This is a genomic window from Phenylobacterium parvum (assembly GCF_003150835.1).
In the GTDB taxonomy this organism is placed as follows: Bacteria; Pseudomonadota; Alphaproteobacteria; order Caulobacterales; family Caulobacteraceae; genus Phenylobacterium; species Phenylobacterium parvum.
Map to the genome: position 1 here is coordinate 1,556,394 of NZ_CP029479.1, position 56,069 is coordinate 1,612,462.

Genomic DNA, 56,069 nt, shown 5'->3' on the forward strand with positions numbered 1-56,069 from the left:
TCCGAGGTCGTCGAGACCAGCCCGCCGCCGCCGGACTCCATGGTGGGCGCCTTGGTGTAGTCCGGGGGCGGATTATCGAAGATGGCGGTGGCGAGTACGTTCTGACGGGTCTTGGGATCCGTCATGTAGAGGGTCGCCAGCCGATCCGTCTTGCCGGCGGGAACGTAGAATCCTGTGTCGACCATCTTGAGCGGGCGGAAGATCCGCTCCTCCATGAAAGCGCCCAGGGTCTGGCCGCTGATCCGCTCGACGATGGCCCCCTGGATGTCGACGGACACCGAATAGGACCAGGCGGTTCCCGGCTGGAACATGAGCGGGATGTCTGAGATCCGGGTGATCATGTCATTCAGCCCGTTGGCGCCCAGCACCCGCTTTTCGCGGAACATGCGGTCCACGGGGTGGCGATCGCCAAGCCCGTAACCAAAGCCCGCCGTATGGCTCATGATCTCGCGCATGGTCGGCGGACGCTCGGCGGGAACCGTGATCATGTTCCCCTTGTCGTCCACCCCGGCCATGACCTTCAGGTTCTTGAATTCGGGGATGAACTTGGTCACCGGGTCATCCAGCTTCCATTTGCCCTCCTCGTAGAGAATCATCATGGCCACGCCGGTGATGGGCTTGGACATGGAGTAGATGCGGAAGATCGTGTCCTTATCCATCGGGGCGCCGGTGGCGAGGTCCTTCTTGCCGTAGGTCTTGAAGCCGACCACCTGCCCGTGCCGAACCAGCAGGGTCGTCATGCCGGAGACCCGGCCATCGGCCACCACCTTGGCCATGGCGTCATCCAGACGCTTCAGGCGGGCGGAGTCGAAGCCGACGGCCTCGGGCTTCACCTCGGCGGCCTTGCGCGGGGCCGCCAGGGCCTGGGGCGCGGAAATGAGTGCAGCGACGGCGACAGCCGACGCCAGGCTTCGGAAAAACTGAGTCAATGGAATCCCCCCTATCGAATGGAGGGCAGACTAGCCGCGCGGCAAGGCCGCCGCAAAGACGCGATTTGAGTCCCCGTCCTCAGCCCGGCCGGAAGCGCCGGCTCGTCGGGAATCCGCGGGGCGCCAGACGACCGGCCCCTGCGCGGCGTCCGGACCAGTCACGCCAGTCTGGCCAGGCACGGGTGCGGCCGGCGGAGTCGATCCAGGCCGCCCCCTCCTCCGCCCGAAAGACAAGGGCGTCCCGGAGCCCGCCCTCGCGGTAGGCCTGGAGCTTGACCCCCTTGCCTCGGGGCATATCGGGCAGTTCCTCCAGGGGGAAGACCAGGATCTTGCCGTTGTCGCCGACCACGGCGACCTGGTCGCCCTCCACCGGCAGGGCGAAGGCGGCCCCGCCCTTGCCCACGGTCAGGACCTGCTTGCCGGCCTTGCGCATGGCCACCGCCTCGGCCTCTGGCAGGAGGAAGCCGTAGCCCTCCTTCGAGGCGACAAACCGCTTCGCTCCCAGGCGGTGCGGGAAGACCGCCACGATTTCGGTCCGGTCATCCAGCTCCAGCATCAGGCGGACGGGTTCCCCGTGTCCGCGTCCCCCCGGAAGCTTGTCGCAGGCCAGGGTGAAGAACCGGCCATCGGAGGCGAAGAGCAGCAGCTTGTCGGTGGTCTCGGCGGGAAGGATGAAGCCCTGGGCGTCGCCTTCCTTGTACTTGATCTCGGAGGGGTCCTCGATGCGGCCCTTCACCGACCGGATCCAGCCGCGCTCGGACAGGATGACGGTGATGGGCTCACGCACCACCAGGGCCTCCAGGGCCGCGTCGGCGTCGACGGAGGGCGCAGCCTCGAAGGTGGAGCGCCGGCGCGTCAGGGCGCCATCCTTCTCCAGCAGTTCGCGGACGTCGCGCAGGCCCACTCCGACCAGCTTCCACTGGGCGCGGTCTGACCCCAGCAGGGCGTTCAGGCCGTCGCGCTCCTCGGCCAGCTCGGCATGCTCGCGACGGAGCTCCATCTCCTCCAGCCGGGCCAACTGGCGCAGGCGGGTGTTCAGGATGGCCTCGGCCTGGAGGTCGGACAGGTCGAAGGCCTCGATCAGCCGGGCCTTGGGCTCGTCCTCCTGGCGGACGATCCGGATCACCTCGTCCAGGTTCAGGAAGGCGATGATCAGGCCGTCCAGGATGTGAAGGCGGGACTCGATGCGCGCCAGCCGGTGCCGGGCCCGTCGGACCACCACCTCGCGCCGGTGGTCGAGGAAGGCCCGCAGAAGGCCCTTGAGCCCCATCACACCCGGCGTCCCCCGGGCGTCCAGGACGTTCATGTTGACCGGGATCCGGGCCTCGAGGGCGGACAGCCTGAACAGGCTCTCCATCAGGACCTCGGGCTCCACGTTCCGGGACTTGGGTTCCAGCACGAGGCGGACGTCCTCGGCGCTCTCGTCCATCACGTCGCCCAGCAGGGGCGCCTTCTTGGTCTCGATCAACTCAGCCAGCTGCTCGACCAGATCGGCCTTCTTCACCTGGTAAGGGATCTCGGTGACGACGATGCGCCACAGGCCCCGCCCGAGGTCCTCGCGGGTCCAGCGGGCCCGGACCCGCACCCCGCCCCGTCCCGTCTCGTAGGCTTCCCGCAGGCTCGCCGCGGACTCGACGATGACCCCCCCGGTGGGGAAGTCCGGACCCGGCGAGATCGCGAGGAGCTCGACGGTCGAGATGTCGGGCTGCTCCAGCAGGCGCAGGCAGGCCTCGATCAGCTCTGATACATTGTGCGGCGGGATGGACGTCGCCATGCCCACGGCGATGCCGCTGGAGCCATTGGCCAGGAGATTGGGGAACCCCGCCGGGAGGACGACTGGCTCTTCCTCCTCGCCGTCGTAGGTGGCGCGGAAGTCGACGGCGTCCTCGTCTATGCCCTCCAGCAGGAGCTGGGCGGCCAGGGTCAGCCGGCACTCGGTGTAGCGCATGGCCGCTGCGTTATCGCCGTCGATGTTGCCGAAGTTCCCCTGCCCGTCGACCAGGGGGTAGCGCTGGGCGAAGTCCTGCGCCAGCCGGACCAGGGCTTCATAGACGGCGGAGTCGCCGTGCGGGTGATACTTGCCGATGACGTCGCCCACGACCCGGGCGCATTTCTTGGCCGTCGAGGTCGGATCCAGCCGGAGCTGGCGCATGGCGTAGAGCAACCGGCGGTGCACGGGCTTCAGGCCGTCGCGGACGTCCGGAAGCGCACGGCCCGTGATGGTCGACAGGGCGTAGGCGAGGTACCGCCGCGACAGGGCCTCGCTCAGCGGCTCATCAATGGTGCGGTCGCCCTCGGGGGGCGGTGCAAGGGTGTCGGTCATGAGGCGATCGGCGGCGAATCGGCGGCGGCGCCGCCCGCCCCTGCTTAGGCCGGGCGTGCGGCGGCGTCATCCCGCGCGATCAGAGCCGGCCCGCCTCGGTCAGCTTGTCCACAAGCCAGACCCGCGCGGCCGGAAGCGGACGGTTCAGCGCCGAGAACAGGCACCGGTCCAGGAAGTGGCCGGTGAGGGCCAGGCCGTCGCCGATGTCGCCAGGCGACAGCCCCCCCTGGGCGGACAGGAGGAAGGGCGGCAGGCGCAGGAGCCGGTCCCTGTAGGGCTCTCCAGCGGCCCGGCTCACCGCCCTCCCCGTCCGGGGCGACACCCAGACCAGGTCGTCGACCGCGCCCGTCGCGGCGCACCGCGACAGGTCCAGTCCAAAGCCCAGGGCCTGGAGGACGCCGGCCTCGAAACGGATGTAGACGGCGGGCCAGATCTCCTCGTGCCGAAGCGCGCCCGACAGGGCCTCGAAGGCGGCGAAGGCGCCAGGCTGGGGCTCGCGCTCGGGCAGGACCCCGGCGGCCACGGCGGCGGCGGAGCCGAGCCCCGCCAGGGCCAGGGGATCATCGAACAGGTCCGACGGACCGGCGCCGGCCGCCTCGAGGGCCGCCGAGCCCAGCTGCTCGCTGGTCCGGGCCCGGAAACGGGCGGTGACGCGGCTGCCTGGCTGCAGCAGGGGCCGGATCCGCCGGGAGCCGCCGCCGGCGACGAAGGCCGGATAGCGGCCGTGGCCGCGGGTCAGGAGCTCGGCGATGGCCCCGTTCTCACCATGCGCGCGGGCCGACAGGACGAAGGCGTCGTCCTCGAACTCCACCCCCTCAGGCCTCGAAGTCGAGGCCGACGTCGCCGTAGAACTCCCGACGGTCGGCCCAGCGCTCGTCGACCTTGACGGTCAGGAACAGATGGACCGGCCGGTCCAGCAATTCGGTAAGTTCCTCGCGCGCCTTCTGGCCGATCCACTTCAGGGTCTGGCCGTTCTTACCCAGCACGATGGGACGCTGGCTCTCGCGTTCGACATAGAGGGTCTGGTCGATGCGGACCGAACCATCCTTGCGCTCGCTGAAGCCGGTGGTCTCCACTGCGGCCGCATAGGGCAGCTCTTCGTGGACGCGCAGGTAGACCTTCTCGCGGGTGATCTCGGCGGCGAGGAGGCGCACCGGCAGGTCAGCCGTCTGGTCGGCGGGGTAGAGCCATGGCCCCTCGGGGACGAGTTCCGCAAGCCTCTGCAGCAGGTCGTCCACCCCCGAGCCATCTGCGGCCGAGATCATGAAGACCTCGGAATAGACCCCCGTGTCGAACAGGCGGGCGGACAGGGCCAGGAGGCGCTCGCGCTTGATCCCGTCGATCTTGTTCAGGGCCAGGATCGCCTTGCGGCCGGAGGTGCGCAGGCCCTCGATGATGGTTTCCACGTCCTCGTGGGCCTTGCGGTCGGCGCCCCGCGCCTCGCCGGCGTCCAGGGCCAGCTCCGCCTGGACATCCACCAGGTGGACGACGGCGTCGGCCTCCTCCGCCCCACCCCAGGCCGACCGGACCATCGCCCGGTCCAGGCGTCTGCGCGGGGTGAAGATCCCGGGGGTGTCCACCAGCACGATCTGGCTTTCCCCGGACAGGGCCACGCCCCGGACCGGGAAGCGGGTGGTCTGCACCTTGCGGGTGACGATGGACACCTTGGCCCCGACCAGGCGGTTGGTCAGGGTGGACTTGCCCGCATTGGGCGCGCCGATGATGGCGGCGAAACCGGCGCGGGTCATGGCTGTATCTTCTCTCTCTTCAGGAACTGGGCGGCGGCGACCTTCTCGGCCTCGCGCTTGGAGCGTCCGGCGCCGGCCGCCGGGGCCAGGCCCGGCAGGCGGGCCTCGATGGTGAAGCGGGGATCATGAGGCGGCCCCTCCGCGCTGACCACCACATAGTCCGGCGGCGGCAGGCCCAGGCCCATGGCCCACTCCTGCAGCCGGGTCTTCGGATCGCGGTCGGGCTCCCGGTCCAGGGCGTCGGCGAGGTCGCGCCAGCCAGTGCGGAAGAAGGCCCGGGCCGCCTCCGCGCCACCGTCCAGGTAGAGGGCCGCCATCAAGGCCTCGCAGGCGTCGCCCAGGACCCGCTCGCTGTCGCGGGCGCCCACCTTGGTGGCGCTGGCGTCCAGGCGCAGGGCGTCCGGCAGGCCGACGGCGCGCGCCACCTCGGCGCAGGCCCCGGAATTGACCAGCCGGTTCAGCCGGCGGGCCAGGTCGCCCTCGCGGGCGGCGGGATAGGCGGCCAGCAGGTGCTCGGCCGCCATCAGGTTCAGGATCCGGTCACCCAGGAACTCCAGGCGCTCATTGTCCCGGCCAGGCGAACCGCCATTGCCGACACTGGCGTGGGTCAGGGCGCGCTCCAGCAGGTCGCGGTCCGAAAAGACATGGCCCAGCCGCGCCTCAAGGGCCTCCACGGCCGCCCTGCGCCTGTCCGGCCGGGTCAGTGCAGCACCTTTCCGAACCGACTGGGCCGCAGGTTCAGGACCCAGGTCCAGGGCTTGAAGATCGAGGCGCCCGGCGACCAGGACAGGAGGACCAGTCGCGCCCGGCCGACCAGGTTCGCCTCCGGCACCAGGCCTACGCCGATCTCGGGCGGAAGCCGGCTGTCGGCCGAGTTGTCGCGGTTGTCGCCCATGAAGTAGTAATGACCGGGAGGCACAACGACCTCCGGGGTGTCGTCAAGGTCGCCGCCGGTCCCGAAATCGTTGGTCATGTAGCGCCGCCCGCCAGGCAGGGTCTCCTCGACCCGGGCCACGGGACGCACCAGTCCGCTGCCGCCAGTCTCGGTGACGATCTCCTTCTGCACCCGCTCGACAGGCTGGCCGTTCAGGTAGAGAAGCCCCTGGCGCATCTGGACCCTGTCGCCAGGCACGCCGATCAGTCGCTTGATGTAGTCGGTCCGGCCGTCCCTCGGCAGCTTGAAGACGATGATGTCGCCGCGCTCCGGCGCCTTGGAGAGAATCCGGCCCTCGAAGAGCGACGGGCTGAACGGAATGGAATGACGCGACCACCCATAGTCGAACTTGGTCACGATCACGTAGTCGCCCTCGTACAGGTTGGGCTCTTCCGACGCCGACGGAATGGTGAAGGGCTGGAACAGCAGAACCCTCAGGAACAGGGCGATCAGCAGGGCCACCGCGACGGTCTTGAGGATCTCGATCGTCTCGTTGCGGTCGCCCGGAGGCGTGGCGGTCGTCTCGGTCATTGGGATTCCGGATCAGGTTTCCGCCCGGACATACCGCAAACCGGCTCGCCCGCACGTGAAAACTTGGCAAGCGCTAGGCTTCGGGCAGGGCCTCGATGATGACGAAGGCCTGGGCGTAGGGATGGTCGTCGGTCATCGAAAGGTGGATGACCGCCCGATGACCCGGCGGGGTCATTTCCGCAAGGCGGGCCGCCGCGCCCCCGGTCAGGGCCAGGGTGGGCTGGCCCGACCGAAGGTTCACCACCCCCATGTCCCGCCAGAAGACGCCCCGCCTCAGGCCAGTGCCCAGGGCCTTGGCGCAGGCCTCCTTGGCGGCGAAACGCTTGGCGTAGCTGGAGGCCGCATCAGGCTTGGCCTCCGACCGGCGTCGCTCGATCTCGGTGAAGCACCGGTTGCGGAAGCGGTCGCCGAAACGGTCCAGACTGGCCTGGATTCGCCGGATGTCGCTGAGGTCGGAGCCGATCCCGAGGATCACGCGCCAACTGCGCCCCGGGCCGCGTCCATCCGCTCGCGCATGCCGCGGATCGCGGCCGGCAGTCCGATGAAGACCGCCTCCCCGATCAGGAAATGCCCGATGTTGAGTTCGCACATCTCCGGCAGGGCGGCGACGGGGCCCACCGTACCGAAATCGATCCCGTGCCCGGCGTGGACCTCCAGTCCGGCGGCGTCGGCACGGCGCGCGGCGCGGGCCAGCTGGGCCAGGTGGGACGGGGCGTCAGGGTCGCCGGCGCGGACGGCGTCGCAGTAGGGACCGGTGGTGAACTCGACCACCTGCGCCCCGGCGGCGGCGGCGGCGTCCACCTGGTCGTCACGGGCGTCGATGAAGCAGCTGACGCGGACGCCCGCCCCCGAAAGGCGACGGACCACGGGCGCGATGCGGTCAAATCCGCCGGCCAGGTCCAGTCCGCCCTCGGTGGTGACCTCCTCCCGGCGCTCGGGCACCAGGCAGGCCGCATGGGGACGAAGCTTGAGCGCCAGGACCTCCATCTCCTCCGTCACCGCCATCTCGAAATTCAGGGGACGCTCCAGGCGGACGCAGAGAGCCGCCAGCGCGGCGATGTCGGCGTCACGGATGTGCCGCCGGTCCTCGCGCAGGTGGGCCGTGATTCCGTCCGCCCCTGCGGCGATGGCGACTTCGGCGGCCCGGAGCGGGTCGGGATAGCTCTCGCCCCTGGCGTTCCGCAGGGTCGCAACGTGGTCGATGTTCACCCCAAGGCGGAGGCGGCTCATTTCGAAAGCCGCCGGCTGCCCGGATCCTCGATGGGGATGGCCGCCAGCTCGGGCGGAAGCTGATCGGCGGGATAGGCCGGGACGTCCAGTTGGGCCAGCGAGACCAAGGGCGCGCCGGGGTCGGCCCGACCACCGGAACGGTCGACGATGCAGGCCGCCACGACGACGTTCCCTCCCGCCTTGCGGATCGCCTCGACGCATTCGCGGGAGGACAGGCCGGTGGTCACGATGTCCTCGACCATGGCCACCCTGGCCCCCTCGGGGATCTCGAAGGCGCGGCGCAGGCGGAACTCGCCCCCTTCCCGCTCGACGTAGACCGAGGGGACTCCCAGGTGACGGGCCGTCTCATATCCCGGGATGATGCCGCCGACGGCGGGCGAGACGCAGATGTCGACCGGCCCCACGGCCGCGCGGATCTTCTCGGCCAAGGCGCGGCAGAGGCGCTCGGTGCGGTCGGGGTGCTGGAAAACGAGGTTCTTCTGGAGGAAGACCCCTGAATGCAGGCCGCTCGAAAGCACGAAATGGCCTTCGCGCAGGGCGCCGGCGGCGCGGAATTCGTCGAGGACCTGTTCGGTGTTCATGGGGCGCTCCTTGCGCGCCCGGATTAGCCCACGGCGCCAGTCCTGTCACGCCGCAGGGGGAAGCCCGGAAGCGTGTTCAGCGCCAGGCCGCCGATGACCAGGGCGGCGGCCGCAAGTTTCCAGGGCGGCAGGGGCTCTCCCAGGGCCAGGGCCGAGGCGGTGAGGCCGAAGACGGGCACCAAAAGGGCCCAGGGCGAGACCACGGCGGCGGGATTGCGCGCCAGCAGCCAACCCCAGACGGCGTAGCCGAAGAGGGTGTTGCCGAAGGATTGGTAGAGAAGTTCAGCCCAGACCACGGGGGTCATGGTGGCGACCGAGGCGACCATGGCGGGGGCGCCCTCGAACACCAGGGCCAGGATGAGGAGGGGCGGGATGGAGAACAGGCTGGCCCAGACGACAAAGGCCAGGCTGGGCGCCTCTGGCGTCGCCCTCTGGACCATGTTGCCGAGGGCCCAGCAAAGGGCGGCGAAGAGCACAAGGGCGAGGCCCAGCGGGGTCGTCACGGCGTCCACGTGGCGCAGGATCAGGGCGAGGCCGGCCGCCGCCAGCAGCAGGGCCAGGCCCTGCCGGGGCGTGAGCCTCTCCCCCTTCAGCCAGATGGCGAGGCCAATGGTCATGAAGACCTGGCTCTGCACCACCAAGGAGGCGAGTCCTGGCGAGATCTCGCCGTTGATGGCGAAGTAGAGGACCCCAAACTGGCCGACCCCGATCAGGACGCCGTAGGCGGCGAGGTTGCGCCAGGGAACCTGCGGACGCTTCAGGAAGAAGGCCGCGGGCAGGAAGGCGAAGAGGAATCGCAGGGTCGCGAAGGTGAAGGGTTCGAAGTGCGACAGGGCGGATTTGATGACCGCGAAGTTCGTTCCCCAGACCGAAACCACGGCGAGGGCGAGCAGGGCTTGTCGCCAGGACAGTCCGGTCATGTTGCGCCCTCCCCGCGCCTCGGCGGTGAAAGCGGCTTTCGGCCGGCTTTGCAAGCCTCGCGCTTGCGGGCAAGGTGCGCCGCCGTCTGAGGGAGGACTGAATGAGCCTGACCATCCGCAAGGTCGCCGGGGCGCTGGGCGCCGAGATTTCTGGCGTCGACCTGTCGCAGGACCTGCCCGATGCGGTGATCGCGGGGATCCGCGCCGCCCTTGTCGAACACCAGGTGATCTTCTTTCGCGACCAGGCCCTCAGCCCCGGTCGCCAGGTGGCGTTCGGCCGGCGTTTCGGCCCGCTGAACATCCACCCCTATGTGAAGGGTATGGAAGCGCACCCCGAGGTGATGGAGATCATCAAGGAGCCCGGCGACAAGACCAATTTCGGCGGCGGCTGGCATTCGGACACTTCCTTCCTCGAGCGTCCGGCCATCGGCTCCATCCTGCACGCCATCGAGCTGCCCGAATGGGGCGGCGACACCCTTTTCTCCAGCCAGGTCGCCGCCTGGGACGCCCTGTCGCCGGGCCTGAAGGCGACGCTGGAAGGGCTGCGGGCGGTCCATTCGGCAGGCCGCGAATACTCCCCCCAGGGCCACTCGGCCCAGAAGCGGGCTTCCATGAGCGTGACCGAGGCCGAGGGCGCCGTGGGCGAATACATCCACCCCGTCGTGCTCGTGCATCCGGAGTCGGGGCGGAAGGCGCTGTACGTGAACCCCGCCTTCACCCTGCGGTTCGAAGGCTGGACCAAGCGCGAGTCCCGGCCCCTCCTCGACTTCCTGTTCGAGCACTGCCGCTACGAGGGCTTCACCTGCCGTTTCCACTGGCGGCCGGGCTCGGTGGCCTTCTGGGACAACCGGCAGGTCTGGCATTTCGCCCTGAACGATTACCCGGGCCAGCGCCGGCACATGCGGCGGGTCACGGTGGATCCGGCCTGAGCCGGCTTACCCGGCCCGCTTCGAGCGCTCGACCGTCTCGATGGCGGGGTTGGCGCGAAGGGCCGCAGCGATGTTGGTCAGGTGCCGGGCGTCCTTGACCTCGATGTCGAAGTCGACGTCGAAGAAGTCCGTCATCCGCCGATGCATCCGAAGGTTGACGATGTTGCCGCCGGCCTCGCCGATGGTCGTGCAGGCCTGGCCGAGAACCCCGGGGGCGTTGCGGATGGTCGCCGTCAGCCGGGACTGGGTCAGGGTGTCGCGCTCGGCCTCGGGGGTCCACTGCAAGTCCCGCCAGAGGTCCTCCTTCTCCTCGAAGGCGGCGAGTTCCGCGCAGTCGATGGTGTGGACGGTCAGGCCCTGGCCGTCACCCTCCAGGATGCCAACGATCCGGTCGCCGGGCACGGGCGTGCAGCAGACGCCGAAGTGCAGACTGACTCCGGGCGTAAGTCCGCCGCCCCGGACATAGAGCCGCGCGCCGGCGCCGCCCTCGATGCGTCGCACCGCCGTCGCCGCCTCCCTCGCCGCCGCATCGAGCCGCGGGAAGAGGATATCCAGCACCTCCGCGGGCGCGATGCTTCCCCGGCCGACCCTTTCGAACAGCTCGTCGGCAGAGCCGACCGCCAGACGCTCCAGGGCGGGGGCCAGCGAGACGTCGCCCCGGGACTTGCCGGCGCGGCTGAAGGTCTGGTCCAGCGCCGCCCGGCCAAGGCGGGTGAACTCGTCCTTTTCGGTCTGGCGGATGTGCCGCCGGATGGCCGACCTCGCCCGCCCGGTCACGGTCAGCGAGCGCCAGTCGGCCGGCACAACCGGCTTGGGGGCCCGCACCACCTCCACTACGTCGCCGTTCTGAAGGGGCGTACGCAGGGGGCGCGGCTCGCCGTTGATCTTCACCCCGATGCAGGTGTCGCCGATATCGGTGTGCAGGGCGTAGGCGAAGTCCAGGGGCATGCCGCCCCGGGGCAGGCTGACCAGCCGGCCTTTGGGCGTAAAGACGAAGGTCTGGTCGAGGTACATCTCGAGCTTGGCGTGCTCGACAAGTTCCTCAACGTCGCCGCCGTGCTCCAGAACCTGCACGAGGTGCCGCAGGTTGACCAGCGGGTCGCGCCCGCCCTGCTCGGCCTGGTGCTCGGCGTCGAACCCGTAGGAGGCGTCCTTGTAGCGCCAGTGGGCGGCTACGCCCTCCTCGGCGATACGGTCCATGGACTCGGTGCGGATCTGCATCTCGATGCGCATGCCCCGGGGGCCTACAACGGTGGTGTGCAGGGACCGGTAGTTGTTCCGCTTGGGGGTCGAGATGTAGTCCTTGAAGCGGTCCGGCACCGAGGGCCAGGCCCGGTGGGCCACGCCCAGGGCGCGATAGCAATCCTCCTCGGTGTCGACGATCACCCGGAAGGCATAGATGTCCGAGAGCTGCGAGAAGCCGATCGACTTGCGCTGCAGCTTCCGCCAGATCGAGTAGGGGTTCTTCTCCCTGCCCAGGACTCGGCTGGGCACGCCCGCGGCTTGCAGCCGACTGATGATCTCCTGCGAGACCAGGGCCACAGCCCCGCCCTGCTCGGTGCGCAGGGCGTTCAGGCGCCGCTCGATCGCATCCCGGGCCAGCGGGTTCAGGTGGGTGAAGGCCAGTTCCTCAAGCTCGGTGCAGATACGGTGGCAGCCGATGGACCGGGCAAGCGGCGCGTAGATGTCCAGGGTCTCGCGGGCGATCCGCTCGCGCTTGGCGGGCGCCTTGATGTGCTGGAGGGTGCGCATGTTGTGCAGCCGATCCGCCAGCTTGACCAGCAGCACCCGTACGTCCCGCGAGATGGCCAGGATGAACTTGCGCAGGTTCTCCGCCTGCCGGGTGTGCTCGCTGTTCAGCTCCAGCTTGGTGAGCTTGGTCACCCCCTCGACCAGCCCGGCGATCTCGACTCCGAACAGACGCCCGATCTCGGCTGAGGTGGCCTCGGTGTCCTCCACCGTGTCGTGCAGAAGGGCGGTGATGATGGTGGCGGCATCCATCCGGTAGTCGGTCAGGATGCCGGCGACCTGGATGGGGTGGGCGAAATAGGGATCGCCCGAGGCCCGCTTCTGGGAGCCATGCATTCGCATGGCGTAGACGTAGGCGCGGTTGAGCACCGCTTCGTCTGCGCTGGGATCGTAGGAGCGGACCTTCTCGATCAGCTCATACTGGCGAAGCATGGACCGCCGGGGGGCGGCCTCGGCTGGAGACGGGGCGAATGCGGTCCCTGCCTGCGGGGCTAGGGTTGCAGGCGGGCGCTCGGCTGGCGCCTCAGGGCTCAGTAGCGCTCTTCCTGACCGCCGTCGCGGTCGCTCTGGAGGGCCCGGACGAGTTCAAGCTCGCTCATCTGCTGGTGGGTCGGATCCGCCAGAAGGGCCAGGGTCTCAGCCTCTTCCTCGGCCTCGGAGCGCTCGTCCACCCGCTGCAGGGTGGTGATGAGGCTTTCCTTCAGCTCCTCGGGGTCGACCATGTCGTCGGCCAGTTCGCGAAGGGCCACGACGGGGTTCTTGTCGTTGTCCCGATCGACAAGCAGGGGCGACCCGGCGGAGATGCCCCGGGCCCGGTGCGCCGCCAGCAGCACGAGGCTGAAGCGGTTCGGGACCTTCTCGATGCAGTCTTCGACGGTGACGCGGGCCATGGCTACCTCGGCAGGCGGATGGAACCGCTCCACATAGAGCCTTGGGGCCGATTGTGCAACGCCGCAAGGCGCCGGGCGATCAGTCCCGGCCGAGAGCCGCCCGCGCGATGTCGTCCATGGTGTTGAACAGGAAGGTTGGCCGATGGGCCTCCAGGATCTCGGGCCGGGCGTAGCCCCATGTCACCGCGCCGGAGTCGATCCCGGCCCGGGAGGCGGCCTCGATGTCCCGGGTCTCGTCGCCGATGGACAGGACCTGGCCGTGCCGGGCCCCCGCACGCCGGATGACCTTCCTGAACTTGGGCGTCTTGCCGAACATGGACGCGCCGCAGGCATAGTGGCTGATACAACCTGCAAGCTCGGGACCCAGGATCTTCCGGACGTTGGCTTCGGAGTTGGAGCTGACCAGGGCCAGAACCACGCCAGCCTCATGGAGCGCCCGGATCAGGGCCGGCGACTCCGGGAAGAGCGGTATCTTCGAGGTGTTCTCGGAAACCAGCCGCCGGGTGTGCCGGGCGATGAAGGGCATCTTCCAGGCCGGCACCCGCATGTAGGCCACCACCTCGCGGCTGGACCGGCCGCGAAGCATGGCGATTTCGTCGTCGCTGATCTGGCGGAAGCGGAACCGGCGCGCGACATCATTGGCCATGCTGATGAACCAGTCAGCGCTGTCAGCCAGTGTTCCATCGAAATCGAAGATGACGAGCCGATAGGCCAAGCGTTTCCCCCCGGGCGACGACCGGCCGTCACCCTCCCCCTCTTCCGGTCGGGAATCCTGCACGATTGGCGCGCCGCGCGCCAGTCCCCCGGACCGGGCGCTCATCGGGCCGGCCTCGCATCGCGTCCGGCGGTCGCCCGCCCCGCAAGCTCTGACGCGGTCAGGCCGAGGACCGGATGACGCCAGTCCGGGGCGATTTCGGCCAGGGGCCCCATGACGAAAAGCCTCTCGTGCGCCCGCGGATGCGGCAGGGTCAGGCCGGGCGACTGCATCAGGCTTCCTCCATGGTCTATCAGGTCCAGGTCCAGGGTCCGGTCGGCATTGCGGACGCCCCGGGCCCGTCCGAAGCGGGCCTCGATCTCCAGGAGCCGCCGAATCGTCTCCTGAGGGGTGATCGTCGCCTCGACAATCGCGACCCCGTTGCGATACTCATTCGCCGACGGGTCCGGCCATGGGGACGATCTCCACCAGCAGGACCGGCGAAGAATCGGCAATCCCGCCTCCGAGAAGAAAGACAGAGCGGCTTCGAGAAGATCCTCCGGCGACGCGTGATCGCCGGCCAGGTTGGACCCCAGCGCCACTACGGCCCGGACGGGCCTCCCGGCGACGACGCCAGACTCCGGAAAACCCTGACTCAATGACCTTCTACCCCACCGACAGGCTGGCGCTCTTCATCGACGGGGCCAACCTCTACTCCGCCGCCAAGGGCCTTGGCTTCGATATCGACTACCGCAAGCTCCTCGACGAGTTCCGCAAGCGCGGGGTGCTCGTCAGGGCCTACTACTACACCGCCCTGGTCGAGGATCAGGAGTATTCCCCGATCCGCCCCCTGGTGGACTGGCTCGACTACAACGGCTTCCGGCTTGTCACCAAGCCCGCACGTGAATTCACCGACTCCCAGGGCCGCAAGCGCTGGCGCGGCGACATGGACGTGGAGATCGCCGTCGACATGATGGAGATGAGCGCCCACGCCGACCACATGGTGCTGTTCTCCGGCGACGGCGACTTCCGCGTGCTGGTCGAGGCCGTCCAGCGCCGCGGCGCCCGGGTGACGGTGGTCTCGACGGTGAAGTCCCAGCCGCCCATGGCCTCGGACGACCTGCGGCGCCAGTCGGACTCCTTCATCGACCTGGCGGACCTGGCCGACCTGATCGGCCGTCCGTCGCGCCTTCCCCGGTTCATCCAGGAAAGCCGCGTCGGCGCTGACCGCGACGCCCCGGACGCCTGATCGTGGCCCTCGTCACGGCGGCGACCGGTCCCGAGCCGGACCGCGACTGCGGCCTCTGCCCCCGCCTCGTCGCCTACCGGGCCGAGAACCGGGCCCGGAACCCGGACTGGTGGAACGGGCCCGCGCCCTCCTTCGGCGATGACCAGGCCAGGCTCCTTGTCCTGGGGCTGGCGCCCGGCCGCACGGGCGCCAACAGGACGGGTCGGCCCTTTACGGGCGACCACGCCGGGGTGATGCTTTTCGAGACCCTCCTGAAGACCGGGTTCGCCCGGGGCCGCTACGACGCCCGGCCCGACGACGGCCTGACCCTGGTCGACTGCATGATCTCGAACGCGGTGCGCTGCGCCCCTCCCGGCAACAAGCCCGAGACCTCCGAGGAGGCCGCGTGCCGCCCCTTCCTGGCCGCACGGCTCGCCGCCCTGCCCCGCCTGGAGGTGGTGGTGACCCTGGGCGACGTCTCCCGGCGCAACCTCCTGAGGTCCCTCGGCCTGCCCGCCTCGGCGGGGACCAGCGGCCATGGCGCGGAGTTCGAGGCCGGGCCCTACAGGGTCCTGAACAGCTACCACTGCTCGCGTCTCAACACGAACACGGGCCGGCTGACCCCAGAGATGTTCGAGGCTGTCTTCCGGCGCGCCAGGAACCTGCTGGACGGCTGACAAGCCCGGCCGGGCGGTCTAGGCAGGGAGACTGTCCTCGCAGGTCCCGGAGTCCCGCAATGAGTTCCGCCGTGCGCGCCCTCGCCTTCACCGCCGCCCTCCTCGCCGCCCTGCCCGCCGTGGCGGCGCCTCCGGGCCCGGCCGACCAGGCGCAGGCGCTCGAGATCCTGAAGTCCAGCATCAGCTACAGGACGACCGAAAGCGCCGGCCAGGCGACGATGCTGGCCTACGCCAACTGGCTCAAGGGCGTCCTGGTGAAGGCCGGATACCGCGAGGCGGACGTCACCGTGGAGCCCGTGGCCGGGACCGCCGTCCTCATCGGCCGCCTGCCGGGTCGCGACCCGTCTCGCAAGCCCCTGGTCATCTCCGGCCACATGGACGTGGTCGAGGCCCGGGCCGAGGACTGGACCCGCGATCCCTTCACGCCCGTCGTCGAGAAGGGCTACGTCTTCGGACGGGGCGCAGCCGACAACAAGTTCGACGTCTCCATGGTCGTGGCCACCCTCGCCCGCCTCCGGGCCGAGAACTGGCGACCCGGGCGCGACGTCATCCTCGCCCTCTCCGGCGACGAGGAAACCCTGATGCGCAGCACGGCCGTCCTGGCCCAGCGCCTGAAATCCGCCGATCTGGTGCTGAACGCGGACGGCGGCGGCGGCGAGCTGGACGCCTCCGGCAAGGCGGTTTCTTACGGAATCCAGGGCGCCGAGAAGACCTACGCCGACTTCACCCTGCTGGCCGTGGACCCTGGCGGCCAGTCCAGCCGGCCAACCCCCGGCAACCCCATCTATCGCCTGGCGAGGGCGCTGGAGCGGATCGAGGCGCATCGCTTCCCCGTCCAGTCCAACGAGATCACCCGCGCCTCACTGGCCGCCAGCGGCCGGGACCTGCAGGGACCGACCGGCGAGGCCCTCCGCCGGTTCGCCGCCGATCCGAACGACGCCGCGGCTGCGAAGGTGCTGTCGGACGACCCGTCCTGGGCGCCCTACCTGCGGACCACCTGCGTCGCCACCCTGGTCAGCGGTGGACACGCCAGCAACGCCCTGCCCCAGCGGGCCAGCGCCAACGTCAACTGCCGGATCTTCCCCGGGACGCCGTCAACTTCCGTCCTCCAGGTCCTGAAGGACATTGTCGCCGACCCGGCGATCACCGTGACCCGCAATGACGACGGCTCCATCGACAGCCCCCCCTCGCCCCTGCGCCCTGACGTGGTGCGGGCGGTGACCAAGGCCGTGCATGCCGTCCACCCCGGACTGGCCGTGGTGCCCGCCCAGTCGGCCGGGGCGACCGACAGCATGTACTTCCGCGCCGCCGGCGTTCCCAGCTACGGGGTCTCGGGCCTCTTTACCCGGGATGACGACACCTACGCCCACGGCCTGAACGAGCGCGCGCCCCTGGCCGCCATTCCCGGCGCCCTTGTCCACTGGGACTCCCTGATCCGGGATCTGGGCCGGTAGGTCCCGGGACAAATCTCCACGGGGCGGGCGTCATGAGCCAGGGCGGGTGCTGCGGGCCGACCGAGACGGCCGGCGTCCGGGTCCGGGCCGTTGGCCCGCGTGCGACGCCTGGCGAGGAAGCCGCCGGTCCCGTCGGCCCGGTCCCTGACCTGTCCCTGGTCTCCCTGCCGGGTGGAGAGTTCCTGATGGGCAGCAACGCTGGCGAGGGCGAGCCCGCCGATGGCGAGGGGCCTGCGCGTCCGGTCTGGCTGTCGCCGTTCCGCATCGCGCGCACCGCCGTCACCAACCGCCAGTTCGCCGCCTTCGTGGAGGTCACCGGCTACGTCACATATGCCGAGGAGGTGGGCTCAAGCTTCGTCTTCGCGGGCCTGTTGCCGGACGACTTTCCCCCCACCCGCGGCCTCGTCGATGCGCCCTGGTGGCGCGAGACGCCGCAGGCCTGCTGGCGCCGGCCCGAGGGAATCGGATCGGACTGGCGCGGGCGCGAGGACCACCCCGTCGTCCATGTGAGTTGGCACGACGCCCTCGCCTTCTGCAGGTGGTCAGGCCTGCGCCTGCCGACCGAGGCGCAGTGGGAGTACGCGGCCCGCGGGGGCCTGGAGGGCCGCCGCTATCCCTGGGGCGACGACCTCAACCCGGGCGGTGAACATGCCTGCAATGTCTGGCAGGGGCGTTTTCCCCTTCGGAACGAATGTGCGGACGGTCACGCGGGGACCGCGCCCGCCGATGCCTATCCGCCGAACGGCTTCGGCCTGCACAATACCTGCGGCAATGTCTGGGAATGGTGCGCCGACCGGTTCAGCGCCCCCCATCCCCCTGGACCGCTGCGCGATCCCGCCGGCCCGTCCTGGGGCGAGCGGCGGGTGATCCGCGGCGGCAGCTATCTTTGCCACGAGAGCTACTGCTTCCGCTTTCGCGTGGCGGCCAGAAGCGCCAACATGCCCGAGGCCACCGCCGGACATATGGGCTTTCGCTGCGCCGCCGACGCCCTGCCCGACGACCCTGACCCCAATCCCTCCCGAAAGGACACCCGATGAGCCCGACGCCCAACCGCAACGGCCTTGGCCTGACCGCCAGCGAGTCCCGGCCGTTCTGGCCCGAGCCGGCGCGGGCCCCGTCGGGCGCCCCCAATGTGGTCTGCATTGTCTTCGATGACCTCGGTTTTGCGGACCTGGGCTGCTACGGCTCCGAGATCGCCACGCCGAACATCGACGCCCTGGCCGCCGGAGGCCTGCGCTACACCAACTTCCACACGACGGCCCTGTGCTCGCCGACCCGCGCCGCCCTGCTGACCGGTCGCAACCACCACTCGGTGGGCATGGGCGGGCTGGCCGACTGGGATCTTGGCTTTCCGGGCATGCGCGGGCGCATCGCCCGCAGCGCCGGCACCCTGGCCGAGATGCTGCGGCCCGCCGGCTACAACACCTTCGCCACCGGCAAGTGGCACCTGACGCCCACCTTCGAGACCTCGCAGGCCGGCCCCTTCGACCAGTGGCCCCTGCAGCGCGGCTTCGACCGTTACTATGGATTCCTCGAGGGCGAGACCAGCCAGTGGCACCCCGAACTGGTGCTCGACAACCACCACATCGAGGCGCCGGACCACGAGGGCTATCACCTGTCCGAGGACATCGTTGACCAGTCCATCGGCTTCATCCGCGCCCAGCGCACCATCACGCCCGAGAAGCCCTTCTTCCTCTACATGTGCCTGGGCGCCCAGCATGCGCCGCACCATGCGCCCAAGGCCTTCATCGACCGCTATGAGTCCGTCTTCGAAAAGGGTTGGGACGCCACCCGGGCCGACCGCCTCGCCCGACAGAAGGCCCTGGGCCTGGTCCCCGCCGACACCGTCCTGCCTGAGCGTAATCCGGGGGTGAAGCCCTGGGACGCCCTGAGCGATGACGAGCGCCGGCTGGCCGTGCGGCTCCAGGCGGCTTTCGCGGGCATGCTCGAGCACGCCGACCTGCAGGTGGGCCGGTTGGTGAACTGGCTGCGCGAGCAGGGGTGCCTGGAGAACACCCTGATCACCCTGATCTCGGACAATGGCGCCAGCCAGGAGGGCTCGCCCTTCGGCACTGTGAACGCCCTTCGCTACTTCAACGGCGTGCGCGACACCCTGGCCGAGAATCTCGAGCACATCGACGCCATCGGCGAGGCCCACCTCAACAACAACTACCCGTTGGGCTGGGCCATGGCAGGCAACACCCCGCTCAAGCGCTACAAGCAGAACACCCATGGCGGCGGGGTCCGTGACCCGATGATCGTGCACTGGCCGGCGGGCATCCCGCAGGGCGGCGAGATCCGCCACCAGTTCCACCATGTCTGCGACATCACGCCGACCGTGCTCGAGGTGACGGGCGTGCAGGCCCCGGCCGAGATCCACGGGGTCACCCAGCAGCCCATCGAGGGGACCAGCTTCGCCTACTCCTTCGGTGGAGGCGCCGAGCCTACCCGCAAGCGGACACAGTACTTCGAGATGCTCGGCCACCGGGGCATCTGGCATGAGGGCTGGAAGGCGGTGACCTGGCACAAGCCCGGGACCGCCTTCGACGCCGACCAGTGGGAGCTTTACAACCTGGACCAGGACTTCAACGAAATGCACGACCTGGCCGGGCAGGAGCCTGCGCGCCTGCAGGCGATGGTCGCGCGCTGGTTCTCGGAAGCCGGGGCCTGCAACGTCCTGCCCCTGGACGACACCCTGAACCGCTTCGTCAGCTCCAACCCGCACAGCGTGGCGTCACGGCGGTCCTGGGTGCTCCAGCCCGGGGGCGGCCGCATTCCGCAGGCCGCCGCGCCCGACATCCGCAACCGCTCCTACCGGATCGACGCCCAAGTCGAGATCCCGGAGGGCGGCGCCGAGGGCGTGCTCATCGCCCAGGGCGACTGGTGCGGCGGCTACGCCCTCTACCTGAAGGACGGCCATCTCATCCACGATTACAACTTCGTGAACCGCCACTACGTCGCCCGGTCGGCCCGGCCCGTGCCGGCGGGCCGCCACACCCTGAGCTGGGTGGTGCGCAAGACCGGCGAGTACACCGCCGAGGGCGAACTGCGGATCGACGACGAACCCTGCGGGTCGGCGGTGCTGCCGCAGACCTACCGCGCACAGGCCTCCTTCATCGGCATGGAGATCGGGCGGGCGCCCAAGCCGGCGGTGTCGGACTTCGTTGCGCCCTTCCCCTTCACCGGCGTCCTGCACCGCGTGGAGGTCGAACTCGGGGATGACCAGCAGACCGACGCCCAGGCCAGCCTCGAGGCGGCCCTGCGCCGGCAGTAGGGCCTTGGGCAAAGGACTGGAAACCTGCCGGGTTTCGGCCCTAGAGTGGTGCGGAATTTCAGACCGGCGCAATGCTGGCGCTCATTTGGGAAGACGACGACATGCTGGACCTGATCATCCGGGGCGGGACTGTGGTGGACGGGACGGGCGCAGCGCCCGCCGTCGGGGACATCGGGATCCAGGGCGACCGCATCGTCGCCGTGGGCAAGGTCGAGGGCCCCGCCCGGCGCGAGATCGACGCCACCGGCCTGATCGTCACCCCCGGCTGGGTGGACATCCACACCCACTACGACGGCCAGGCCACCTGGGATGCGGTCATGGCGCCGTCCAGCTGGCACGGCGTGACGACGGCGATCATGGGCAACTGCGGGGTCGGCTTCGCCCCCGTCCGCCCGGGCAGCCAGGACTTCCTGATCGAGCTCATGGAAGGGGTCGAGGACATTCCCGGCGCCGCCCTGGCCGAGGGCATCGACTGGAAGTGGGAGACCTTCCCCGAATACCTCGACGCCCTGGAGTCCAAGCCCCGCGCCATCGACGTGGGCGTCCACGTGCCCCACGGCTCGGTCCGGGCCTATGTCCTGGGTGACCGCTGCAACACCGACTACAAGCCCGACGCGGGCGAGATCGCCGAGATGGCCCAGATCGTGCGCGAGGGCGTCGCCGCCGGCGCCCTGGGCTTCTCGACCTCCCGCACCCTGCTGCACAAGGACGTCCACGGCGTCCACGTTCCCGGCACCTTCGCCGGCTCGGACGAGATGCTGGCCCTCGGCCTGTCCATGAAGGGCCTCACCCACGGCGTCTTCGAGATGGTCTCCGACCACCTGGGCGACGATGACGAGTGGGCCTGGGTGAAGGGCTTCGTGGAGGAGACCGGCCTGCCCGTCACCCTCGTGGCCACCTCGGCCGGCGCCTATCAGGGCGACAAGATGTTCAACATCGCCGAGGAGTCCCGCCAGAAGGGCATGGACATCCGGCCGCAGATCGCCGGCCGGCCCACAGGCGTGCTGCACGGCCTGACCTCCAACTTCCACATCTTCCTGGCCAGCCCGACCTGGAAGTCCGAGCTTGAGGCCCTGTCCGTCGAGGACAAGGTGGCCGCCATGGGCCGCCCGGATATCCGCGCCGCCCTGCTCGCCGAAGACTCCCCCCTGATCCGCGCCGCCACGTCGGCGCCGGTGGGTGGCCAGGTCGCCGGCCTCGATGGCCTCCTGTGGCGCATCTTCCCCCTGGGCGAGCGCCCGAACTACGAGCCCGACCGCGAGGGCAGTGTGGCGGGCCTGGCCGAGGCCGCGGGCGTCTCCCCTGTGGAGATGATGTACGACCTCCTGCTGCGGGATGGCGGTCGCGAGCTCTTCTACCAGCCCCTCGGCGGCTACCAGACCTACAACTTCGACTTCTTCCGCAAGAACATGCAGCACCCGAACGTGCTGTTCGGCCTGTCTGACGGCGGCGCCCATTGCGGGGTCATCGCCGACGCGGGCATGCCCAGCTTCATCCTCACCCACTGGGCCCGGGACCGGGTGAAGGGCGAGCAGTTCCCCCTGGAGTTCCTGGTCCGCAAGCTGACCAGCGACACCGCCCGGGCCTACGGCCTGAATGACCGCGGCCGGATCGCGCCAGGCCTGCTGGCCGACCTGAACGTCATCGACTTCGAGGCCCTGCGCCTGTTCCGCCCCGAAGCCATCCACGACCTGCCGGCCGGCGGCCGGCGCCTTGTCCAGCGGGTCGAAGGCTATCGCTACACGGTCAAGTCCGGCCAGGTGACCTTCGAGGACGGCCAGCACACCGGCGCCCTCCCCGGCGGCCTGGTCCGAGGCGGCCGCGAGGCGGTGATCCTGGCGGAAGCCGCGGAATAGGACCGGGATTCTTTGGAGCCTGGAGCCCTACTCCGTCCTGCTTACCTCTTCTCCCGTGATGAGGTTCTCGGATCGGATTGCCCGGTTCCCAGGGATCGTGGGGTCTATGCTTGGTGGTTTCGTGAGCCGCCCCCGCAGGTCCTGACGTCGGGATGCCTTGTGATGGATGGCTTAACCCTTCTCTACATTGGCATCTCACCGAAGAATGAGACGAGCCGGCAGACGCTTCGTTCTCGCCTCAGGTATCATTTTTCGGGGAACGCCGAGGGATCAACCCTGCGCCTCTCGCTGGGGGTTCTTCTAGAGGATCTGAGCGGTTTCCCGCTTCGCAGGGTCGGAAGCGGCAGGCGAATGACTCTGACGCACCTTGGCGAACAATGGCTCGACAGGTGGCTTCAGGAGAACGCGCGGGTTAGCTGGGTGACAGACCGGCTCCCATGGGCTCTTGAGAAGGAACTGCTTGAGCGCGTCCCTGTTCCGCTCAACCTGCAGGGAAACGAACACCATCCGTTCTTCGAAGTTCTCAGCGAGCGGCGGCGACTCGCAAAGACGGCGGCGCGCTTATCCGCGATCGCAGCTGAAGGAAATCAGAGCAGATCCTGATCCGACGGCGGCGCTGACCTCAGTCAGTCTCCGTCAGCGCGGCGTCGTGCAGCGGCGCTCGATTTCCTTGTTGATCAGGGCGCGCTTGTCGTTCTGGCTCATGTCGGCGACGCCAGCCAACGGGATGCCGAAAGGACCAAGCAGCAGGCCCAGACCGACGCCGGTTCCCATTCGAGAGAGTGTCTTGTCATCGTACTTCAGGGCGATGTTCCTGGCGTCGAGGCACTCCTGCGAGGAATACTTCGGGTCACGCTCGTCCAGATTCGAGATCGTCTTCTGCGGGGTAGAGGCGCAGGCACCCAGGGCCGTGGCGGCCACCAAAGCGGCGGCAAGCGCCTTGGGCGGACGGCGGTTGTTCTGATGGTTGGTCATGCCCGGATGTCTCCCCTCTGGTATGTTGACGGGGCAGACTTTCGGGTCAGTCGGCGCGGGGATCAACCCCCCGCCCCATCAGACCGATGGCGTGCGCCGGGATGGCGCTACGCCGCTCCATCAAATGTCCGGCTTCGGTTCCGGTTGACAGGCCCGGAAGTCAGATGAACCTTACCGCAATGCCGCGCGGCGACAGACTTCCAGATGATCTCCGCTTCGAACTGGACGATCTCTCCCGCCAGCCGGTCCGGGACCTGGTGGCCCGTCACCTGGCCGGCATGCATGCCCAGAGTCCACCGGAGAGCGTCCATGCCCTCGCCCTCGAAGGGCTGAGGGATCCCGCCATCCGGTTCTGGAGCGTCTGGAAGGGCGAGGACCTCGCCGGCATGGGCGCGCTTCGCCGGATCGACGCGGGGAACGGAGAGATCAAGTCGATGCGGGTGGCGGACGCCTTCCTGGGCCAGGGCGTTGGCCGGGCCATCCTGGATCACATCCTTTCAGAGGCCCGGGGCCTGGGCCTTGCGGTGCTCTGGCTTGAGACCGGCTCGGTTGAAGGCTTCATTCCGGCCCGCACGCTGTACGCGAGCGTCGGGTTCACGACCTGCGGGCCCTTCGACACCTATGGCCCCGATCCCTTCAGCGTCTTCATGACCCTCAGGCTCTGAGGCTCAGCGCCAGTACCAGTAGCGCCACAACTCGGTGAAACCGGCGGCGCGGTAGAGCCGACGGGCCGGGTTTCCGGCCTCCACCTGCAGCACCAGTTCCTTCAGCCCCCAAGCGGCGGCCTCGCGCGCGAAGGCCGCGAGGATGCGGCCCGCGTGACCCTGCCCCCTCTGGTCGGGCGCGGTGCGCATGCCATGGATCCCGCCTACACCCCCGGCGCGGGACAGGACACCGACCGCAAGGGTCCGGTCGCCTTCGCGAACGGCGGCGTATCGTGCGCCGGGAGAGCGCGACAACTGGGCCACGCGTCGGGCGCCCTCATCCGCATCGAAGCCCGGTCCGCAGAAGGTCGCCGCCCAGTCTTCGTCCGGCGCCGCCAGCAGGACCGGCCAGGGTCCCCTGACCCCGGGGTTGGCGAAGCTGGAGACCACCCCGGACCCGGCGGTCATCATCCAGGTCGGCTCTGAGGGACGATAGCCCGCCTCGGCGAGGCACCGGATCACGGGAGACAGGGGGGCGAGGTCCGGAACCCGGAAGGACGCCGGCAGGCCCTCGACGGCGTAGGCCTCTACCAGGGCCGGGGTCACCGGCGGCGGCGGTTCGTGCGCGAGGGGCGCCGCAGAGCGTGCGCGGCCCATGGGCCCGTCGTCGAGGCCCAGAATCCAGCCGTCCCGCTCCACCACCCGGCGCGGCGCAACGCCTGCGACGGTCGCGCGCTCGAGCCGGGCAACGTCGTCGGCCTCCACCTCAGCCCTTGTCCCGCAGCAGCCGGGCCTTGTCCCTCTGCCAGTCCCGCTCGGCGGAGGTCTCGCGCTTGTCGTGCAGCTTCTTGCCCTTGGCCAGGGCCAGCTCCAGCTTGGCCAGGCCCTTGTCGTTCCAATAGAGCTTGGTCGGGATCAGGGTCCGGCCCTCGCGTTGGACCGCGCCGATCAGGCTGTCCAGCTGCTTGCGGTGGAGCAGCAGCTTCCGGTGACGCCGGGGCTCATGGTTGAAGCGGTTGGCCTGGGCGTAGGGCGGGATGTCGGCGTTGATCAGGTAGATGTCCCGCCCCTCCACCGCCGCATAGGACTCGGCGATATTGGCCCGGCCGTTGCGCAGGGACTTCACTTCCGTCCCCGTCAGGGCGAGGCCCGCCTCGAAGGTCTCTTCCAGGAAATAGTCGAAACGCGCGCGGCGGTTTTCGGCGATGAGCTTGGACATGGCGGGGGGCGTCAGGCGACGCCGACCTCGGCGAGGGCGGCGTCCACCTCCCGGCGGGAAGCCTCGGAGGCCGGAGTGATGGGCAGGCGGGCGGTTTCCTCGCAGAGGCCCAGCCGCGAAAGGGCGTACTTGGTCGGCGCCGGCGAGGCGTCGGTGAAGAGGGCCCGATGCAGGCGCAGGAGGCCATCCTGCCAGTTGCGCGCCGCCTCCCAGTCCCCCGACAGGGCGGCTTCGTAGAAGGCCGCCACCTGCCTGGGCGCCACATTGGCCGACACCGAGATGCAGCCGTGGCCGCCATGAGCCATGTAGCCGAGGGCGGTGGGGTCATCACCCGACAGCATGACCCAGTCGGCGCCGCAGGTAATGCGCTGCTGGGTGGCCCGGACGAGATCGCCCGTGGCGTCCTTCACCCCGACGATGTTCGGCAGGACGCTCAGCCGGGCCAGGGTCGCGTCCGAGATATCGACGCTGGTCCGGGCAGGGACATTGTAGACCAGCACCGGCAGCTGGACCGCCTCGTTGATGGCGGCGTAGTGGGCGTAGAGCCCCTCCTGGCTGGGCCGGTTGTAGTAGGGCGTCACCACCAGGGCGGCGTCGGCGCCGATCTGCTTGGCGTGGCGGACGAGTTCAATGGCCTCGGCGGTGGAGTTCGACCCGGCGCCGGCGATCACGGGCACACGGCCAGCTGCGGTCTGCACCGCGAGCTCGACCACCCGGCGGTGCTCGTCATGGCTGAGGGTGGCCGTCTCCCCGGTCGTACCGACGGGCACGAGCCCGTGCACACCGCCCTCGATCTGGCGCTCCACCAGCCGGATGAAGGCGTCTTCATCGACCTCGCCCCCCCGGAAGGGAGTCACGAGGGCCGGGAACACGCCCCTGAACAAGGGATCGGACATGGGATGCAGAATACCGTAAGAACGCGCCGCCGGTTGCGGCAGGAGGTCGGGCACGGACAATATGGCCGACAGCCCCCCCGCCGCAACCGATTGAGTCGGGGTTCTGAGACGCCGCTGGCGGAGTGCGTATGCTGGAGCGAAGGGTGAAGAGCATTGTCACGGCCGGACTGGTCGTGGGTTTCGCCGTTGCGCCGGTCGCCTCGGCGGCCCAGGTCGCCCCGGCAGGCCCGCCGCCGGCCTCTCCCGCCATGGAGGCGCCTCGATCCGCCGGTGCGGAAGCTGCACCACCGACAGTGGTCGTCCCGCCTGTGCCCGCGGCCCCGCGCTACACGTCGATCTCGAACGCCGACGCTGACGCCCTCCAGGAACTGATCGGCGACGCCCGCCGCGGCGACGTCAACGGCGGGCGGGACGCCATGGCGCGGATTTCCGAACCCTCGGCCCGGCGGCTCGGCCTTTGGCTGCTGCTGGACACCAACGGCCCCAGCATGGGCTTCGCAGAGGTGGACAGGTCGCTCCGCGACATGGCCGACTGGCCCCGGCCGGCCCGCCGGCGGCTGGCCGCCGAGCGGCTGATCGCGACCTCTGGGCTGACGCCGCGCCAGGTTATCGCCTGGTTCGGCCGCGAGGCCCCCGCCACCCCCGAGGGGTCATGGCCCTGGCCTCGGCCCTGCGCGGCGTCGGCGACAACCGGGCAGCGGCGGACCTGATCCGGCGGACCTGGCGCGGCAAGCCCTTCGACCTCGACGACCAGCGGGCCATGATGTCCAGGTTCGGCGACGTCCTCAGCGTGGACGACCACATCCGCCGGGCTGACATGTTGCTGTTTGGCGCCCAGGGACCGGCGGCGCGCGACCTGATTCCCCTCCTGCCGGAGGACCAGCAGGCCCTCGCCCAGGCCCGCATCGCCTTCCGCCAGAAGTCGCCGACGGCCCTGGCCCTGGCGAACGCCCTTCCCCCCTCGGTGGCCGCTGCACCGGGCCTGGCCTTCGAGAAGGCGGCGCATTACCGCCGGGCGGGCCTGGACCAGCTGGCGCGGGCCGAACTCGTCCGGTTCCCTCGTGAGGTCTGGTCCGACGAGATGGGAACCCGCATCTGGGACGAACGCTACCAGCTGACCCTGTCGGCCCTGCGCAACGGTGATTCCCGGGCGGCCTACGAGGCGGCCGCCAACACCGGCCTGCAGACCGGCGCCGACGCGGTGGAGGCCGAGTTCTACGCAGGCTGGATCGCCCTGACCCGGCTGAAGGATCCGGCCCGGGCCGAGGCCCACTTCAAGCACATCGACCGGGTGGGCACCTCACCCATCACCCTGGCGCGGGGCCTCTACTGGCGGGGCCGGGCCGTGGAGGCCCTGGCGGGCGTCGACGCCGCCGATGTCTTCTACCAGGCCGCCGCCCGGCACCGGACCACCTTCTATGGCCAGCTCGCCGCCGAACGCGCCGGCTACGCCCGGCTCGACCTGGGCAAGGACCCCGCCACCGGCCCCCGCGAGCGGGCCCGCTTCGAGGCCAAGGACACCACCCGGGCCGCGCGAATCCTCTACGAGACCGGGAACCGGGACCTCTTCCGCAACTTCGTCCTGGGCCTGGACGACGTGCTCGACAGCGACGCCGACCAGGCCATGCTGGTCGACCTGGTGCGGGGCTACGGGGACCGGGACACCTCGATGAAGGTCGTCCGTGCGGCGGCCCAACGCGGCTTCATCCTGCCCGACCGCGGCTATCCCGTCCGCACCCCGCCAGAGGTTTCCAACGCCCCCGAGCCGGCGCTCGTCCTGTCCATCACCCGGCAGGAAAGCGGGTTCGACCCCCTGGTGCGGTCCGGTGTCGGCGCCCGGGGCATGATGCAGCTCATGCCCGCCACGGCCGCGGCGACGGCACGACGCATGGGGGTCCCCTACGCCCCCTCCATGCTGGACGAGCCCGACTACAACATGCGCCTGGGTTCCACCTACCTGGGCAGCCTGATCTCCACCTTCGGCGGCTCCTACGTCATGGCGGTGGCGGGCTACAACGCCGGGCCGGGTCGCTCCACCCAGTGGGCTGGATTCTGCGGCGATCCGCGTTCGGCCAACGTCGATCCCATCGACTACATCGAGTGCATTCCCTTTTCGGAGACCCGCAACTACGTCATGCGGGTCATGGAGGCCGTGGCGGTCTACCGGGCCAAGGCGCGGGGCGGATCGACGCCCCTGACCCTGACCGACGACCTGAGGCGCGGCGTCTACACCCCCCGGGCGTCCCAGCCGACGCCCCAGCCGACGCCCGTCCCGACCCCGCCGGAGCCTGCGAGATGAGCACCGCCCGGAACCCGCCTGGCCCCGCCGTCGACACAGAGCCGACCCTGCTGCGGACGGTGGGCTGGTCGGACTACGACCTCGTCGACTCCGGCCGCGGCCGCAAGCTTGAGCGCTACGGCCACCGCATGGTCGTGCGGCCAGAGCCCCAGTGCCTCTGGTCGCCAGGACTGGCGGCCTCCGAATGGAGCACGGCGGACGCCGTCTTCGACCCCGCAGACGAGGAGGACTCCGGTCGCTGGAGGTTCCGCGACGCGCCCATCGAGCCCTGGGTCTCCGGCTGGGGCGCCGTGCGCTTCCGGGGCCGCTTCACCCCCTTCCGTCACCTGGCCTTCTTTCCCGAGCAGGCCGCCAACTGGGAGTGGCTGGACCAGACGGTCCGCGCCGCAGGCCGTCCACTCAACATACTGAATCTCTTTGGTTACACCGGCGTCGCCAGCCTGGTCTGCGCCGCCGCCGGCGCCCAGGTCACCCATGTGGACGCCTCCCGCAAGGCGATCGGCTGGGCCCGCGAGAACGCGGCCCTCTCCGGCCTGGAGGACCGCCCGATCCGCTGGATCTGCGAGGACGCCCGCAAGTATGTCCAGCGCGAGATCCGCCGGGGCGTGAAGTACGACGCCATCATCCTGGATCCGCCCAAGTACGGCCGCGGTCCGGATGGCGAGGTCTGGCGCCTGTTCGACGACCTGCCCGACCTGGCCGGGATGTGCGCCGAGCTCCTGACGGCTGACGCCCGATTCCTCCTGCTCAACGCCTATGCCGAGCGCATCTCGGGCGCCGCCCTGGCGGGACTTCTGGCCGACCGGCTGGAAGGGCGCTCCGGGACCATCTCCTGGGGCGAGCTCGTCCTGGTGGAAAGCGCCCGCCAGCGCGAGATCGGCATGAGCTTCTACGCCCGCTGGACCGCATGACGGCCGCGCCCCGCCAGGTCACCTCCCTGACCAATCCCCTGGTCAAGGCGGTCCGCGCCCTGCACCTGCGCAAGGCCCGGGACGAGACCGGCCAGTTCGTCGCGGAAGGCTTGAAGTTTGTCATTGAAGCCCTTGAACTCGGTCGATTTCCGGAGATCCTTCTCCACGGGCCCGAAGCTGCGGGACACCCCCTGCTCGAGCGCGCCGTCAAGGCGACCCTGGGCGCGGGCGGCCAGGCCGTGGAGGTCACCCGGGACATCCTCGCCAAGGTCTCACGGCGCGAGAATCCGCAGGCGGTGATCGGCGTCTTCCGCCAAGCCTTCACCGACCTCGAAGCCCTCGACCCCTCCGCCGCATCAGGCTGGGTCGCCCTGCACCGGGTGCGCGACCCGGGCAATCTGGGCACGGTGATCCGCACCGCGGACGCCGCCGGCTGCGGGGCTGTGATCCTGGTGGGCGAGTGCTGCGACCCCTATTCCGTGGAGGCCGTGCGGGCGACCATGGGCTCCATCTTCGCCCTGCCGATCGTCTGCGCGGACGAGGGCGAGTTCGCCGCCTGGCGGGCCCGCTGGCCGGGCTCGGTGGTGGGAACCCTCCTGTCCGCGACCGTCTCCCACGCCGAGGCCGCCTATCGCCGTCCGACCCTGGTCCTGCTGGGCAACGAGCAGCAGGGCCTGCCGCCCGACATGGCCGCCCTCTGCGACGTCAACGTCAAGATCCCCATGCGCGGCCGGGCGGACAGCCTGAACCTGTCGGTGGCGGCCGGCATCATGATCTACGCTGTAACGGCCTGATCTTCCTCAGGTTCCTCGGGGCTTCGCCCGGGAGGTCGGAGCCGCCGAGGCGGGATCCTCCGGCCAGACATGGCGAGGATAGCGCCCCCGCATCTCGGCCCGCACCTCGCGCCAGGACCCGCGCCAGAAGCCCGGCAGGTCGCGGGTGGTCTGGATGGGCCGGTGCGCGGGCGAGGTCAGCGCCAGGGTCAGGGGCGCCCGGCCGTTCGCGACGGCGGGATGGACCCCCAAGCCAAACACCTCTTGCACCCGCACCTCCACCCGCGGCCCACCCGGAGCCGCGTAGTCGATCGCGAAGCTGTTGCCCGTCGGCGCCGTCCAGCGGGCGGGCGCCAGGGCGTCCAGCCGTCTCTGGACGGCGTAGTCCAGTCGTCCGGCCAGGGCGGCGTCGAGGCGGACAGGCGACAGGTCCTCCAGCCCCCGCAGGCCGTTCAGCGCCGGACCCAGCCAGTCGTCGAGGTCCCGGACCAGCGCCTCGTCACCCAGGTCCGGCAGGTCCGCCTCGCCCAGCCCCTCCAGGAAGGCGACCCGGGCCCGCAGGCTGCGACCCGCCTCCCCCCAGGCCAGGGACGCCAGCCCCTCCGCACGGACCTGGTCGAGGAGGGCGGCGCGGATCAGGTCGCCGGAGGGCGCCTCGTCCAGGGTCTCCTTCAGCACCAGCCGGCCCAGGCGCTCGATCCGCACGGCGCGGAGGCGGCCCGAGGGGCCGGGCTCGATCCGGGCCTCGCGGACAATGTCGGCCGCGAACAGGGCCGGAATCTGCGCCGGGTCCAGAGGCGCCGCCAGGAGGATCCGGTCCGACCGCCCGCCCCCGCCCAGTTCGCCCACGGCCAGCCAGGCCTCGCGGGCAAGGGGATCGGTTTCCTCCAGCCAGACGCCGCGGCCGCTGGCCAGCTGGAAATGCCCCAAGGGGCCCCGCGCCCGGGCGACCCGCTCCGGCCAGGCCAGGGCCAGCAGCAGGCCGTCATCAAGGGACGAAGGGTCCGCAGCCCGCGCCGCCTCTCGCTCCGCCAGGGCCGCCCAGCGCTGGGCCAGCCGGCGCGCCTCCGTCGCCCGGCCCCCTCGGTCCCGCTCGAGGGCCTCCAGCCTCTGGCGCAGGTCTGGATCGCGGCCGCCCAGCCCGGGCTCCGAGGCCAGGACGGCGATCCGGGCCGCGCGCCCCGCCTGCCCCCGGGCGGCGGCGGCCAGCACCATGTGGGCGAGCCGGGGCGGCAGGGGCAGGCGCGACAGGGCCTCGCCGTGGGGGGTCAGCACCCCCTGCCCGTCCAGGGCGCCCAGCCGGGAAAGCAGGCTCCGGGCCTCGGCCAGGGCGCCGGCGGGCGGCGGGTCGAGGAAGGCCAGGTCCCCGGCGTCCTTCACCCCCCAGCGGGCCAGATCGAGAGCGAGGCCCGACAGGTCGGCGTTGAGGATCTCGGGCGGGGCGAAGGCCGGCAGGGACCGGGTCTCGGCCTCGTCCCAGAGGCGATAGCAGGTTCCCGGTCCGGTCCGGCCCGCCCGGCCGCGCCTCTGGTCCGCCGCCGCCCGGCTGGCCCGGAGGGTGACAAGCCGCGACACCCCGCTCCCGGGATCAAAGCGCGGCGAGCGCACCAGGCCGGCGTCGACAACCGCCGCTATGCCCTCCAGCGTCAGGCTGGTCTCGGCGATGTCGGTGGCCAACACCACCTTGCGACGCCCGGCGGGCGCCGGCGCGATGGCCCGGTCCTGGGCGGCGGGATCGAGAGCGCCGTAGAGGGGCGCAAGGTCCACATTCCCCGGCAGGCCCGCCGTCTCCAGGCGCTCGGCGGTGCGACGGATCTCCGCCTGCCCGGGCAGGAAGACCAGCACCCCGCCCGGCGTCTCCGCCAGGGCCCGGCGTACGGCCCGCACCGCCTGGTCCTCCACCGACGCCCCCGGATCGCGTCCCAGGTGCACCGTTTCCACCGGCCAGGACCGGCCCTCGCTGGCGATCACCGGCGCCCCGCCCAGCAGGCCCGCCACGGCGGCGCAGTCGAGGGTGGCCGACATGACCAGGAGCCGCAGGTCCGGCCTCAGCACCCGGCGGCAGTCTTCGGCCAGGGCCAGGCCCAGGTCGGCGTCGAGGCTGCGCTCGTGGAACTCGTCGAAGATGACCAGGCCCACGCCCTCCAGGCCGGGATCGTCCAGGATCATCCGGGCGAAGACCCCCTCGGTCACCACCTCCAGCCGCGTGGCCGCCGACACCCGGCTCTCCAGGCGCACGCGGAAGCCCACGGTCGCCCCCACCGTCTCGCCCAGGTTGGCGGCCAGCCGGGCGGCCACGGCCCGCGCAGCCAGCCTCCGCGGCTCCAGCATGAGAATCTTGCGTCCCGCCAGCCAGGGGACGTCGAGGAACTTCAGGGGCGCAAGCGTACTCTTTCCCGCGCCCGGCGGCGCCACGAGCACGGCCGAGGCCCCGGCCTCAAGGGCGTCGACCAGCGACGGCAGGACCTCTTCGACGGGCAGCATGGGAGGGGTCTAGCCCCCGCCACGAAGGCGGCCAAGGGCTACATGGGCCACGGGATGTCAGGCGGCAGGCGGCGCCGGGCGAACCCCCTCAGGCTGAGCCTTCCATGCCGCGGCTCGGCGACGGGCATCTGCCGCTGCGTCCGGGGTCAGTCGACCGGACAGATCGCTCACAAGCCGCTTGGCGAAAAAACGCTGGTCCTGACTCGAGGACGGATTGGCGTCGGCGATCTGGGCCCAGAAGTAGGACTCGGCGAGGGCTTCGGGATCGGGGACGCCTGGCTGGTAAATTCCGGGCTGCTGGAGTTGAACGGCCAGCTCAATCTGGCTGGCCGCATGCCCCTGTGTTGAGGCGCGTCTCATCCAGTCCCGGCTGGCGCGCAGGTCCCGGGGTCCCGAGATGCCTTCCAAGTCCATTCTGGCGAGCCAGGACTGCGCGGCCGGGTCGCCGGCTTCGGCGCCTGCCCGGGCCAACTTCCGGGCGCGGGCGAAGTCCAGGTCGGCCTCTGCGGCGGCGATGGTGGCGAGGGTCGGGTTGGACAGCGCCCCGGGATCCTCGGTCTGGGTCACCTCCTGCGCTTCCTTGACGATCAGGGCCTCCTCCCAATTGAAGACCCGCCCGGGAGTCCATTCCGGCCTGGGGCGCCAGTCCCGGACCGCGGCGCGGACGCTCGCCGCCTCGTCGGGCGTCATCCGTCGCATCGCCAGGTCAGTGGCTTGTCGATCCCCGCTCAGGGCGAACCAGCGCGCGGCCTCTAAGGGATCGGGGGTATCGTAGGTCCTGTCGTACGCCCGAACACTGACGGCCCTGGAGGCAAGATCCCCAAGCCGCGCCTGAGCTTCCGGATCCCCCTGGAGCCCAGCCCTCAGGTACCAGTCCCGGGCGATGGCCTTGGAAGGCTCAACCGTCCGCCCCGATTCGTACATCTGTCCCAGGGCCACCTGCGCCCGGGGATACCCTTGCCCAGCAGCCTTGGAGAACAGGGCGACGGCCTGGGCGTCATCCCTCTTCAGGCCCAGGCCGCGCGCGTAGGCCTTTCCCAATTCGAATTGCGCTGGCGCGTAGCCCTGGCCTGCGGACTTACGCAGCCATTTCAACGACTCCGCCCGAGAGATCATCTGCAGCGAAAAACCATTGGTGGCGTAGGCGTACTGTGCCCGGGCCTCTCCGGATTGGGCTGCACGGCGTCGCCAGCTCCAGGCCGCCTCCCCATCGGCCTTCACCCCGAGGCCCTTCTCGTACATCCAGCCCATGGCCGCCTGGGCCTCTCCATCACCGGCCTCAGCCAAGCGCCTGAGGCTGGGGGCGGCCGCGACATAGTCACCCTGGTCGTAGGCAGACCAAGCGGCGGCGGCCTCGGAGGTAGCGGCGGGCGCGGCCTGGACCGCGACGGTCCATACCGAGATTGCAGCAGCCAAGGCAACCGCCGTGGCGAAGGCATACCGGCGCATCATGTTCTCCTGCGCGAAGCTCGGCCGGGGTCTTTCCCTTTGGGAAAGGATGCAACTGCTAAGCGCAGCCTGTCCACCTTGCAAATCCCCGCGCGGCACCGATGATAGGGCCATGAGCCAGCCGCCCATCCGCGCCATCATCGCGCCCGTCACCCCGCTCCAGCAGAACTGCACCATCGTCTGGTGCGCAAAGACGATGAAGGCGGCGGTGATCGACCCTGGCGGTGAGGTACAGCGGCTGATGGGCGGGCTGCAGCAGCATGGCCTGACGCTGGAGAAGATCTGGATCACCCACGGCCACCTGGACCACGCAGGCGCCACCGCCCAGCTCAAGGCCCTGACCGGGGCGGTGATCGAGGGCCCGCACCGGGATGACGCCCCCCTGATCGCCGGCATTCCGGAGTCCGGGGCCCGCTACGGCATGCCCGACGCCCAGGCCTTCGAGCCGGACCGCTGGCTCGAGGACGGCGACCGCGTCACCCTGGGCGAGACCGAGTTTGAGGTCTACCACTGTCCCGGCCACACCCCCGGACACGTGGTCTTCTTCAACCGCGAGGCCCGCTTCGCCCAGGTCGGGGACGTCCTGTTCCAAGGCTCCATCGGCCGGACTGACTTTCCGGGCGGCAGCTATCCGCAGCTGATCGCCGCCATCACCGGCAAGCTCTGGCCCCTGGGCGAGGACGTGGCCTTCGTGCCCGGCCACGGCCCCATGTCGACCTTCGGCCGCGAGCGCCAGACCAACCCGTTCGTCTCGGACGAGGCCCTGTCGGAGGGTTAGGCCGGCCGGTCGGACGAAGTCCTTGCGGGCGGAGCCTTGGCGGGCGGCTTACTGTCGGGCCTGCCCCGGGCGAGGAAGGCCTCAAGGACCGGCTTCAGGGCGAGTTCCAAGGCGAATTCCTGGTGTCTAAGGTCGCCCCCGAACAGCATCCGCGCGTTCAATCTCTCGCGGGCGAAGACCCTGTCCGGAGCCAGGGCCGGCGAGATCGGCGCCGGGATGGAACCATCAGGCAGCCGGAAGTTCCTGCGGAAGGACCGGTCGTACGCAACTGCAAGCCTGTCCATCATCGCGCACCGCAGAAGGACATTGCGCGTCAGGGCCGGCCTGAGGGCGGCCCAGTCCGCATAGCAGTTCTCGACGAGACCCATGGCCTCGCTCATGCCGCCATTCCGGTAGGCCGAGATGAAGTCCACGACGGCGATTTCGACGATCGCCGGGGGTGGCGACGGATGGAGCTCCTCAAGCGTCGGCGCCCGGCGTGGCAGGGTTCGGTCGAGCCATTTCCAGAAGCCCGGGACAGGCTTCGGGACCTCCCAGGCCAACCGGTCCGGCAGGTTGGCGCCGGAGATCAGGCCTCCTGCGAAGACGAGGAGGACCAGCCCTGCGAAGACGAGGCCACGCGCTGCTTGGGGGTTCACTTGCTCCTCCTGCCCTGGTGGCCCACAGCCGCCGAGTTGGGAGACTGAACCCTGGCGACGCCGAAATCGGTCGCAGGCGATGCCGGGTCCCCGCCGGGCTCTTCAGGACGAGGACCCGACCCCGGCGTCAGAAGCGCCAGTTCAGTCCGGCGCGGAACTGGGAGCCGCTAGGCTCCAGCCCCGCCTCATCCTCATAGGCCGAGTAGAGATACTCCACCCTGAGGCCGACCTGTTCGTTGAGGCGGGTCTCCAGGCCGCCGCCGAGGCGCCAGGCCGAAAGGTCGCGGTCATCGGACTCGTCGTCCACGGAGGCCTTGAAGTTGGTCTGGCCCCAGGCCAGCCGGCCGTAAAGGGCGGTGGCGTCATTCACCATGACGCCGGCCCGCCCGCCGATGTCGAAGGACCTGCCCGCCTCAAGCTTGATACGGCTAAAGCCGTCGGAGGCGGTGAACTCCGAACTCGAGGATTCGATTCCCATCTGCAGGCCAAGGAACATGCGCTCGCCGACGGGGAAGTCGTAGCCGGCATAGCCGCCGAAGCCGACGCCATTGACGCTCAGGCCGTCGAACTTGTCGCCGGTTTCAATGAGGTCTTCGGCCCGGGCCTCGAAGGAGTCAGACGAGAGTGCGACCCCGGCATAGGCGCCCGAGAAGGGTTCGGCCGAGGCGATCCCGGCGGAGATGAGGACGGCGGCGAAGCCCGCAGCCGTGGCGAAGCGATTAATCATGAAGATATCCCTGTTGAAGCTCCGGCGGCGGCGAGGCCGCGCCGGCGGCCCCCTAGTCGCACCCTGATGCGACATGGTTGGTCGGAGCTTCTCAGGGTGGAGCTCGGGGACGACCGATCCTGTCGGACGAGACGGGGCCAGCCCCCCGGACGCCGCCTGTCTAGACCGCCTGCCCCGCCGCCCAGCCGCTGGCCCAGGCCCACTGGAAGTTGTACCCGCCGAGCCAGCCGGTGACGTCCACCGCCTCGCCGATGACATGCAGGCCGGGGACCCTGCGGGCCTCGAAGGTGCGGCTGTCGAGCTCGCGGGTGTCGACACCGCCCAGCATGACCTCGGCGGTGCGGTAGCCCTCGGTGCCGGCGGGACGGAAGGTCCAGGCGTTCACAGAGGCGGACAGGCGGGCCAGGGCGGCGTCATTGCAGTCGCCCAGCCGGGGCGGCGCCTCGGCCGCCTCGGCCAGGGTGCGGGCGAGGCGCGCGGGCAGGAGGTCGGACAGGAGGGCGGCGGGCGACTGGCGACCGGCCCGACCGCGCTCGGCCTTGAGGTGCGCCATAAGGTCGACCCCAGGGGCGAGGTCCACCGTCACCCCCTCGCCTTCCCGCCAGTAGGAGGAGGCCTGGAGGACCGCGGGACCTGAGAGGCCCCTGTGGGTGAAGAGCAGGGACTCCTCGAAGGCGACCCCGCCCGTCGTCACCCGGGCGGGCGCAGAGACCCCGGCCAGGGGCGAGAGCCGCTCCAGGAAGTCGGGCGCCAGGGTGAAGGGGACCAGGCCGGCGCGGGGTTCGACGATGGCGAGGCCCAGGCGCCGGGCCACATCAAGGGCGTAGCCGGTGGCGCCCATCTTGGGGATCGACTTGCCGCCCGTGGCCAGGACCACCCGTTCGGCCAGGACCTCGCCGCTGTCGAGAACCAGGCGGAAGCCGGGCTCGGCCGGGGAAAGGTCGCGGACCGGGGTCGACAGGCGAAGCTCCGCCCCGGCCGACGTCATCCGACGGACGAGGAGGTCCACTACCTGCCGGGCCGAGCCCTCGAGGAAGAGCTGGCCAAGCGTGCGCTCGCGCCAGGCGATCCCCTCGCGATCCAGAAGGGCGATGAAGTCCGCCGGCGTGTAGCGGCTGAGGGCCGAGATGCAGAAGCGGGGATTGTCCGACAGGAAGCGGGACGGATGGACGCCCAGGTTGGTGAAGTTGCACCGCCCGCCGCCGGAGATGCGGATCTTTTCGCCGGGCGCCCGGGCGTGGTCCAGCACCAGCACCCGCCGGCCGCGCTGGGCGGCCTCGGCGGCGCACATCATGCCGGCGGCGCCGGCCCCGATCACGACGACGTCGAAACGTTCCACCGGGGCGGCCCGCCGGGTCCGGATCAGTCCTTGGCGCGTTCCTGGTAGGAGCCGTCCTCGGTGAGGATGACCACCCGGGTGCCCGACGCGATGTAGGGCGGCACCATGATCCGCGCGCCATTGGAAAGGATGGCGGGCTTGTAGGAAGACGAAGCCGTCTGGTTCTTCACCGCCGGCTCGGTCTCGGTGATCTCGAAGGTCACCGTCCGGGGCAGTTCCAGGGCGATGGGCACGCCCTCGTGGGTGGAGAGGGTCACGGTCATGCCGTCCTGCAACCACTGGGAGGCGTCGCCAACCACATCTTCCGAGGCCACGACCTGCTCGTAGTTCTCGGGGTTCATGAAGTGAAAGCCCTCGCCGTCCTGGTAGAGGAAGGTGTGGGGACGGTCGTCCACGAAGGCGCGCTCGACCTGCTCGGTGGTGCGCCAGCGTTCGGACACCTTCACGCCGTCGGAAATGCGGCGCATGTTGAGTTGGGTGACCGGGGTGCCCTTGCCGGGATGGATGTTCTCGGCGGTCAGGACGACATAGAGCTTGCCGTCCATGTCGACGACGGCGCCCTTGCGAAGCGAACTTGCGGCGACCTTCACGTGATTGTTCCTCGAGCCTATAGGAGCCGGCGGAAGCGCGGCGATGGCGCGGACCTAACCCATCAGCGCCCGCTTCGCCAGTCACCCGTGCGCGGCGGACGCCCGCAGCGCCCTTTCCGGAGCCGTCCTTGACCCCTTCGTCCCCTTCCCCCTCGCCCTGGTGGAGTCCGGATCGCCGGCCAGACCGCCGGCCGCGCCTGGAGGCCCGGGGGCGAATCCGCCGGGCGATCCGCGACTGGTTCGAGGACCGGGGCTTCACAGAGGTCGAGGCGGCGGCCCTGCAGGTCTCGCCGGGCAATGAGGCCCACCTGCACGCCTTCGAGACCCGGGCCCTGACCCTGGAGGGCGGCGGAGCGGCCCTCTACCTGCACACCTCGCCGGAGTTCGCCTGCAAGAAGCTGCTGGCCTCAGGCGAGACGCGGATCTTCGACTTCGCCCGGGTCTTCCGGAACCGCGAGCGGGGGCCCCTGCACCATCCCGAGTTCACGATGCTGGAGTGGTACCGGGCGGACGAGGACTGGGAGGTCCTCATGGCCGATTGCGCCGCCCTGCTGGGCCTGGCCGCCGAGGCGGCGGGGACGACGGCCCTGACCTGGCGCGGCCGCACCTGCGATCCCTTCGCTGCACCCCGCAGGCTGACCCTGGCCGAGGCCTTCCGGGACCTGGCCGGGATCGACCTGTTATCCACCCTTGGGCTGGACGGAAGGGGCGAGGCTGCGGCCCTGGCCGAGGCGGCCCGCGACGCCGGGGTGCGCGTGGCGCCGGACGACACCTGGAGCGACGTCTTCAGCCGGGTCCTGGTCGAGCGGATCGAGCCCACCCTGGGCGACGGACGCCCCACCCTGCTGTGCGAGTACCCCGCGCCCGAGGCGGCCCTCGCCCGGCGCTGCGCCCACGACCCCAGGGTCTCCGAGCGCTTCGAACTCTATGCCTGCGGGGTCGAACTGGCCAACGCCTTCGGCGAGCTGACAGACCCGGTTGAGCAAAGGCGGCGGCTGGAGGCCGAGATGGACGAGAAGGCCCGCCTCTACGGCGAGCGCTACCCCCTGGACGAGGACTTCCTGGCGGCCCTGGCGCACATGCCGGACGCTTCGGGCGCGGCCCTGGGCTTCGACCGCCTGGTCATGCTGGCCACCGGCGCCCGGACGATCGAGGACGTGCTCTGGACCCCCGTGGCGGAGGCGCCATGAACAAGGTCCTTCACACCCCTGGGGAGCTGGTTTCCGCTGGACTCGCGCCCGAGGGGGCGGCGGCGGAGCTGGAGGCCGTGGCCGCCCGCTACGCCATCGCCGTCACCCCGGCCGTGGCCGCCCTGATCGATCCCACTGATCCCTCAGACCCTATCGGCCTGCAGTACCTGCCTTCGCCCGAGGAGCTGGAGCACGCGCCGAATGAGAAGGACGATCCCATCGGCGACGGGGTCCATTCCCCTGTGAGGGGGATTGTCCACCGCTATCCGGACCGGCTGCTCCTGACCGCCACCCACGCCTGCGCCGTCTATTGCCGGTTCTGCTTCCGGCGCGAAGTGGTGGGGCCCGGCGGCGCGGGGGGGCTGACGGCGGCGGAGCTGGACGCCGCCCTCGCCTACATCGCAGGCCATCCCGAGGTCTGGGAGGTGATCCTGACCGGCGGGGACCCGCTGGTGATGTCGCCGCGCCGGATCGAGGACCTGGTCCGGCGGATCGCCGACATCCCGCACGTGAAAATCCTGAGGGTCCACACCCGCCTGCCCGTGGCCGACCCGGAGCGGGTCAGCGAGGCTCTGGTCAGCGCCCTGTCGGGCTCGCGCCTCAGGCTGGCCGTCGGCGTCCACGTGAACCATGCCCGTGAGCTGACCCCCTCCGCCGACGCGGCCCTGGCCCGGCTGGCGGGCGCCGGCGCCGTGCTGCTCAGCCAGACCGTCCTGCTCAAGGGGATCAACGACCGGGTCGAGGTGCTGGGAGACCTGATGCGCGCCCTGGTGGAGCGGGGGGTCCGGCCCTACTACCTGCACCATCCGGACCCCGCACCGGGCACCGCCCGCTTCCGGATTTCCCTCGCCGAGGGCCAGGCCCTGGTCCGGGGCCTGAGGGGCCGCTATTCCGGCCTATGTCAGCCAACCTATGTCCTGGATATTCCAGGCGGATTCGGAAAGGTCCCGGCGGGGCCCGCGTGGATTGAGCCGTCGGGAACAGGGCTGGCCGCCACCGATCCCTGGGGCGGGACTCATGTCCTCCCGGACAAGGCCTGACTCACCAGGCCCCGACGTTGGGCATTGAAGACCAGGGCTCGGCGGGCGCCAGGGCCTGGCCAACCTGGAGCAGCTCGACAGAAATGCCGTCGGGCGAACGGACAAAGGCCATGCGGCCGTCCCGGGGCGGTCGGCTGATCGTCACGCCGCCCGCCTGGAGGCGCTCGCAGGTCGCGTAGATGTCGTCGACGGCGTAGGCCAGGTGCCCGAAGTTGCGGCCGCCCTGGTAATCCTCTGGATCCCAGTTGTAGGTCAGCTCGACGGTCGGCGTCCGCCGCTCCCGCGCCAGCTCCCGGTCGCCGGGGGCGCAGAGGAAGACCAGGGTGAAGCGGCCCTGCGGGCTCTCGCTGCGAGAGACCTCCTCCAGGCCCAGCAGGTCGCAGTAGAACTTCAGGGAGGCGTCGAGGTCCCGGACCCGGACCATGGTGTGCAGGTAGCGCATGCGGAAATTCCCCTTTCGTCCCGGCCCCGCCGCACCGGCCGGGGCGGCGGAAAAGTCACGCGCAGAAAGGATTTCCGCACTGCAGCAATCCTATCCGCGAATTCATTTGTCTGGACTCCAAGTTCGCATCATTAGCAGCCAGCGCCAACAGGCGCAGCGCAGGGGGGCCGCTGACCCGAACACGGGCGGCCGGCATCCCGCTTCAGTTTCCGGGGATGAGAATGCGTCTGACCTCCGCCCACAAGTTCGCCATTGGCATTGTCGCTGTCGTGGTCCTGCTGTTCCTGGCCGGGACCCTGTTCAACAAGGCCAAGGTCAGCCGTGAACCGGCGCCGAAGAGCAAGGCGGCGGGCCAGGCGGCCGTGACGACCCCTTCGGTCCAGGTCACGACGACGCCCGAGGGCTCCCGCGCCTACAGCGTCCGGGTCCGCGGCCGTACCGAGGCGGCCCGATCGGTGGTCGTGAGGTCGGAGACCGCCGGCATCGTCGCCGCGACCCCGGCCGTCGAGGGCGCCTACGTGACGCGCGGGACGGTCCTCTGTCGCCTGAACGTCGACGCCCGTGAGGCCGGCCTCGCCCAGGCCCGCGCAGCCGTCCGCTCGCGCGAACTGACCCGCCAGGCGACCGAGGAACTGTCCGCCAAGGGCTATCGCTCCCAGACCCAGGTGTTGCAGGACCAGGCCAACCTCGACAGCGCGCGCGCCGCCCTGCGCCAGGCCGAGATCGCCCTTGAGCAGACCAACATCCGTGCGCCCTTCAACGGCGTGTTTGACCGCCGCGAAGCCGAGGTCGGGACCTACCTGGCCCCCGGCCAGGCTTGCGGGACGATGATTGAGCTCGATCCCCTGCTGATCGTGGCTGACCTGCCCGAGACCGAGGCCGGCAAGTTCCAGGTGGGCGCTTCTGCGGTGGCCACCCTGGTCGGCGGAGAGGTGCTGAACGGCGTTGTTCGCTATGTCGCCCGGGACGCCGATCCCCAGACCCGCACCTACCGGGTCGAGATTTCCGCCCGGAACGCCAAGCTCTCGGCCCGGTCCGGCCTCAGCGCCGATGTCCGGATCAGCGCTGGCCAGGGCCCCGCCCACCTGATCCAGGTTTCGAGCCTGGTCCTCGATTCCGCTGGCCGGCAGGGCGTTCGCTACGTCGACGAGGGCGGCTCGGTCCGCTTCGCCCCCACCACCCTGATCGAGGAAACCCCCGAGGGGGCCTGGGTCACGGGACTGCGGGGCCCGGTCCGGATCATCACCGTTGGACAGTCCTATGTCGCCGAGGGCCAGAAGGTCCTCGTGACCGCGGCTCGCTGAGGAGGACCGCCCCATGATCGGAGCCCTGATCGAAGGCGCCATCAAGCGCCGGAAGGTGGTCCTCGGGGTCACGCTGATCGCGTCGATCTTCGGCCTGATCGCCTACAACACCATGCCTCGGGAGGCGAACCCGAACATCGACCTGCCCTTCGTGGCGGTGATCGTTCCCTATCCGGGCGTGAGCCCGGAGGACGCCGAGCGGCTGCTGGTCAAGCCCCTGGAGACCAACCTCCAGTCCATTGAAGGGCTGAAGCAGATGAACGCCGTCGCCCGGCAGGGCTCGGCCTTCGTCACCCTCGAGTTCGAGCCCTCCTTCGACAAGGACAGGGCGCTCCAGGACGTGCGCGCCAAAGTCGATCAGGCGCGCGGGCGGTTCCCGCCGGACGCCCTCGAGCCCGTGATCGAGGAGGCCAACTTCACCGACCAGCCGGTGATCGGCATCGTCCTCTCCGGACCAGCCCCCGAGCGGGAGTTCGTGCGAATATCCAACGCCCTTCGTGATCGGCTGGAAGCCGTGCCCGGGGTGCTCAAGGCTGACGTGTCCGGCATCCGCGAGGAGTTCCTCGAGGTCACCGTCGATCCGGTGCGGATGGAAGCTTACAAGGTCACCTCCGGCGAGCTGGCCCAGGTCATCGGCCGGAACAACCAGCTGGTGCCGGCCGGCGACCTACAGACCGGCAAGGGCAAGTTCGCGGTCAAGGTCCCCGGGGTGATCGAGAAGCCCGAGGACATCCTCGCCCTGCCGATCAAGCGCAACGGCGACCGCCTGATCACCGTCGGGGACGTCGGCGACGTACGCCGGACCTTCAAGGATCCGACCTTCATCGCCCGGTACAACGGCGAACCAGCCTATTCGATCTATGTCTCCAAGCGCGCGGGCGCGAACGTGCTCGACACCGTCAAGGCCGTCCGCAAGACGGTGGAGGCCGAGCAGAAGGCCTGGCCGCCGACCGTGAAGGTTGACTACACCTTCGACGAATCCGAGTTCATCGAGCGGACCCTTCTGGTCCTCGAGGGCGGGCTGCTTTCCGCGACCCTCCTGGTCATGGTCATCATCGTGGCCAGCCTGGGGGTGCGCCAGGGCCTGATGGTCGGCCTGGCCATCCCGGCCTGTTTCGCCCTCGCCTTCATGATGCTGAACGCCATCAACGTGACCCTGAACCAGATGGTCATGTTCGGCCTGGTGCTGGCCGTCGGGATCCTGGTGGACGGCGGCATCGTGGTGGTGGAGTACGCCGAACGGAAAATGGCGGAGGGCCTGAACCGGGTCGAGGCCTTCACCGTCGCCGGCAAGAGGATGTTCTGGCCTGTGCTCAACGGCACCCTGACGACCCTCTGCGCCTTCGTGCCCTTCATGTTCTGGAACTCGATCGCCGGTAAGTTCATGAGCTTCCTGCCGCTGACCCTGTTCTTCGTGCTGGGCGCCTCCATTTTCATCGCCCTGATCTTCACCCCGGCGCTTGGTTCCATCTTCGCCAAGGAACGCAAGGCGGACGCCGCGGAACTGGCCGAGCTGGAGAAGGCCGAGCGGGGCGATCCGACCCAGATGACGGGCTTCATGGGCTGGTACGCCCGGACCGTGGCCTTCCTGTCCCACCATCCCTTCCGGGTCCTGGGGACCACCTTCCTGATCGTCATCCTGGTCTTCGTCTGGTTCGCCAAGACGCCGCACCGCATCGAGTTCTTCCTCGACGAGGACCCTGAGAGCGTCCAGGTCTACGTCAAGGCGCGGGGCAACCTGAACGCCCAGGCCCAGGATGCGCTGGTCCGCCAGGTCGAGGACCGCCTCACCGGCATGAAGGGGGTCAAGGCCCTGTTCGTGCGCGCTGGCGGTGGCGGCGGCGCCGGCTTCGGCGGCCGGTTCGGCGCGCCCAACGACACCATCGGGACGATGGAGGTCGAGTTCCTGAAGTATGAAGACCGGGTGCGACTGGGCCTGAAGGGCTCGGGGCTTGCGGAGGAAGTCCGCCGCAGGGTCGCCGGAATCCCCGGGATCGAGACCGAGGTGCGCGAGCCTGAGGGCGGTCCGCCCACAGGCAAGGCCATCCAGGTCGAGATGAGGAGCAACAATGCCGCCGCCCTCAACGCGGCCGCCGAGCTGGTCAAGTCCAAGCTGGCCTCGGACCCCCAGGTCATCGAGCTTGAGGACAACCGGACCTCGCCGGGCATCGAGTGGAACCTCGCCGTCGACCGCGAGGCCGCCGGCCGTTACGGGGTCGACGTCCTGACGGTCGGACAGGCCATCCAGTACACGACGACGGGCGTGCTCGTGGGCCGGTTCCGGCCGGATGACGCCGAGGACGAACTGGACATCCGGGTGCGCTTCACGCCCGAGGGCCGGAACCTCGACGCCCTGGACTCGCTGAAGATCGGTACGCCCTTCGGACCGGTTCCCGCCAGCTACTTCGTGGACCGGCAACCGGCCCAGCAGGTGACCCAGATCCAGCGTCGCGACGGCCAGCGCCTGGTCATCGTCCAGGCCAATGTCCCCAAGGGCGTGGCGGCCAACCAGAAGATCGCCGATCTCAGGCCCTGGCTTGAGAAGGCGCCGATCGACTCGTCCGTGCAGTGGAAGTTCACCGGGGCCGACGAGGAGGGCCGGGCCGCCGTACTGTTCTTCATCACGGCCATCTTCGCGGCCCTGTTCATGATGATGATCATCCTGTTGTGGCAGTTCAACAGCTTCTGGGGGGTGGCGGTGACGCTGTTCGCCGTGCTGCTGTCGACCGTCGGTGTGTTGTTGGGCGTGGTCATCAACTTCGCCAACACCTTCAACTACATATCGGTAATCATGCTGGGGACGGGCGTCGTGGCCTTGGCCGGCGTGGTGGTGGGCCACAACATCGTCCTGGTGGACAGCTTCTACCAGCTGAAACGAGCCGGCTATGACGCCTACGAGGCCGCGGTCCGCGCCTCCGCACAGCGGTTCCGCCCGGTAATGCTGACGACCCTGGTGACCGTAGTGGGCCTCCTGCCGCTGATGTTCCAGGTGCATCCCAACTTCCACAACCTGGTTCTGGAGTACCAGGCGCCGGGCTCGGGGCAGTGGGTCCAGCTCTCAGCCGCCGTGGTCTGGGGCCTGTCCTTCGCCACCCTGCTGACCCTGGTGGTGACGCCGGTCATGCTGGCCATGCCCAAGGTCCTGTCCGAGCGGTTCGGGACGGTCTTTGACGCCATCCGCCGCAGAGTGGGAATGAAGGCGCGCCGGCGGGCCTTTGACGGTGTCCGGATCCCGCAGGGCGGTCCCGAAGCCCCCTCGCCCACCCCGGCGGAATAGCCGGGAGGCCGATCAGGCCTCCCGGGTCTGGCGTCTCCAGAGGGCGGCGTACTCCCCGTCCCGGGCAAGCAGGGCGGCATGGTCGCCGCGCTCGACAATCCGCCCTGCTCGCAGGACCAGGATCTGGTCGGCGTCGACGATGGTAGAAAGCCGGTGGGCGACGACCAGGGTGGTCCGGTTCCGGCGCACCCGACGAAGGGTCTCCTGGATCGCCGCCTCGGTCGGGCCGTCGAGGGCAGACGTCGCCTCGTCCAGAACAAGAAGCCTGGGATCCGCCAGCAGCGCCCGGGCGATGCCCACCCTCTGGCGCTCGCCGCCGGAGAGCTTGAGGCCCCGTTCCCCCACCCGCACCGCCAGGCCGCCGGGCGTGGCGCGGATGAAGGCGCCCAGCTCGGCGGCCTCCGCCGCCTCAAGGACCTCGGCCTCGGAGGCGCCGGGCCTGGCGAAGGCGATGTTGGCGCCCAGGGTGTCGTTGAACAGGGCCACTTCCTGGGGAACCAGGGCCGTGGCGCGCCTTAGGTCAGTCCGGGCGAGGTCGCGCAGGTCAACACCGTCCAGGGTGACGGCCCCAGAGTCAGGATCAACCAGGCGAAGGGCGAGGCGGACAATGGTGGTCTTCCCGGCCCCGGAGGGACCTACCAGGGCGGTGGTCGTTCCCGGGGGCGACTCAAAGGAGATGCCGGCAAGGCCCAGGGCGCGGCCCCCATGACGGTAGGCGACATCCCGGAAGGCGAGGTGAGCCCCGCCGCCCGTGGCCGGGGGAAGGGAGCGAGGCGACTGCGGCTCGGCTACGTCAGGGACAGCCCGGCCGATCTCCACCATCTGCTCCATGTCGATGAAGGCCTGCCGGATCTCGCGGTAATTGAAGCCCAGCATGTTGAGGGGCTGGTAGAGGCCGATGACCAGGAGGACGGCCATGGTTACGTCCCCGAGCCGCATCCGGCCTTCCAGGACCTCCAGACCGGCTAGCAGAACCATCAGGGCGAGGCCAAGGTTAAGGACCAGGGCCTGGACGCCGTTCAGCAGGGACAGGGAGGTATTGGCCTGCACCGCCGCACGCATGTAGCCAGCCAGCGCCGCCGCATAGGATCCGACCGTCCGGCGTTCCTGCCCGAAAGCCTTGACGGTCTCGAAGTTCATGAGGGCGTCGACCGACAGGCCCGCCGCCTTGCCATCGGCCAGGTTGAGCTCGCGCCGGTGCGAAAGCCGCCAGTCGGTGATGCGGAAGGTCAGGACCGCGTAGATGACGATGGTGACGAAGGTGGCTGCCGCGAAGCGCCAGTCGAGCCTGCCGGCCATGACACCCATAGCGAGGATCAGTTCCAGGGCGGTGGGCCCGAGGTTGAAGACCACGCTGCGGATCAGGAAGTCGGTGGAGCGCGACCCCCGGTCGATGATCCTGGCCAGGGCGCCGGTCTGCTTGCCCTGGTGGTAGTCGAGGGACAGCGTCAGCACATGGCCGAAGCTCTCCTCGGCGGCCCGCGCCATGGTCGCCTGGGAAACCGGGGTGAAGATGACCTCGCGAAGGTTGGGCGCGGTCGAGGCGATGAGGCGAAGTCCGGCGAAGCCAAGGGCCAGCAGGATGAACCCCCCTCCAAGCGCCAGCCCGGACGTTCCCAGCCTGTGATCCGCCAGGCGGTTGATGGCGTCGCCCAGCAGGACGGGTGCAGCGACCCCGGCGGCCTTGCCCAGGACGATCAGCACCAGGGCGAGGGCGATCCGCCAGCTCAGCCCTGGCGCACCGCTGCGGAGGACCAGCCGCCAGAGATCCCGCATGGACCCCCAGAAGTCGAACCCTGTCTCAGCCGGCGGGGTCTCGGCTCCGGGGCGTGCGCCATGGTGGAAGGCCATGGGCGGGTCTCAGGGCAGGATCTGGGTGGTCTGGACCCCGCCGCCGGGCGTCATCCAGTCAATCCGCAAACCCTGGCCGCGATCCTCGGCCCGGACCGGCCCGGCCGTGAGGGGCGCAGGCGGCGACAGGCGGATCCGGGTCTCGAGGTTCAGCCCCTCGCCGAAGACCCGCAGGCGGCTTTCCCCCATGGGCGCCGGGCCGTTCAGCCGGATCTCGAACCGGCCCTTCGGGTCGGCGCGGCCCTCCCCCGCCCTCCGGCCATCCAGCTGGGCCACCAGGAGGGCGCCGGCGGGGCCCGGGCCGGAGACCACGGCGCCGCCGCTGCGGTCGTAGTCGATGACAAGACCGCGGGCCGGGGCGGACCCGAGGGGACGCGCCGCACCGCCCGACCTGAGAAGCCAACCGCCTCCGTCAGCGCCCAGAAAGACGTAGCCTTCGGCCTGCGTGGTCCGGCCCTCGAGCGACTGGGACAGGCCGAAGACCCGTGGCGCACCCGCGCCCGGAACCACCAGGCCCCACCGTCCGCCCTCGGCGGTCGTGGCGAGTTCTGCGCCGCCCGGGCTCGCAAGACGCACCTTCGCCCCCGCTGTCGCCTGGCCCTCAAGACGGGTGGCTCCAGCCTCGGCCGACACCTGGTCCACGACGGGAGGTGGAAGGTAGGCAGCCTCGTCCTGGCGGGCGGCGCCGGCGACGGGCGGCGCCCCCGAGGGACTGCAGGCGGCGACGGCGAGCGCCAGGGACGAGCCCAGGAATCGACCCAGGTGCGACGCCCGCCAGGGCCTCATCCCTTGGAAACCTGGTCGCGGAAACCGTTGACGATCGGATAGCGGCGGTCACGCCCAAAGGCCTTCGGCCCGATCTTGACGCCGGGGGCCGCCTGCCGCCGCTTGTACTCCGAGCCGTAGAGGAGCCGCTGGACCCGCTCGACCATCTCGCGCGGGAAACCCCGGTCGACGATCTCGTCCAGGGAGGCCTCTTCCTCGACCAGGCCGTGCAGGATGGCGTCGAGGTCGGCATATTCCGGGAGGCTGTCCTGGTCCTTCTGGTCCGGACGCAACTCCGCGGAAGGCGGCTTGGTCAGGATCCGGTCGGGGATGGGGTCGGCGGCGACGCCAAAGGGGTCGTGGGCGTTGCGCCAGCGGCAGACCTCATAGACCTCGGTCTTGTAGAGGTCCTTGAGCACGTTGTAGCCGCCGCACATGTCGCCGTAGAGGGTCGCGTAGCCGACCGCGATCTCGCTCTTGTTGCCGGTGGTCAGGAGCATGGACCCCAGCTTGTTGGACAGGGCCATGAGTGACAGGCCGCGGATACGGGCCTGGATGTTCTCTTCGGTCAGGTCCGGCGGACGGTTCTCGAACAGGGGGGTCAGCATGCCGGCGAAGGCGTCGACCGCAGGGGAGATGGGGATCTCGTCGAGCCTGACGCCCAGGCGGCGGGCGCAGTCCTCGGCGTCCTCCAGGCTCTCCCGGCTGGTGTAGCGCGACGGCAGCATGAAGCAGCGAACCCGGTCGGGGCCCAGGGCGTCGGCGGCGACCACGGCTGTGATGGCGGAGTCCACGCCGCCGGACAGGCCCAGCAGCACCCCGGGAAACCCGGACTTGTTCACGTAGTCCCGCAGGCCGACGACCATGGCGTGGTAGACCTCGCCCGGCCCGTCCATCCAGCCCGCCAGGGGTGCGCCCGTCGCCGTCCAGCCCTCCGGACCCTCGGACCAGCGCATCACGCCGACAGCCTCCTCGAACATGGGCAGGCGCATGACCTCGCGTCCCCGCGCGTCGAGGGCGAAGGAAGCGCCGTCGAAGACCAGTTCGTCCTGGCCGCCCACCTCGTTCAGGTAGATCAGGGGCAGGCCCGTCTCGGCCACCCGGGCTCGGGCGACACCGGTCCGTTCCCGATCCGCCGTGCGGCGATAGGGCGAGCCATTCGGGGCGACCAGGATCTCGGCGCCCTGGGCGGCCAGGGCCGCACAGACACCCGACGACCAGATATCCTCGCAGATGGGCACGCCCAGGCGAACGCCCTTCCAGGTGAAGACAGACGGCCCCTCACCCGGCTCGAACACCCGCTTCTCGTCGAAGACACCGTAATTGGGCAGGTCGGACTTGAAGGCCACGCCCTGGACCCGGCCCCCGGCGAGGAAGGCCAGCCCGTTACGGGGACGGCGGCCTGGGCCTTCGGCGGGCCAGATCACGCCCACCAGTGCGGCGAAGGTGTCATCGGTCTCCAGGGCGAGGCGCTCCACAGCCGCCTGGCCGGCGCGCCAGAAGGCGGGCTTGAGCGCCAGGTCTTCAGGCGGGTAGCCATTGATGAAGAGTTCCGGGAAGACCGCCAGGTCGGCGCCGGCGGCGCGGGCCTCGGCCAGCCGGAGGCGGGCCTGCGCCTCATTGGCGGCGATGGCCCCGACGGTGGGATTGGCCTGGACGGCGGCGATGACGATGGACCGGGTCATGTCCTGACCTTTAGCCCCGACCGTCGCGGCCCGCCAGTCGCCCGACCCTCGGATTCAGCGTCCCGGGCCCGCAACGGTGAAGGACGGCAGGGCCCGGACCATGTCGCTCATGTTGGCCTCGGACACGGTGATCAGGCCATCTCCCGGGCGGTCGAGGTCAAGGATGATCAGGAAGGCCAGGGTCACGAGCATGAACATGACAAAGCTGACCCGCTTCCGGTGGGCGTGAGCGCCGGCGGCGACGTAACCCAGGATGCCCGCCACCCCCACGGCGAATCCCATGAGGGCGACCAGGACCGCCTGCGGGATCCGCGCGGCCAGGGCGGCCTTCCGCTGGCCCTCCACCTCGATCAACCGGGTGACGCTCTGGACCAGGAAGTTGGCGAGGGCGGGGGTGTCGGACATCCGGGCCGCTTCGGCAGTCCTTTGCCAGAGCGGCGCCTGGAGGGCTTCGGAATGCTCCTGGGCGGCGAGCTGGGCGGGGCCGGTGAGCTCTCCGCTGACCTGCCGGACCTGGGCATAGGAGACAATGACGTTGCTCAGGTCGGTCCTGTAGGGCTCCTTCAGCAGTTGGGCGCGCATGTAGGCCACGCCAATCGCGTTGGCCTCCTCCACCACCAGGGTCCGGCGCAGCTCATGCCGCGCAAGGGCGAGGGAGAAGGTGAAGGCGATCAGCAGCGACAGGAGGCCGACCACGCTGGTGGCGATCAGGCCTTCCCCCGCCTGGGACAGGCCCTCCCCGGCCGCCCGTGAGCGGCGCCGTCGGATGCGCTCGGCAAGGGACCGGACCACCACCATCAGGATGAAGAGGCTCAGGCCGACGATCCAGAGCTGCTGGTCGGTCAGGAAACGGGCCAGGGCTTGCATCGACACGCTCCTTCTCCACCCCACCTGGGCGGACGTCTGACAATCTCAGGGCGCTATGGAGCCGGTCAAGCGCCGTGGTTCACGCCCGCCGGGGCTGGGCTGCGAACCAGGGGACAAGCCGCTCGACGCCTTCCCGGACCAGGTCCGTCGAGACTGCAAAGCTGATGCGGATGAACCGGCGTCCCTCCACGGGGTCGAAGTCCACGCCCGGGGCGATGGCCACGCCGGTGTCGCGCAGCAGGCGCTCGCAGAAGGCGAGGCTGTCGTCCGTCAGGTGGCCCACGTCGGCATAGATATAGAAGGCGCCGTCCGGCGGCGCGATGGTCGCCAGGCCCAGCCGCGGCAGGGCCTCGAGGATCAGGGCCCGGTTGCGCAGGTAGACGGCGAGGTTCGCCTCAAGCTCCTCGCGGCAGTCCATCGCGACAAGGCCAGCGTGCTGGCTGAGGGACGGCGGGGTCAGGAAGAGGTTGCTGACTAGGGCGCGGGCCCGGTCGGCATGGGCGGCGGGCGCGGCGAGCCAGCCGAGTCGCCAGGCCACCATGCTGAAGTACTTGGAAAAGCTGTTCACGACGAAGGCTTGGTCGGTGAACTCCAGCACCGATCGGGCGCGCTCGCCGTATGACAGGCCGTGATAGATCTCGTCCGAGATCAGGCCTAGGCCTCGGTCGTCACAGACCCGGACGATGGCCTCCAGTTCGGCGGGGGGCAGGATCGACCCGGTGGGATTGGCGGGACTGGCGATGATGGCCCCAGCCAGGGGGCCCTCGATCCGCTCCAGGGCCGCGGCGGTGAGCTGGTAGTCGACATCCGGTCCACAGGGAATTTCGACGGGCTCGAGATGAAGGGCCCGCAGGGTGTTCCGGTAGGCGACATAGCCCGGGCGGGCCAGGGCGACCCTGTCGCCGGCGGCGAACCGGGCGGACAGGGCCAGCACCAGGGCCGGAGACGCCCCGCAGGTGAGGAGGATGCGCCCCGGCGGCAGGTCTACGCCGTAGGTCTCCTGATAGTGGCGCGACAGCCGGGCCCTGAGTTCCTGGCTCTCCCAGTAGCTGCCCGGGTCGGTGTCGAGGGCCCGGTGGGCGGCGGCGAGGGCGGCGGCGGGCGCCCCCGTCGACGGCTGGCCGAACTCCATGTGAATGATCTTGGCGCCCTCGGACTCCAGCCGGCGGGCGAGGACGCTGAGGCCGATGGCGTAGAAGGGATCGATACTCGGGAGCGCCGACGGCTCAGTCGTCACGATGGACCCGCTCGCGCCTTTCATGCCGCTCCTGGGCCTCGAGGCTCAGGGTGGCGATAGGACGCGCGTCCAGCCGGGCGAGGCCGATGGGCTCGCCCGTCTCCTCGCAATAACCGTAGGAGCCATCCTCGATCCTGCGGAGGGCCTCGTCGATCTTCGAGATCAGCTTCCTCTGGCGGTCGCGGGTGCGCAGTTCCAGGGCCCTGTCGGTCTCGGAGGTCGCGCGATCAGCGAGGTCAGGATGGTTTTCCGTCTCCGCCTGGAGATGGGCGACCGTTTCGCGGGATTCCCGGAGGATCTCGTCCTTCCAGGCCTGCAGCTTGCGTCGAAAGTACTCGAGTTGCCGTTCGTTCATAAACGGCTCATCGTCCCTGGGACGATACTCCGGCTCACTCGCCAAGACGTCGGCCTTGGACATTGACACCTCACCCCCCGGGGCCCGAAGGCCTGAATCTGCGCGGCTTATAGCAAACCCGATTGGCCGCGCAACGTCCAACAAACGCAGGGTCAGGAGGCGAAGCCCCGCATCTCCATCTTGGCCATTTCCACGGCCGCCCGGGTCTCGATCTCGTCGAGTACGGCTTCCAGCCGGGGATCGCCGGTAGACGACCTCTGCTCGGCGATGGCGGAGGCCAGGGCCCGGACCTGGTCGGGGCGCATGATCCCGTCGATCAGGGCGATCCGAAGGTCGTCGAGGACGTCCAGCAGGCGGGTTGCGCGACGCACGGACCGCCGCCGTCCCTCAAGGGGTCCGCCCACATCCTGGAGGGCCAGGAGGGCCTCGACGCCCATGAGGCCGCTGGTCCCGGCGGCGGGCGACGAAGGCGCCGCGGGGCCGGATGCGCCAGCCGCGGGGACGGAGAAGCCGCCGCCGGCCGCGCCGGTCCTGCGCCCGGAGGCGGGACCCGAGGAGACTCCATTGGGGCCGGTGACCTTCATGCCCCCTAACTAGCACCTCCCGGCCTTGAGGTATGGTTAATGCCGGGCAATTTCTGCACCCGGCGCCGATGGAGCCGGACCAGGCGGAGGCCAACGGGCCGGGGCACGCTGACTCTTAAGGGCTTTTTCCACCAGCCGGTCTGGCATGGGCCTCGCAAGGGCGAGTGCGGGTTTCATTGCCTTGAAGGCGTTCTCATGTTCCGACGCAGCCGCGCATTCTGTCTCGCCCTCGCCGGCGCCCTCGTCCTGGCTTCGGCCGCGGGGCAGGCCGAGGCCCGATCGCGCATCAAGGATATCGTCGAGTTCGAGGGCGTCCGCGACAACATGCTGGTGGGCTACGGCCTGGTGGTGGGCCTCAATGGCACCGGGGATTCCCTCCGTAACGCCCCCTTCACCCGGCAGAGCCTGGAGGCCATGCTGGAGCGTCTTGGGGTCAACATCCGCGAGACCAACCTCAACACCAAGAACGTCGCCGCCGTGATGGTCACGGCGCGCCTCCCGCCCTTCACTACCGCCGGCGCGCCGATCGACGCCACGGTCTCGGCCATGGGCGACGCCAAGAGCCTGCTGGGCGGCACCCTGCTGGTCACGCCCCTGATGGGCGCCAATGGAGAGGCCTACGCCGTCGCCCAGGGCACGGTGCAGACCGGGGCGGTCTCGGCTGGCGGCGCCTCGGGCAGCTCGATCACCAAGGGCGTCCCGACCGCTGGGCGGATCGCCGGCGGGGCCATTGTCGAGCGCGAGCTGGGCTTCCAGCTGGCCTCCATGCCGCAGATGCGCATGACCCTGCGCAATCCCGACTTCACGACCGCGCGTCGCGTCGCCGAAGCCGTCAATGGCGTCTATCCGGGCTCGGCGGTCGTCGAGAACCCCACCATCGTCACCCTGCGGCCGCCGGTTGGCGTGAACATGGTCGCCATGATCTCTCGCATCGAGAACCTGGCCGTCGACACGGACGAACCCGCCAAGGTGGTGATCGACGAAGTCGCCGGGGTCATCGTGATGGGCGAGAACGTCCGGATCTCCACCGTCGCCATCGCCCAGGGCAACCTGACCATCCGGGTGCAGGAGACGCCCGCCGTCAGCCAGCCCAACGCCTTCTCCCAGGGCCAGACCACCGTCACGCCCATGTCGAGCGTGGACGTCGAGGAGGAAAAGGGCCGCCAGCTGGTCACCCTCAGGAACGGGGCCTCGCTTTCGAGCCTGGTGGCCGGCCTCAACACCCTGGGAGTCACGCCGCGGGACATGATCTCCATCCTGCAGGCCATCAAGGCGGCGGGCGCCCTCCAGGCCGACATCGAGGTGATGTGATGACATCCACCGTCACTCCCGGCTTCGCCCCCTCCCCCCTGACCACGCCCTCGGACGAGGTCCAGCGCCGGCGGATCGCCCAGGCGGCCCAGGACTTCGAGACCTCGTTCCTGTCGGTCATGATCGGCCAGATGTTCACCGGCCTGCAGGCCGACGGACCCTTCACCGGCGGGGCCGGTGAAGGCGCCTTCCGGTCCTTCCTGAGCGACGCCATGGCGCGCCAGATCACTCGCTCCGGCGGCGTCGGCCTCACCGGCCCCGTCCAGGCGGAAATGCTCAAGCTTCAGGGGCTCAGCTAGGAGAATGACCATGGCCTTGTCCGCAGACACCGCCGGCGAACGCGTCGAGCAGTTGATCGCCCTGACCGAGCGCCTCACCGAGCTCATCGCCGCCGAGGCCCAGGCGTTTGAAACCCACCGCCCCCAGGACGCCGCCGCCCTGGTGGAGGAGACCTCCCGCCTCGCCAACCTCTACCGGCATGAGTCGGCGCGGGTCCGGGCCAATCCCGACCTGATCGCACCCGCCGACCTCGAGGGCCGGACCCGGCTCATGCGCGCCACCGAGGCCTTTGACGCCGTCCTGGCCCGCCAGGGACGCGCCCTGGAAGCGGCGCGGACCGTGACGGAGGGCCTGGTCCAGGCCATCGCCAACGAAGTCGCCGCCCAGCGCACCCGGGCGGTGGGCTACGGCCCTGGCGCACAGGCCCACGCACTGAGCCTGGCCACCTCCATCACCCTGAACCAGAGGGCCTGACGACGGCGCGCAGGCCCCGCGGGGCTTGCGCCCCACGCGCGCGAGGAGGCAGGGTGACGGCTCATCCGGAGTCTTCCCCGTGCCCCACCGCCTCCCCCTTCTTTCCAAGGCCGTCCTGACGGCGTCGCTTATCGTTGCCCTGCCAGTCATCGCCCAGGCCGCCTCGCTGAATCCGAGGAAGGCGCACGAGGCTGCGGTCGTCCTGGACACCCACTTCGACACGCCCGCAAACCTGTCCCGTCCGGGCTGGAGCATCCTCGACCGGCATGACGTCAAGCTGGATGACAGCCAGGTCGACCTGCCCCGGATGATTGAAGGCGGGGTCGACGGCGGTTTCTTTGTCGTCTTCACTCCGCAGGGCCCCCGCGGGACAGCCGGCAACGCAGGGGCCCGCGACCACGCCCTCTACCGGGCGATGGAGATCCGGGAGATGGTCTCGCGTCACAACCGTGAGTTCGAACTGGCCCTGGCGGCGGACGACGCGGAGAAGATCCTGGCCCGCAAGAAGCGCTTTGTTTTCATGAGCATGGAGAACGGCTCCCCCGTCGCAGGCGACCTGTCGCTCATGAAGACCTTCCACGACCTGGGCGTGCGGATGATCGGCCCCGTCCACTTCCGCAACAGCGACCTCGCCGACTCCGCCACAGACACTGCGGAGTGGGGCGGCCTGTCCCCTGCCGGGCGCACCTTCGTGGCCGAGGCCAACCGGCTGGGCATGGTCATCGACGCCAGCCACGCCAGCGACCTCGCCCTCGACCAGATGATCGCCCTTTCGGAGGCGCCGATCATCCTGTCCCACTCGGGCTGCAAGGATGTCTACAACCACCCTCGCAACGTCGACGACACCCGGCTCAAGGCCCTCGCGGCCAAGGGCGGGGTCATCCAGATCAACGCCTTCTCCGCCTACATGGTCCCGACCCCGAGGATCCCGGAGCGGGAGGCGGCGCTGGCTGAACTGGCGAAGTCCCTCGGCGTCTCTGGCCGCGAGATGACGCCGGCCCAGAGGCGGGCCTTCGTCGAGGGCCGCAAGCCGATCGACGCCCGCTGGCCCCTCCCTCGGGCCAACATGGATGACTTCATGAAGCACATGCTGCACGCCCTGGCCGTGGCGGGGCCCGACCATGTGGGCGTCTCGGGAGACTTCGATGGCGGCGGCGGCATCGAGGGCCTGGAGGACGTGACCGGCTACCCCGAGATCACCCGTCGCCTGATCGCCGCCGGCTATGGCCAGGCCGACATCAACAAGATCTGGGGCGGCAACGCCCTGCGGGTCCTGAAGGAGGCCGAGGCCGTCCGGGACCGCCTGAAGACCGGAAAGGCTGACTGATGACCTACGAACACCTGGACGTCCGCATCGAGGACCAGGTCGCCTGGGCGACGATGAACCGGCCCGACCGGCTGAACGCGCTCAATCCGCGGCTCGTCGAGGAGCTGAGGGACTTCTTCACCGGCCTCTACTGGCGTCGGGATGTGCGGGTCGTCGTGCTGCGCGGGGCCGGACGGGCCTTCTGCGCCGGCCTGGACCTGAAGGAACGCAGCGGCGACAACGCCGACCGGTCCGTGGGCGCAGGCCTGACCGGGCAGAGGCGGATCAGCGAGATCGTCATCGCCATGCGCCGGTGCCCCCAGCCCATCATCGCCTGCGTCGACGGCGCGGCGAGCGGCGGCGGCTTCGCCCTGGCCCTCGCCTCGGACGTGCGGATCGCCACCCCTTCCCTGAAGATGAACGCCGCCTTCAT

At 70.0% G+C, this 56,069-nt stretch carries 55 protein-coding genes (2 of these 55 cut by a window edge); 23 read left to right on the forward strand and 32 right to left on the reverse strand.

The annotated features are described in order from the left end of the window. The 10 genes from HYN04_RS07465 to HYN04_RS07510 all read right to left on the reverse strand — a co-directional run. Positions 1-929, reverse strand: the 5' portion of a protein-coding gene (locus HYN04_RS07465) for a serine hydrolase domain-containing protein (RefSeq protein WP_162599586.1). Its footprint begins 391 nt before the window's first position; 929 of the gene's 1,320 nt are visible here — the first part of the coding sequence; its start codon is at positions 927-929; the stop codon falls past the left edge of the window. Between the two features lie 79 nt (positions 930-1,008). Then, positions 1,009-3,252, reverse strand: a complete 2,244-nt coding sequence (parC, locus tag HYN04_RS07470) for a DNA topoisomerase IV subunit A (protein ID WP_110450176.1) — start codon at positions 3,250-3,252, stop codon at positions 1,009-1,011. A gap of 79 nt (positions 3,253-3,331) precedes the next feature. Next, positions 3,332-4,063, reverse strand: coding sequence for a DNA repair protein RecO (gene recO, locus HYN04_RS07475; protein ID WP_110450177.1), 732 nt, complete (start codon positions 4,061-4,063; stop codon positions 3,332-3,334). A 4-nt stretch (positions 4,064-4,067) separates the two neighbouring features. Then, positions 4,068-5,000 carry a GTPase Era gene (gene era / locus HYN04_RS07480; protein ID WP_110450178.1) on the reverse strand — a complete coding sequence of 311 codons (933 nt, stop codon included), beginning with the start codon at positions 4,998-5,000 and terminating at the stop codon, positions 4,068-4,070. Next, positions 4,997-5,704, reverse strand: coding sequence for a ribonuclease III (rnc, locus tag HYN04_RS07485; protein ID WP_110450179.1), 708 nt, complete (start codon positions 5,702-5,704; stop codon positions 4,997-4,999). The genes era and rnc overlap by 4 nt, the downstream gene beginning before the upstream one ends. Then, a complete protein-coding gene (lepB, locus tag HYN04_RS07490) occupies positions 5,701-6,465 on the reverse strand; it encodes a signal peptidase I (protein ID WP_110450180.1) in 765 nt (254 codons plus the stop codon). The genes rnc and lepB overlap by 4 nt, the downstream gene beginning before the upstream one ends. Positions 6,466-6,538: 73 nt before the next feature. Further along, positions 6,539-6,940, reverse strand: a complete 402-nt coding sequence (gene acpS / locus HYN04_RS07495; protein WP_110450181.1) for a holo-ACP synthase — start codon at positions 6,938-6,940, stop codon at positions 6,539-6,541. Beyond that, positions 6,937-7,695 carry a pyridoxine 5'-phosphate synthase gene (locus tag HYN04_RS07500; RefSeq protein ID WP_110450182.1) on the reverse strand — a complete coding sequence of 253 codons (759 nt, stop codon included), beginning with the start codon at positions 7,693-7,695 and terminating at the stop codon, positions 6,937-6,939. Before HYN04_RS07500 ends, acpS begins: the two co-directional genes overlap by 4 nt. Then, positions 7,692-8,276, reverse strand: a complete 585-nt coding sequence (gene pyrE, locus HYN04_RS07505) for an orotate phosphoribosyltransferase (protein ID WP_110450183.1) — start codon at positions 8,274-8,276, stop codon at positions 7,692-7,694. Before pyrE ends, HYN04_RS07500 begins: the two co-directional genes overlap by 4 nt. 23 nt (positions 8,277-8,299) lie before the next feature. Then, positions 8,300-9,196 carry an EamA family transporter gene (locus HYN04_RS07510; RefSeq protein ID WP_110450184.1) on the reverse strand — a complete coding sequence of 299 codons (897 nt, stop codon included), beginning with the start codon at positions 9,194-9,196 and terminating at the stop codon, positions 8,300-8,302. Positions 9,197-9,297: 101 nt separating this feature from the next. Here HYN04_RS07510 and HYN04_RS07515 point away from each other — a divergent pair, with 101 nt between their 5' ends. Further along, positions 9,298-10,125, forward strand: coding sequence for a TauD/TfdA dioxygenase family protein (locus HYN04_RS07515; protein WP_110450185.1), 828 nt, complete (start codon positions 9,298-9,300; stop codon positions 10,123-10,125). A gap of 6 nt (positions 10,126-10,131) precedes the next feature. Here HYN04_RS07515 and HYN04_RS07520 read toward each other — a convergent pair whose 3' ends face one another. The 4 genes from HYN04_RS07520 to folK all read right to left on the reverse strand — a co-directional run bounded on the left by HYN04_RS07520 (position 10,132) and on the right by folK (position 14,060). Then, positions 10,132-12,306 (reverse strand): RelA/SpoT family protein, encoded by a 2,175-nt coding sequence (locus tag HYN04_RS07520; protein WP_110450186.1) that lies wholly within the window; start codon positions 12,304-12,306, stop codon positions 10,132-10,134. 98 nt (positions 12,307-12,404) lie between these two features. Beyond that, positions 12,405-12,764, reverse strand: coding sequence for a DNA-directed RNA polymerase subunit omega (gene rpoZ, locus HYN04_RS07525; RefSeq protein WP_110450187.1), 360 nt, complete (start codon positions 12,762-12,764; stop codon positions 12,405-12,407). A gap of 79 nt (positions 12,765-12,843) precedes the next feature. Next, complete coding sequence (locus HYN04_RS07530) at positions 12,844-13,479, reverse strand: HAD hydrolase-like protein (protein WP_241962585.1); 636 nt, start codon at positions 13,477-13,479, stop codon at positions 12,844-12,846. Between the two features lie 101 nt (positions 13,480-13,580). After that, positions 13,581-14,060, reverse strand: a complete 480-nt coding sequence (folK, locus tag HYN04_RS07535) for a 2-amino-4-hydroxy-6-hydroxymethyldihydropteridine diphosphokinase (RefSeq protein WP_110450189.1) — start codon at positions 14,058-14,060, stop codon at positions 13,581-13,583. A gap of 56 nt (positions 14,061-14,116) precedes the next feature. Here folK and HYN04_RS07540 point away from each other — a divergent pair, with 56 nt between their 5' ends. From HYN04_RS07540 to HYN04_RS07570, 7 genes are all read left to right on the forward strand, one after another. After that, entirely contained in the window at positions 14,117-14,707 is a 591-nt protein-coding gene (locus tag HYN04_RS07540; RefSeq protein ID WP_110450190.1) for a LabA-like NYN domain-containing protein, read from the forward strand. Between the two features lie 2 nt (positions 14,708-14,709). Then, positions 14,710-15,363 (forward strand): uracil-DNA glycosylase, encoded by a 654-nt coding sequence (locus HYN04_RS07545; RefSeq protein WP_241962586.1) that lies wholly within the window; start codon positions 14,710-14,712, stop codon positions 15,361-15,363. A gap of 59 nt (positions 15,364-15,422) precedes the next feature. Next, a complete protein-coding gene (locus tag HYN04_RS07550; protein ID WP_110450192.1) occupies positions 15,423-16,817 on the forward strand; it encodes a M20/M25/M40 family metallo-hydrolase in 1,395 nt (464 codons plus the stop codon). Positions 16,818-16,849: 32 nt separating this feature from the next. After that, a complete protein-coding gene (locus tag HYN04_RS07555) occupies positions 16,850-17,854 on the forward strand; it encodes a formylglycine-generating enzyme family protein (protein ID WP_110450193.1) in 1,005 nt (334 codons plus the stop codon). Then, the gene (locus HYN04_RS07560) at positions 17,851-20,091 is read left to right on the forward strand and encodes an arylsulfatase (protein WP_110450194.1); all 2,241 of its coding nucleotides are present in this window, start codon (positions 17,851-17,853) and stop codon (positions 20,089-20,091) included. The genes HYN04_RS07555 and HYN04_RS07560 overlap by 4 nt, the downstream gene beginning before the upstream one ends. Before the next feature lie 71 nt (positions 20,092-20,162). After that, positions 20,163-21,947: an N-acyl-D-amino-acid deacylase family protein gene (locus HYN04_RS07565; RefSeq protein ID WP_199285933.1), complete on the forward strand. Its 1,785-nt coding sequence runs from the start codon at positions 20,163-20,165 to the stop codon at positions 21,945-21,947. A 159-nt stretch (positions 21,948-22,106) separates the two neighbouring features. After that, the gene (locus HYN04_RS07570; protein ID WP_422385648.1) at positions 22,107-22,550 is read left to right on the forward strand and encodes a GIY-YIG nuclease family protein; all 444 of its coding nucleotides are present in this window, start codon (positions 22,107-22,109) and stop codon (positions 22,548-22,550) included. Between the two features lie 33 nt (positions 22,551-22,583). Here the strand turns inward: HYN04_RS07570 and HYN04_RS07575 are convergent, their stop codons facing one another. Continuing rightward, positions 22,584-22,922 (reverse strand): hypothetical protein, encoded by a 339-nt coding sequence (locus tag HYN04_RS07575; RefSeq protein ID WP_110450196.1) that lies wholly within the window; start codon positions 22,920-22,922, stop codon positions 22,584-22,586. 164 nt (positions 22,923-23,086) lie between these two features. Here HYN04_RS07575 and HYN04_RS07580 point away from each other — a divergent pair, with 164 nt between their 5' ends. Next, positions 23,087-23,587, forward strand: a complete 501-nt coding sequence (locus tag HYN04_RS07580) for a GNAT family N-acetyltransferase (protein WP_241962587.1) — start codon at positions 23,087-23,089, stop codon at positions 23,585-23,587. A 3-nt stretch (positions 23,588-23,590) separates the two neighbouring features. Here HYN04_RS07580 and HYN04_RS07585 read toward each other — a convergent pair whose 3' ends face one another. The 3 genes from HYN04_RS07585 to dapA are packed head-to-tail and all read right to left on the reverse strand — an operon-like array spanning position 23,591 to position 25,681. Next, on the reverse strand, positions 23,591-24,331 hold the full coding sequence (locus HYN04_RS07585) for a GNAT family N-acetyltransferase (protein ID WP_110450197.1): 741 nt from the start codon (positions 24,329-24,331) through the stop codon (positions 23,591-23,593). A gap of 1 nt (position 24,332) precedes the next feature. Continuing rightward, on the reverse strand, positions 24,333-24,785 hold the full coding sequence (smpB, locus tag HYN04_RS07590) for an SsrA-binding protein SmpB (RefSeq protein ID WP_110450198.1): 453 nt from the start codon (positions 24,783-24,785) through the stop codon (positions 24,333-24,335). An 11-nt stretch (positions 24,786-24,796) separates the two neighbouring features. Next, complete coding sequence (dapA, locus tag HYN04_RS07595; protein WP_110450199.1) at positions 24,797-25,681, reverse strand: 4-hydroxy-tetrahydrodipicolinate synthase; 885 nt, start codon at positions 25,679-25,681, stop codon at positions 24,797-24,799. Positions 25,682-25,824: 143 nt separating this feature from the next. Between dapA and HYN04_RS07600 the strand changes: the two genes are divergently transcribed. Genes HYN04_RS07600 through HYN04_RS07615 form a run of 4 tightly spaced genes read left to right on the forward strand, consistent with a single transcriptional unit; the run spans position 25,825 to position 29,685 of the window. Beyond that, on the forward strand, positions 25,825-26,391 hold the full coding sequence (locus tag HYN04_RS07600; protein WP_162599587.1) for a hypothetical protein: 567 nt from the start codon (positions 25,825-25,827) through the stop codon (positions 26,389-26,391). After that, positions 26,334-27,980: a lytic transglycosylase domain-containing protein gene (locus tag HYN04_RS07605; protein ID WP_110450201.1), complete on the forward strand. Its 1,647-nt coding sequence runs from the start codon at positions 26,334-26,336 to the stop codon at positions 27,978-27,980. Before HYN04_RS07600 ends, HYN04_RS07605 begins: the two co-directional genes overlap by 58 nt. Further along, entirely contained in the window at positions 27,977-28,891 is a 915-nt protein-coding gene (locus HYN04_RS07610) for a class I SAM-dependent methyltransferase (protein ID WP_110450202.1), read from the forward strand. The genes HYN04_RS07605 and HYN04_RS07610 overlap by 4 nt, the downstream gene beginning before the upstream one ends. Further along, positions 28,888-29,685, forward strand: a complete 798-nt coding sequence (locus HYN04_RS07615) for a TrmH family RNA methyltransferase (protein ID WP_110450203.1) — start codon at positions 28,888-28,890, stop codon at positions 29,683-29,685. Before HYN04_RS07610 ends, HYN04_RS07615 begins: the two co-directional genes overlap by 4 nt. A 6-nt stretch (positions 29,686-29,691) precedes the next feature. Here the strand turns inward: HYN04_RS07615 and hrpB are convergent, their stop codons facing one another. Together hrpB and HYN04_RS07625 are read right to left on the reverse strand one after the other, a co-directional pair. Further along, complete coding sequence (gene hrpB, locus HYN04_RS07620) at positions 29,692-32,148, reverse strand: ATP-dependent helicase HrpB (protein WP_110450204.1); 2,457 nt, start codon at positions 32,146-32,148, stop codon at positions 29,692-29,694. A 57-nt stretch (positions 32,149-32,205) separates the two neighbouring features. After that, the gene (locus tag HYN04_RS07625) at positions 32,206-33,600 is read right to left on the reverse strand and encodes a tetratricopeptide repeat protein (RefSeq protein ID WP_162599588.1); all 1,395 of its coding nucleotides are present in this window, start codon (positions 33,598-33,600) and stop codon (positions 32,206-32,208) included. Between the two features lie 109 nt (positions 33,601-33,709). Between HYN04_RS07625 and HYN04_RS07630 the strand changes: the two genes are divergently transcribed. Continuing rightward, positions 33,710-34,375 carry an MBL fold metallo-hydrolase gene (locus HYN04_RS07630; protein ID WP_110450206.1) on the forward strand — a complete coding sequence of 222 codons (666 nt, stop codon included), beginning with the start codon at positions 33,710-33,712 and terminating at the stop codon, positions 34,373-34,375. Here the strand turns inward: HYN04_RS07630 and HYN04_RS07635 are convergent. The 4 genes from HYN04_RS07635 to efp all read right to left on the reverse strand — a co-directional run bounded on the left by HYN04_RS07635 (position 34,372) and on the right by efp (position 37,669). Continuing rightward, complete coding sequence (locus tag HYN04_RS07635) at positions 34,372-35,013, reverse strand: hypothetical protein (protein WP_110450207.1); 642 nt, start codon at positions 35,011-35,013, stop codon at positions 34,372-34,374. The two genes, HYN04_RS07630 and HYN04_RS07635, sit on opposite strands and share 4 nt — an antisense overlap. 127 nt (positions 35,014-35,140) lie before the next feature. After that, positions 35,141-35,740, reverse strand: coding sequence for a porin family protein (locus HYN04_RS07640; protein ID WP_162599589.1), 600 nt, complete (start codon positions 35,738-35,740; stop codon positions 35,141-35,143). A 160-nt stretch (positions 35,741-35,900) separates the two neighbouring features. Next, the gene (locus HYN04_RS07645; RefSeq protein ID WP_110450209.1) at positions 35,901-37,079 is read right to left on the reverse strand and encodes a BaiN/RdsA family NAD(P)/FAD-dependent oxidoreductase; all 1,179 of its coding nucleotides are present in this window, start codon (positions 37,077-37,079) and stop codon (positions 35,901-35,903) included. Positions 37,080-37,102: 23 nt separating this feature from the next. Beyond that, entirely contained in the window at positions 37,103-37,669 is a 567-nt protein-coding gene (gene efp, locus HYN04_RS07650) for an elongation factor P (RefSeq protein ID WP_110450210.1), read from the reverse strand. A gap of 128 nt (positions 37,670-37,797) precedes the next feature. Here efp and epmA point away from each other — a divergent pair, with 128 nt between their 5' ends. Both epmA and HYN04_RS07660 read left to right on the forward strand, forming a co-directional pair. Further along, complete coding sequence (gene epmA, locus HYN04_RS07655) at positions 37,798-38,859, forward strand: EF-P lysine aminoacylase EpmA (protein WP_110450211.1); 1,062 nt, start codon at positions 37,798-37,800, stop codon at positions 38,857-38,859. Continuing rightward, positions 38,856-39,899, forward strand: coding sequence for a lysine-2,3-aminomutase-like protein (locus HYN04_RS07660; protein ID WP_110450212.1), 1,044 nt, complete (start codon positions 38,856-38,858; stop codon positions 39,897-39,899). The genes epmA and HYN04_RS07660 overlap by 4 nt, the downstream gene beginning before the upstream one ends. A gap of 1 nt (position 39,900) precedes the next feature. Here the strand turns inward: HYN04_RS07660 and HYN04_RS07665 are convergent, their stop codons facing one another. Beyond that, positions 39,901-40,341, reverse strand: a complete 441-nt coding sequence (locus HYN04_RS07665) for a VOC family protein (protein WP_110450213.1) — start codon at positions 40,339-40,341, stop codon at positions 39,901-39,903. Positions 40,342-40,562: 221 nt separating this feature from the next. Between HYN04_RS07665 and HYN04_RS07670 the strand changes: the two genes are divergently transcribed. Together HYN04_RS07670 and HYN04_RS07675 are read left to right on the forward strand one after the other, a co-directional pair. Further along, the gene (locus tag HYN04_RS07670; RefSeq protein ID WP_162599590.1) at positions 40,563-41,645 is read left to right on the forward strand and encodes an efflux RND transporter periplasmic adaptor subunit; all 1,083 of its coding nucleotides are present in this window, start codon (positions 40,563-40,565) and stop codon (positions 41,643-41,645) included. Between the two features lie 13 nt (positions 41,646-41,658). After that, positions 41,659-44,922 (forward strand): efflux RND transporter permease subunit, encoded by a 3,264-nt coding sequence (locus tag HYN04_RS07675; RefSeq protein WP_110450215.1) that lies wholly within the window; start codon positions 41,659-41,661, stop codon positions 44,920-44,922. A gap of 12 nt (positions 44,923-44,934) precedes the next feature. Here HYN04_RS07675 and HYN04_RS07680 read toward each other — a convergent pair whose 3' ends face one another. From HYN04_RS07680 to fliX, 7 genes are all read right to left on the reverse strand, one after another. Next, positions 44,935-46,773: an ABCB family ABC transporter ATP-binding protein/permease gene (locus tag HYN04_RS07680; protein ID WP_110450216.1), complete on the reverse strand. Its 1,839-nt coding sequence runs from the start codon at positions 46,771-46,773 to the stop codon at positions 44,935-44,937. Positions 46,774-46,782: 9 nt separating this feature from the next. After that, positions 46,783-47,559, reverse strand: coding sequence for a hypothetical protein (locus tag HYN04_RS07685; protein ID WP_110450217.1), 777 nt, complete (start codon positions 47,557-47,559; stop codon positions 46,783-46,785). Next, positions 47,556-49,223, reverse strand: a complete 1,668-nt coding sequence (locus HYN04_RS07690; protein ID WP_110450218.1) for an NAD+ synthase — start codon at positions 49,221-49,223, stop codon at positions 47,556-47,558. The genes HYN04_RS07685 and HYN04_RS07690 overlap by 4 nt, the downstream gene beginning before the upstream one ends. A gap of 54 nt (positions 49,224-49,277) precedes the next feature. Then, positions 49,278-50,090 carry a bestrophin-like domain gene (locus tag HYN04_RS07695; RefSeq protein WP_110450219.1) on the reverse strand — a complete coding sequence of 271 codons (813 nt, stop codon included), beginning with the start codon at positions 50,088-50,090 and terminating at the stop codon, positions 49,278-49,280. Positions 50,091-50,169: 79 nt separating this feature from the next. Beyond that, positions 50,170-51,351, reverse strand: coding sequence for a pyridoxal phosphate-dependent aminotransferase (locus HYN04_RS07700; protein ID WP_110450220.1), 1,182 nt, complete (start codon positions 51,349-51,351; stop codon positions 50,170-50,172). Next, complete coding sequence (dksA, locus tag HYN04_RS07705; RefSeq protein WP_110450221.1) at positions 51,317-51,745, reverse strand: RNA polymerase-binding protein DksA; 429 nt, start codon at positions 51,743-51,745, stop codon at positions 51,317-51,319. The genes HYN04_RS07700 and dksA overlap by 35 nt, the downstream gene beginning before the upstream one ends. Before the next feature lie 89 nt (positions 51,746-51,834). Beyond that, on the reverse strand, positions 51,835-52,266 hold the full coding sequence (gene fliX / locus HYN04_RS07710) for a flagellar assembly regulator FliX (RefSeq protein WP_110450222.1): 432 nt from the start codon (positions 52,264-52,266) through the stop codon (positions 51,835-51,837). A gap of 195 nt (positions 52,267-52,461) precedes the next feature. Between fliX and HYN04_RS07715 the strand changes: the two genes are divergently transcribed. The 5 genes from HYN04_RS07715 to HYN04_RS07735 form a co-directional block, all read left to right on the forward strand. Continuing rightward, a complete protein-coding gene (locus HYN04_RS07715) occupies positions 52,462-53,577 on the forward strand; it encodes a flagellar basal body P-ring protein FlgI (protein ID WP_110450223.1) in 1,116 nt (371 codons plus the stop codon). Then, positions 53,577-53,876 carry a rod-binding protein gene (locus HYN04_RS07720; protein WP_110450224.1) on the forward strand — a complete coding sequence of 100 codons (300 nt, stop codon included), beginning with the start codon at positions 53,577-53,579 and terminating at the stop codon, positions 53,874-53,876. Before HYN04_RS07715 ends, HYN04_RS07720 begins: the two co-directional genes overlap by 1 nt. Positions 53,877-53,886: 10 nt before the next feature. Next, positions 53,887-54,330 (forward strand): flagellar basal body protein, encoded by a 444-nt coding sequence (locus HYN04_RS07725; protein WP_110450225.1) that lies wholly within the window; start codon positions 53,887-53,889, stop codon positions 54,328-54,330. A 79-nt stretch (positions 54,331-54,409) separates the two neighbouring features. Further along, positions 54,410-55,657 carry a dipeptidase gene (locus HYN04_RS07730; RefSeq protein WP_110450226.1) on the forward strand — a complete coding sequence of 416 codons (1,248 nt, stop codon included), beginning with the start codon at positions 54,410-54,412 and terminating at the stop codon, positions 55,655-55,657. Further along, a protein-coding gene (locus HYN04_RS07735) for an enoyl-CoA hydratase/isomerase family protein (protein WP_110450227.1) crosses the window boundary here: on the forward strand, positions 55,657-56,069 show its 5' portion. The gene runs 391 nt beyond the window's last position; only the first 413 of its 804 coding nucleotides appear in the window; its start codon is at positions 55,657-55,659; the stop codon falls past the right edge of the window. Before HYN04_RS07730 ends, HYN04_RS07735 begins: the two co-directional genes overlap by 1 nt.

Coding starts and splice junctions, on each gene's coding strand:
- parC (WP_110450176.1), bottom strand. CDS start 3,252: ATGACCGACACCCTTGCACCGCCCCCCGAGGGCGACCGCACCATTGAT.
- era (WP_110450178.1), bottom strand. CDS start 5,000: ATGACCCGCGCCGGTTTCGCCGCCATCATCGGCGCGCCCAATGCGGGC.
- lepB (WP_110450180.1), bottom strand. CDS start 6,465: ATGACCGAGACGACCGCCACGCCTCCGGGCGACCGCAACGAGACGATC.
- HYN04_RS07500 (WP_110450182.1), bottom strand. CDS start 7,695: ATGAGCCGCCTCCGCCTTGGGGTGAACATCGACCACGTTGCGACCCTG.
- pyrE (WP_110450183.1), bottom strand. CDS start 8,276: ATGAACACCGAACAGGTCCTCGACGAATTCCGCGCCGCCGGCGCCCTG.
- HYN04_RS07510 (WP_110450184.1), bottom strand. CDS start 9,196: ATGACCGGACTGTCCTGGCGACAAGCCCTGCTCGCCCTCGCCGTGGTT.
- HYN04_RS07515 (WP_110450185.1), top strand. CDS start 9,298: ATGAGCCTGACCATCCGCAAGGTCGCCGGGGCGCTGGGCGCCGAGATT.
- HYN04_RS07520 (WP_110450186.1), bottom strand. CDS start 12,306: ATGCTTCGCCAGTATGAGCTGATCGAGAAGGTCCGCTCCTACGATCCC.
- rpoZ (WP_110450187.1), bottom strand. CDS start 12,764: ATGGCCCGCGTCACCGTCGAAGACTGCATCGAGAAGGTCCCGAACCGC.
- HYN04_RS07540 (WP_110450190.1), top strand. CDS start 14,117: ATGACCTTCTACCCCACCGACAGGCTGGCGCTCTTCATCGACGGGGCC.
- HYN04_RS07550 (WP_110450192.1), top strand. CDS start 15,423: ATGAGTTCCGCCGTGCGCGCCCTCGCCTTCACCGCCGCCCTCCTCGCC.
- HYN04_RS07555 (WP_110450193.1), top strand. CDS start 16,850: ATGAGCCAGGGCGGGTGCTGCGGGCCGACCGAGACGGCCGGCGTCCGG.
- HYN04_RS07560 (WP_110450194.1), top strand. CDS start 17,851: ATGAGCCCGACGCCCAACCGCAACGGCCTTGGCCTGACCGCCAGCGAG.
- HYN04_RS07565 (WP_199285933.1), top strand. CDS start 20,163: ATGCTGGCGCTCATTTGGGAAGACGACGACATGCTGGACCTGATCATC.
- HYN04_RS07575 (WP_110450196.1), bottom strand. CDS start 22,922: ATGACCAACCATCAGAACAACCGCCGTCCGCCCAAGGCGCTTGCCGCC.
- HYN04_RS07580 (WP_241962587.1), top strand. CDS start 23,087: ATGAACCTTACCGCAATGCCGCGCGGCGACAGACTTCCAGATGATCTC.
- smpB (WP_110450198.1), bottom strand. CDS start 24,785: ATGTCCAAGCTCATCGCCGAAAACCGCCGCGCGCGTTTCGACTATTTC.
- dapA (WP_110450199.1), bottom strand. CDS start 25,681: ATGTCCGATCCCTTGTTCAGGGGCGTGTTCCCGGCCCTCGTGACTCCC.
- HYN04_RS07605 (WP_110450201.1), top strand. CDS start 26,334: ATGGCCCTGGCCTCGGCCCTGCGCGGCGTCGGCGACAACCGGGCAGCG.
- HYN04_RS07610 (WP_110450202.1), top strand. CDS start 27,977: ATGAGCACCGCCCGGAACCCGCCTGGCCCCGCCGTCGACACAGAGCCG.
- HYN04_RS07615 (WP_110450203.1), top strand. CDS start 28,888: ATGACGGCCGCGCCCCGCCAGGTCACCTCCCTGACCAATCCCCTGGTC.
- hrpB (WP_110450204.1), bottom strand. CDS start 32,148: ATGCTGCCCGTCGAAGAGGTCCTGCCGTCGCTGGTCGACGCCCTTGAG.
- HYN04_RS07625 (WP_162599588.1), bottom strand. CDS start 33,600: ATGATGCGCCGGTATGCCTTCGCCACGGCGGTTGCCTTGGCTGCTGCA.
- HYN04_RS07630 (WP_110450206.1), top strand. CDS start 33,710: ATGAGCCAGCCGCCCATCCGCGCCATCATCGCGCCCGTCACCCCGCTC.
- HYN04_RS07640 (WP_162599589.1), bottom strand. CDS start 35,740: ATGATTAATCGCTTCGCCACGGCTGCGGGCTTCGCCGCCGTCCTCATC.
- HYN04_RS07660 (WP_110450212.1), top strand. CDS start 38,856: ATGAACAAGGTCCTTCACACCCCTGGGGAGCTGGTTTCCGCTGGACTC.
- HYN04_RS07665 (WP_110450213.1), bottom strand. CDS start 40,341: ATGCGCTACCTGCACACCATGGTCCGGGTCCGGGACCTCGACGCCTCC.
- HYN04_RS07670 (WP_162599590.1), top strand. CDS start 40,563: ATGCGTCTGACCTCCGCCCACAAGTTCGCCATTGGCATTGTCGCTGTC.
- HYN04_RS07675 (WP_110450215.1), top strand. CDS start 41,659: ATGATCGGAGCCCTGATCGAAGGCGCCATCAAGCGCCGGAAGGTGGTC.
- HYN04_RS07680 (WP_110450216.1), bottom strand. CDS start 46,773: ATGGCCTTCCACCATGGCGCACGCCCCGGAGCCGAGACCCCGCCGGCT.
- HYN04_RS07685 (WP_110450217.1), bottom strand. CDS start 47,559: ATGAGGCCCTGGCGGGCGTCGCACCTGGGTCGATTCCTGGGCTCGTCC.
- HYN04_RS07690 (WP_110450218.1), bottom strand. CDS start 49,223: ATGACCCGGTCCATCGTCATCGCCGCCGTCCAGGCCAATCCCACCGTC.
- HYN04_RS07695 (WP_110450219.1), bottom strand. CDS start 50,090: ATGCAAGCCCTGGCCCGTTTCCTGACCGACCAGCAGCTCTGGATCGTC.
- HYN04_RS07700 (WP_110450220.1), bottom strand. CDS start 51,351: ATGAAAGGCGCGAGCGGGTCCATCGTGACGACTGAGCCGTCGGCGCTC.
- dksA (WP_110450221.1), bottom strand. CDS start 51,745: ATGTCCAAGGCCGACGTCTTGGCGAGTGAGCCGGAGTATCGTCCCAGG.
- fliX (WP_110450222.1), bottom strand. CDS start 52,266: ATGAAGGTCACCGGCCCCAATGGAGTCTCCTCGGGTCCCGCCTCCGGG.
- HYN04_RS07715 (WP_110450223.1), top strand. CDS start 52,462: ATGTTCCGACGCAGCCGCGCATTCTGTCTCGCCCTCGCCGGCGCCCTC.
- HYN04_RS07720 (WP_110450224.1), top strand. CDS start 53,577: ATGACATCCACCGTCACTCCCGGCTTCGCCCCCTCCCCCCTGACCACG.
- HYN04_RS07725 (WP_110450225.1), top strand. CDS start 53,887: ATGGCCTTGTCCGCAGACACCGCCGGCGAACGCGTCGAGCAGTTGATC.